This window comes from Acinetobacter sp. YH16056_T, assembly GCF_024605895.1.
Lineage (GTDB): Bacteria > Pseudomonadota > Gammaproteobacteria > Pseudomonadales > Moraxellaceae > Acinetobacter > Acinetobacter amyesii.
Window position 1 is genome coordinate 1,960,229 of the sequence record NZ_CP094545.1, and the last position, 57,671, is coordinate 2,017,899.

Here is a 57,671-nt window from a genome sequence, read left to right on the forward strand (position 1 = left end):
TTGACGTTTTTCTAGACGTTCTGCCCAAATTGGCACGATTCCGGTATGAATAGAACCCGTAACAGGATCTTCATTGATGCCATTACCCGGTGCAAAATAGCGTGAAATACAGTCATATTGCTGGGCTGCCGCAGTGATTGCAACATCAGTAATCGTACCCGGCGCTGTAATTGCGGTGCGGATTTTGCCGAGTCGTTTTAAAATTTCAAAATTCGGTTGTTCATCCAAAACCTGTTGAGCCGTTTCGTATTCCACGATATACGCCTGCGCATTCAGACAAACCTGCTTAAAAGGTTGACTCAACCCTAGACGTAGCTCTTCAGGATATTCGCTCACGACCTGTGCCCGACGCACAGGGAAATTCATCAGAATTTTTCCATCTTCAGCTTTATTTACGCTAAAAATACCGAGATTTTTGACATGAAATTGGATGTTTTTTTCTACAGTATAAAACTCAAAAAGCACATAACTGCTGGCCAATGTCGCATGTCCACAAAAATCCACTTCAGTGGTCGGCGTAAACCAACGAATTTCATAATTGCTGCTGTCGATTTTTTTCACAAATGCAGTTTCAGACAGATTATTTTCCAAAGCAATCTGTTGCATCAAGTGTTCATCTAACCATTCATCCAACACCAAAACCGCCGCTGGGTTGCCTTTAAATAACACTTGGGTAAATGCGTCCACTTGATACATTTTCATTGATAGAACTCCTGATTTAGTGATTTATATTAAAGGCTTTTGAAAATATTTCATGCGTTATATGCTATGTAACAACACTTTTTAATAAAACATCTAAGTTTTAGATGCACTTAAATATAGGTACAATTTTGAAAACGCATATTCACCCTGTTCCTTTAGAAAAATCATACCGACTTTTAAATCATGGCCCGACTGTGCTCGTCTCTGCTCAGGATCAAACCCATACTGGTGTGATGACTGCAGCATGGGCATGCGCCTTAGAGTTCAACCCTGCAAAAGTGACGGTAGTACTGGATAAATCAACTAAAACACGTGAGATTATTGAAAATTCAGGTTATTTCGCCTTACAAGTACCGACACTGAAACAACTCAAAATGGTCTATGCACTTGGCATGATGAGCCAACGTGATGCGCCAGAAAAATTACGCCAATGTGGCGTGGAATTATTTCAATTTAATGCCTCTGATATTCCTGTGGTTGAAGGTTGTGCTGCTTGGCTACTGTGCAAACTTATTCCTGAACCTCACAATCAACAAGCACATGATCTGTTTATCGGCGAAGTCATTGCTGCTTATGCAGACGACCGCGTCTTCCGTAACGGACATTGGTATTATCATGAAGTAGCAGATGAATGGAAAAGCCTACATCATGTTGCTGGCGGGCACTTTTATACCATTGGTAATCCTGTATCTGTAGACGAGACACCAGACTAAAATAGCGCTATGAACTCTGTCGTTTATTTAGGGTTGAAAATCGATAATCATACCTTTTGAGCATTTTCATGCTAACTTTAACTTAATTTAAAATATTGAATGAATGGATATGACGTTTAAAATACATACATTGGATGTCAAAAATTCACTGCAAAATTATATTTGGCTGCTTGAGCACACCGAAAGCCATGATGTCATTGCAGTAGATCCTACTGAAGCCGCTTTGGTCGAGCGCTATTGTCAGGTATATCAGCTCAATCTTACGCAAATTTGGCTAACGCATTGGCATAAAGATCACGTCGGTGGTGTACCTGAACTTATTCAAAATAAAAACATTGCCGTTTACGGCCCCCGTGCAGAATTAAGCCGTATTCCATGGGTGAATTTTCCTCTCGATCATAATGACCGTTTTGAATTTCATGGTCTTGAAGTTGAAATAACAGCAACGCCCGGCCACACCCTCGGTCATATCGTATATTTTATCGATGACATTCATACACTTTTCTGTGGCGATGTATTATTTGCTATGGGCTGTGGACGTGTATTTGAAGGCACCTTTCAACAAATGTACGATTCCTTGAACCGTATAGCCGCATTCCCTGCTGAAACTCAAGTGTATTGTACTCACGAATACACCCTATCGAATGCGCAGTTTGCGCGGCATGTTGAACCTGACAACCTTGCCATACAACAGCGGTTTGATGAGGTTGAATCCCTACGCATGCTCGGGAAATGTACTTTGCCAAGCAGCATTGAATTAGAACTAGAAACCAATCCATTTTTACGTGCAGAAAGTGTTGAAGCGTTTCAGCGCTTAAGAGAACTTAAAGACAATTTTTAATTGGATTGAGAGGTATAAGCATTTTAAATTTCATCACAAATATACTGTTTTATTTGTGATGAATGTTTCGGGCCGATTCATCATTTTATATTTATAAAATTTGATTGGTGGCAGCAAATTCATCCAATTCAGCTTGAGTCACAACTCGAACCGCTTGCATTTCATCGATACGCACCATCAATAAGCCACCTAATGCAGGCTGATAACGTCGTGCACTGCCAAATGGTGTATATGCCACTTTGGATTGCTCCGAAAAGACCAACCAATCTTCATGTCCAAGCATCACCGCAACAGGCGTCTGCCCCGCTTGTTGCATCTGTTCAATTTTTGCTTTGACATCGTGCTCAATGTTTTGCATGCGTTCAATCTACTTATACCAATAGAACATAGTATAAAAGCTTTTCGATAAATCTTGATGAGAAATAGCATTGCAAGCTCACCTATCCAGCCAGTTTGGCTTTGAACAAGTCGCTTTTTGCAATCCACAACAACTGCATACCCAAACGGCTGTGCATTCTAAGCCAAGCAATCGTTTATTTTGCGCACAGCTTCTCTATGCACATAGGACATATTTTAAGCCCGCAGTTAAAAACCAAATTTTTAAAATACGTTATATTTACTTACATTAAGTTTAGATTGTTATAAAACAATGAGTTAAATTAATTTATACAGTTTACAAGCCGATAATCTGTTTATTTATCCATCAAAATTTCATATTTTAAATAAAAGTTTTCCATTTCCCCTTTAAAAAATATTTTGACACCCCTATTTAATATTTTAATGATTGATAAGGAGTTCGCTCGTGAAAAAAGTGGTTAAAGCAAAAAATTTAGTTGCCTTCCGTCTTTGGTTAGAAAAGTTAGGATATTCTGTTCGCACACTGGCAGATAATCGTGGATTTACATTCAGTTTTAAAAAAGAATATGGTCTAGTGACTGTAGACTTGTCTGGTAATGCTTTGGCCATGCAGCTCGGTGAAGAGTTTGAAGATCATTTAAAGGCATAATCTGCTCTATAATTTATTCGAACGATTTGAAATAAATGATTTAATTCGATTGATTCGAATCCGCATTTCTAAATTTGCCCGTATATGCGGGCTTTTTTTCACCTTTGTTTTACTGACACATTTTTATTGATTTAAATTTCAGACAATAAAAAAGCAAGATTAGACATCTTGCTGTATCTCTTGGTTCATCATCTTTCATTAGATTTATTTCATTAGATTATGTCTTCAAAAAAACCACGTTTGAGACACTGATTTTTTTCGAATTTCAAAAACAAAAAAGCAAGGTATAAAACCTTGCTTAATCTAATGGTGGGGACGGAGAGACTCGAACTCTCACACCTCGCGGCGCTGGAACCTAAATCCAGTGCGTCTACCAATTTCGCCACGTCCCCAACAGGATTGCTGACAATGTCAGACTTTAATTTGTTTTAAAAACCTGTTTATTTGGCAACTTAATAAATTAAGTGGTGGGGACGGAGAGACTCGAACTCTCACACCTCGCGGCGCTGGAACCTAAATCCAGTGCGTCTACCAATTTCGCCACGTCCCCAACAGGGTTGCTGACAATGTCAGACTTTTTAAAACTTGGCAGAGGATCAAGGATTCGAACCTTGACGAACGGTTTTGGAGACCGTCATGCTACCATTACACCAATCCTCTGTAACCTTCATTACCAAACTCATGTTTAGTAATTCAGTGGTGGGGACGGAGAGACTCGAACTCTCACACCTCGCGGCGCTGGAACCTAAATCCAGTGCGTCTACCAATTTCGCCACGTCCCCGATGGCTGTGTATATTATAGAGATCACCCCTACATGACAAGCCTTTTTTATAAAAAAGCATCTTGTTTGTTTAAATAAAAAACAATAGTGCTTTTTTTGTATTTTTCTTAAGCAAATTCAGCAACTAAGTCGCTTTTTAAGCGATAAAAATCCACCAATCTGTCATTTTTTTGCTTCATCAACATGTGTTGCAATAGCTGAGTAAACCCTTGATATTGCAGTGGCAGATCAAGCTTTAAGCGTTGGCAATGTAAATAGGCCCAATCTTCATAGTTTTTCGCCTCTAAACGCTGTGATGTCAGCCATTCCAAAAAAATAATCCCCAGCGCATAGATATCACTGTGCAAAGATTTCGCTTGTCCATGGAAAAGTTCTGGAGCCATATAACGTGGTGTCGCAGTTAAGGCATCTAACTGATCAAATTCTAAAGGTAACGCTTGCTCAAAATCGATGAGTCTGCACTGCCCTTGCCAATTCACAAAATGCTCTTGTTTTAAATCTGCATGTATCCAACCGTGCAAGCTTAATCGTTCAACCACATCGAGTGCTTGCCATAGCACTTGCCTCACCTGCGCAAGGCTCAAATTCGATGCAGGCTGTACGAACCAAGGCTCGGCATTCGGGAGTATTAATAGGCGATCAATAGACTCTTGCTGAATACTGAGATGCGACTGTTTTATCACTTGAAAAGGTAGCGTGATGCTGTTTTGTGTAGACGCTTGACTAAATAGTTGGTACAGCTCAATTTCACGACCAAAACTAGCTACATGTTCAGGACTGCTGTCACTGACTTGCGCCTTGAGCCAATAACGTTGTTGATTGAATTGAAATTGATATAGACGACGCCCAAAAACCAAACTTTTAGATTTGGTTTTTGGCTCATAAATGATTTGCGTTAAATCTGTGGATTTAAACCGCAATAAACTCTGCATGTCGTTGGCTGGGTTCATTTTGATAATTTAATAATTCCAAACAATGCTGAATGGTCTTACCGATACGGGCTTGCGTTTCGATTAATGAAATCTTCGGCCATGTGGCTCTTTCACCTTCACGTTGCAATACCTTAAACAGATAAGGTCGAGGATTTTGCAACATATAACTATAGTGTCTTAAGCCATATTTTCCCACAATATTGACATCACCATAGTAACGCTGATCCATCACGCCATAACCATGATCAAGCAAACGTCTAACCGGTGGAATACTTCCTGCGCGCTCACGGGCAAAATCCATCACCCCTTTACTAATCACCTTGCCTTGACGACGAACGATCCGCTCAGGCCAACTCAACATGCTTTTACGAAAGCGTGCAGCATCATCCTGCATAAACGGCACAATATGCGGATTGACCTGACTGGCGATACTATAATTAATATTATATAGACGTGCCATTTTCTCCTGTGGGAAATCACTGCGCACACTACCATCTACCCAACGTGTTGCCGACATATATGGCGTAAATTGCCCGTCATAACGCTTACTGGTCAGTCGTACCGGTGGAAATAGAATGGGCACTGCACATGATGCCAGCACTGCACTCCATACCAACAAATCGGGTGATGTATAGGCATTCATAATTCTTGCATCTTGTGATGCATCATAAGGCGCAACTGCCACATTGATATGCAGACCAGATTGCTTATAGGCTTCGGAAAAAGTTAAGTCACCTAAGTTTTCAACCAAAAACTTTTTCAGATATTTTACATCCGCCAAGCCGCCATTACCCTGCACTAACTCAGTCAATTTCCGAAAGTGAAATGCCTCACTAAAGAAGTTTTGTCCGTTTAATAAATTGGTAAATTCTGACGGTTTAGATACACCCAACATCCCGGTCATAATGGCGCCAGCACTGGAACCTGACAAAACTTTTGGCATGAGGTCTTGTTCCATCAGCGCTTTACACACACCGGTATGAAACAAGCCTAAAGTTGAACCGCCGGAAAACATCAATACAGGTTGTCCATAGGCTTTTTGGCTTTGTTCAAAGAATTCAATTTTTTGTGCAGCATTGAGACAAACGCATTCTTCGGATGCGATAAATGCCAAACTTTGACTCACCTCATCAACATAGTCTTCAATAATTTTTTTGGTGCCGACGTAGGCTTCTGTAAACAGCAAGGGATGGGCAATATTGCCCACATCATAAGTTAAACCTTCACTTAAAATGTACATCAAATCTCGAGTACGTTTCTGAGCACGATATCGTCTCAGTAACCCTAAACGATGAGTAATAATTTCTGCATCAAAATACGGTGAACTATTATCGAATTTCCATTCTTGCGCACCCGATTCTTCATCTATTTTAAGTGCGATATCTTTCCATTCTTCATAACATTCAGCACGGTCGAGCTGACGCTTTAATTTTTTTATCCGATATGCCTGATGTGGATTAATACTTTTTGAAAACCCTGTAAACAACATGACTATCCCTCAGCACACTTTAAACTGTTCACTCAGCTAGATTTATAACAACTTTTTGGTTATTCGAATAGCGCTGATCTCCTAGAACAATCATTTAACTTTGACATATTGAGGCGATTATAACTGCATTATTGATGTACACTGCTGTCATATACCAACCAACAACAAGACACGACAAGCTGACTTATCATGGCTACAATTGATTTACCTGACAACATCCTTCAATCGCTATCTACTGTACTCTTACAACTACAGCACAGTTTGCCTGAGCTTAAACAAGCACCCGATTTTTCGAGTATCGCTTTCAAATGGCAAGATAAGCAGCTTAAGGCCATTAAACAGCCCAAAGTCATGTATTTAGAAGACTTAAAAGGAATTGAACGTCAAAAAGAAAAAGTGATTCAAAACACTTTACAGTTTTTAAAAGGCTTACCTGCCAATGATGTTTTACTCACTGGCTCTCGTGGTACAGGTAAATCATCCATCGTACGTGCTCTGCTCACCCATTATGCAGACCAAGGTTTACGTTTAATTGAAATTGAGCGTGATGATTTATCTGATTTGCCAGAAATCCAAAAGTTGATTGAACATCGCCCTGAAAAATTTATCGTATATTGTGATGATTTGGCATTCAATGCTGAAGATGAAAACTATCGCAGCTTAAAAAGTGTTTTGGATGGTTCATTACAATCAGGTTCAAGTAATTTTATTATTTATGCTACCAGTAACCGTCGTCATTTATTGCCTGAATTCATGCATGAAAACACACCTGTAACCAAGGTAGATGTGCCTCAATATACTGAGCTTCATCCACAAGAAGCGATTGAAGAAAAAATATCTCTTTCTGACCGCTTTGGGATGTGGCTGTCTTTTTATCCAATGGATCAAAATTTATATTTAGAAATTGTTGAACATTATTTGGCTAAAGCTGCAATGCCATGGACAGATGAAGCTCGTGCTGAAGCACTGCGTTGGTGTCAAGGTCGTGGGCAACGTTCAGGGCGTGCTGCTTATCAGTTTTCAAAGCATTGGATTGGGTCTAAACAGTTAAAGAACATCTAACGGATTAAGTTACACATTAAATTACTAACCAAAGGCAACTCTTATGTCAAAAAAAAGATCTCTTTCTGAAACAGAAAAGCTAGAAGTTCAAAGAATCCAGCGTTCAACTGATGGGGCTTTAAGATGCTATATTTCTGGAGAAATTATTAATTTAGAAAATGATGCTATTGAATATGATCATTTAAAAGCTTTCGTGAATGGTGGAGATACAGATACTTCCAATATGCGAATTTTTTTAAAAAAATTTAATAGAGAAAAGGGGAAAATGCCTCTTGAAGCCTATAAAGAATATTTTAATTTAAAACGACTATATGAAGAAAAAGATAATAAAGTTAAACTTCAAGATATCCTTGCTTTCAAAAATATTCAACGCGAATCTTTTTACTTAATTTTAAAAGATGGCAATATTAATTTTCTTGGTAATGATAATAAAAATTATTCATACGAATTATTCTATGATCCTAAACTTGAGATTGAATATTTTTATGCTCAATTACCTATATCTTGGCTTAAAAATGATGATGAACAAGGGCTTCAGCCTCGTGTTATTGATTTTAAAAGATTAAATCAACTACACAAACACTTTCAGTCTTATCCTCAACTTGCTCCTTCTATTGCACGTCTTGTCAACAACGAGATTAAGTTATTCGATGGGCAACACAAACTTGCAGCCCAAATATTAAACAACAATAAGACCATAGATATAAAAGTGTATATCTCTCCTAATGATGAGATAAAAGCTAAAAATATTTATGAAAAACTTCTAAAAACTAATTTAGAAGCTCATTCTAAACTAGCCCAAGTTTCTTTCTATACAAATACACTATTTCAAAAATGGAATGAAATGTATTCTATTAAGTGGGAAGAATATGTTGAACTAAATCCTAATGAAAAACACAGCGAATATAACTTCTTAAACTTTTTACTCAAAAAGCATGAAAGGTCAGAAGTAAAAAATATGTTTGAAGCATCTATAATTAAGAATGTACACGACCAATCTGCCCTCAAGAAATACACCGCGGAATCAAATAAAGACTCTACATTCCCACTATCACAAGATTTACTCAAAAAAACCATTTTCAAAAATACTTTATTTTTAAATCCATCTGATGCAGTTATTGATTCTATAGACGATTTTAGAGACAGTGAAAAAAATAACTATCATTTATTAGCAAAAATTCTCGTAGAAGAGAGTGGAATCGAAAAATGGAGTCCAAATAAACAAGATTCAAATCCTGAAGCGATAAAAGCCAGAAGAATCTGGAACAAAGCATCTGTTTTAACTTGGGCTCCGTTTTTAAGTGCTATGTTAAATGCTATTTTTAAATTATTCGACAAAGAATCACAAGACAAGAAATTATACAGACACACTATGACTGAAGATGAACAAAAAGAATTGAGACTATTTTTAAATAGATTATTTAATCATCCTTTCTGGTTACAGAATGATCCAGCCATAGATAAAGCTTTTGCTGCTGCTTCAAGCTTAAAAAGCTTATTTGATCAACAGAATTTAAAGATTCAATATATTTTAAGTGGAAAGTGATTTGAAAAAAGAAAAGAGGCTTTCGCCTCTTTTCTTTTTTCAAATCACCCTTCCGTTGGATTAGTTAATTCCGTCATCGGCCAACGTGGAGTCGTCGTCACAGACAAACCATCATGCTGACCCGCTTTAAGACGCTGATAACCAGCAAATGCAATCATTGCGCCATTATCTGTACACAGTGCAGGTTCTGCATAAAACACATTTGCACGGATTTTTGCCAAATCAGCCTCTAAGCGCTCACGTAAACGCTTGTTTGCACTTACACCGCCGGCAATAACTAAACGTTTTAAACCAGTTTGTTTTAAGGCTTTAACTGATTTTTTCACCAATGTATCAACCAACGCTTCTTGGAAAGATGCAGCGATATCCGCCTGACGACCTTCGCCTTCAACTTTTTTCAATTGAACTGAAACGGCAGTTTTTAAACCACTAAATGAAAAATCTAAGCCTTGGTGTAGCATTGGACGTGGAAATTCAAAGGCATTGATGTCGCCATTGATCGCCAATTTCGAAATATTTGGACCACCTGGGTATGGTAGACCCATCATTTTAGCGACTTTATCGAATGCCTCACCCGCTGCATCATCAATCGACTCACCCAATAATTCATATTGACCGATTCCATAAGCAGCCATCAATTGAGTATGTCCGCCAGAGACTAAAAGTGCTACAAATGGAAATTCTGGTGGAGTTTTAGACAACAAAGGCGCCAACATATGACCTTCCATGTGATGCACACCAATTGCAGGTTTATTCAGTGCAAATGCCAATGTGCGACCAAACAATGCACCAGTCATTAAGGCACCCATCAAGCCCGGCCCGCGAGTATATGCAATTGCATCAATTTCAGATTTATCCATCTGACTTTCTTCAAGCAATTGTTTTATTAGAGGAATTAACTTGCGCACATGATCACGTGAAGCTAATTCAGGTACCACACCACCATATTCTGCATGCAGTTTGATTTGGCTATACAATACTTGTCCGCGTAATCCTTGCTCACTATCGTAGAGTGCGAGTCCTGTTTCATCACACGAAGTTTCCAAGCCTAAAACGATCATTAAACTGCCTTTTGCCCATTTCAAAATATTGCGAAACCTATTATAGACTTGTGATATGAGATGTAAATGAGTAAAATACTGACCTTCACTTGTGATCAAGGGTAATTCGACCCGAGATCTTATCCATAACTTAATGAGGATTCTTCATGCCACAAGTTAAATTGAAAGAAGGCGAACCAGTAGACGTAGCTATCCGTCGTTTCAAACGTTCATGCGAAAAAGCAGGTGTTCTTGCTGACGTTCGTAAACGTGAATTCTACGAAAAACCAACTCAAGAACGTAAACGTAAAAAAGCTGCTGCTGTTAAACGCTACCAAAAGAAATTGGCTCGCGAATCAGTACGTACTACTCGCCTTTACTAAGATTAATTTGTGATTGATTGACTAACCTGGACAAGATAAATGACTACTTTAAAAAACCAAATAACTGAAGTTTTAAAAGCCGCTATGCGTGCTAAAGAAATGGATAAGTTAACGGTAATACGTAGTCTACAGGCAGCAATCAAGCAAATCGAAGTCGATGAGCGCATAGAGCTTGACGATAAGCAAGTTCTTGCGGTCATTGAAAAGCAAATCAAACAACGCAAAGAATCGGTTAAAGCCTTTTTAGGTGCAAACCGAGATGATTTAGCTAGTAAGGAACAAGCCGAGATTGAGGTGTTATCTCAATTTCTACCAGAAGCTATGACTGAGGAAGAACTTGATTCCATCATTGCGCAAACGATTACTGCGCAAGAAGCTACTAGCATGAAAGATATGGGTAAGGTGATGAACTCTCTACGTCCGCTCATAGCCGGACGTGCCGATCCTGCACAAGTTTCAGCTAAAATTAAAGCGAAACTCTCTTAATCTTTCATCTATATTGTTTGATTTGGTCTATTTAAGTACGCTGATGACTTAAATAGCCAAATTATCCAAATTCAAAAATAATTCAAATTCATTCATCATTTATAATTTTCTTTCTTATCTAACGATTTCATACTTACAAATATCTCGCCAACTTCCATCTACTGGATTTTGAATTGCCGCTTCATCGATTTCAATCAATTTAAAATTTGCTCGTTCACATAGACGTCGCGCTCGCTTGTTTTCCACATCTACAAAAGCATTTAATTGCTGGAATCCTAGATCATTTAATAATTGATCCACAAATAACTGCAAAGCTTCTGTCATCAAACCCTGCCCTTTAAATTCAACATTTCCCCAAAATCCAACGGCAGCTTGATTTTCCATCCAATTGATTTGATGAATATCCATGACACCTAAAAAGTTATGCGACTGTTGCTCACGAATCACGTAAACAAAATTTTCCTGATTTAACGCAGCCAACACCCTCGAATCACAAAATGCCAATGAAGCATCTAAATTAGGTTCTTGTAAGGACCAAACCAAACTTGCAGGAAACATTCGTAAGGTTTCTATACTTTGACAAATCGCCTCATAAAGTGCTTTTGCATCGTGGCGCTGAATCAACTGAAGCGTGATTCTGCCATGACTCATACCAAAATCATCGAGTTTCATTTTTATTCAGTTTCTCGTGATGATTTAAAATGCTTATAAATTTATTTTTAATTTAGGGTACATTGCACATTATATTTTTTTAATAATTGCATCTCTTTTGATGCGATCACCTGCTGAATCACATCCTGCTTATTCATATTACGGTACTCACGATCTAAAAATGCACGATTTTCGTCTGCAGCACGATAAAGATCATTCACATAAGTCTGAACAATACCGCAGTATTTCACTTGCTGGTCTGCTTTAAATCCCTGTTGCTGCGGGTCTAACTGACTAAAAAATTGGCGTACATCAGTTTTATATTTTTCGTTAATATCATTCACAGCAATCACATATTGTTCTGCGCTAGCTGCTGCAATATTCGTTGCTAAGCCCAACAGACAGGCCGCCAAAATCATATTTTTCATTTGTAAGTTCTTAATCATAAATATTTTACATCCAGCTAGTTTACACTGATTAATCTAAGCCACTAAAACTACAATTTGCACTTTATAATCAACATAGATAAGTGCATCACAGTTGAAATCTTTATATTTTTAATTTCCGTTCATTTTGCATTTCGTCTACACGCTGCTTGATTTTTGCAGAAAGACTTTTCGAGTCTTTGGCGATGCGCTGTGCCTGTAACAAAGATTTAATCGCGCGTTCTTCATCCCCGCCCCAATACTCTACTTCAGCTCGATATCGCAGCACATTGACCGAACGGAAGCTTGCGTCTTTGTCTGCATCAGCCATTTGCAACATGAGTCGCCAACCACTCAAGTCACGTGGATTTGCTTGTAAAAATCGCTGTAGAATCAGTTGTGCTTGCGCATATTCTTTGTTTCGAATCAAAGCCTCTGCATATTTATAATTTAAAGCACGATTTTCAGGCATAATGATTGCCGAACTTTTCACAGCGTTCACGGCTTCAGCCGCTTTGTTTTGCCCCAACAGCACATCGGTCTGCAAAATAGTAAAAAGTGCATGCGAAGCATTTTGTTTTGCTGCTTCATTTAATAACTTTTGAGCAGCACTAAAGTCACCTTGTTTAATATGCAAGCTCACCAAAGCCAACTCAGCTGCATAATTCTTTTGCGCCACCATCGCATTTAATTGCAATTCAGTCGCCTGACCTGACAATACTCGACTATACCAGCGCAGAATTTCAAAATCTTGATCAACCAAACTGGTTTTAACTTGAGGCAACTGATTGGCACGTAAGCGCGCTTCGCTCATACGCTCCGTGGTTAAAGGATGCGTCAACCAAAAATCAGGCAGAAAGCTCACTCGACTCGTAGAGCGATGCATCACTTCAAAGAAGTCAGCCATGCTCTGCGGATTGTATCCAGCACGATACATATACTGCATCCCGATACGGTCTGCTTCACGTTCTTGATTGCGGCTATAGGTTAGCTGTTTATCCATCAAAGCGGCTTGTGAACCCATCATTACAGCCGCACCGACATCACCATCTGCCTGTGAGGCCACCAAGGCTCCGACCAAAATACCGGCTAGTGACAATAAACCTTGCCCTTTAAAAGCTTCTTGTGAACGACTGTAATGACGTTGTGAGACATGTGCAATTTCATGCGCCATCACCCCTGCCACTTCATCCATGTTGCGAGCTGAATTAATTAATCCAGCATTTAATGCAAATAAACCTCCCGGCACAGCAAAAGCGTTAATTTGTGGATCATTAATTAATAACAAACCGACCGGTTGGTTGAGTTGGGTTTGGCTCAAAATATGCGTAAAGACAGATAAAAGACGATCTTCCATCCACGGATTTTCAGTCACAGGAAGTTGACGATGCACCTCACGATACACCTTCTCGCCAATGGCACGCTCTTTTTGTTGATCCAACAAGCCGACGCCACTACCTATTTCAGGCACAGAAAATTGTGGGGATGAACTAAAATCTACGGACTGCGTCTGCGCCAATGTCGAACAAAGCCCGAGACCACATGCCAGTAAAATCTTTTTCAAAGTCTATTCTCTAAATTTCATATTCGTACTTCATCGAATATAGCATTGAATTTTGGTGAATTATGGAGAAAACTGTTGTGATTGTTTATTCAAATTTTGGATTGACCACATAGCGTGGCGCGCGCTCATGTACCAAAACATCCACTAAATTTTGATAAGCCAATTCCGCCATACGTTTACGGGTTGCCGCTGTTGCTGAACCCACATGGGGTAATGTCACGACATTGGCTAATGTAAATAATGGGGATTCTTGAAGTGGCTCTTGCTCATACACATCTAAGCCTGCTGCAAAAATTTGACCACGACTTAATGCATCGATTAAAGCAGTTTCATCAATCACTGAACCCCGTGAAATATTCACCAATACCGCATGCGATTGCATCAAGGCCAACTCACGTTCACCAATTAAAGCTTTCGATTCTGCATTTAAATCCACTGCAACGACCACAAAGTCAGCACGTTGCAACAAATCATCCAAATCGCAATATTGCGCTGATAAAGATTCAGCCAATTCAATTTTTTCTCGGCGATTATGATAGAGTACATTCATATTAAAGCCGTAGCGAGCACGACGCCCAATGGCTGCGCCAATATGTCCTAAGCCAATAATACCAATAGTTTTAGCAAAGACATCCATGCCAAATTGCTCAGGGCCCACTGTACGCTTCCACTGCCCTTGTTTGGTCCATTGATCCAATACAGGCACTTTACGTGCTGCACTCATCAACAAGGTAAATGCTAAATCTGCTGTAGTTTCCGTCAATACATGTGGAGTGTGGCTCAACCAGATATTTTTTTGGTTTAAAAATGCTAGATCATAGTTGTCATAACCGACACTTACACTTGAGATGACTTTTAATTGTGATGCATGGGCTAAATTTGAGGCATTCAACAAACGTCCCGCACCGATCATGGCGTCAGCATCTTTTGAATGCTCAAGAATTTGCTGATTCACATCGCCCAATTTAGGGCTAATTTGGAAAACTTTAAATTGCTGTTCTAAACGTTGAATTATTTCTTGCTCTATTTGACTAAAAACCACTACTTTTTTTTGCATAAATTTTCCATTTACGTAATTTAAGTATTTTGTCCTGCCTTGTTTTGCATAAATTGCCATAGGCGTTTTTTCAATAAAGGCTGTTCAATCATTTGCTGTAAAGATGCCAGTGGATACACCTTCGCATGCTCTAAATGCGGAATATCGCCTAAGCAAATAACATTTTTATCCAAGCTCATCGCATCGATAAAGCCCTGCACATAAGATGCTGCACCACGACCATCTTGCAAATTCACCCAACCAAACGGCCACTGTAAAGCAAAGAAATCTGCACTGACTGCGCGCTGAATATTGCTCCACAAAACTTGCTGCTCTGCAGTTAATTCTGTGGCATTAATGACAATGACACAGTGCATTAAACAGATGGCTTCTAAGTTAAACGAAGGGATTTGAACAATCGGACGAACTTCAACAGGCTCAACACCCTTAGGTTCATCTTTAGGTGCTTCTACAGGTTGATTTATAACAACATCAACGTTGTTTTTAAGCTCAGTCTGTGATGGAACAGGCGTTGGCTGAGGCGCATTTTTGAGTAGGATTTCAGAGACTATTTCAGGAGCCGCCTGATCTCGCCAAATATTTGAGCTAAATTGCTGACACGGTGCCGCCTGAGGAATCCATACATCAATTCCCATTGCCGCCATTATGCTTCGCTGATGCCCAATCATGCTTTCATTTTCACCTATTCAAGGCTTGATATTCTAACGGGATTCATTGGTTTTTGCTGAACTTTTATAAATCAATTAGATCATACTATTTCTTTAAAGATTCTTTAGAATTGCTCAGACTACTTTTGACTTAAAATTAAACAATTTATTCATAAATCAAGCCGCTATAAATAATTATACGATCATTAAACTATTTTTCTTTTGCATTAGTTCAACTATCTCAGCTGATTCAAATCCAATACGCCAATATAGTAGCTGCAAAACATCCAACTCATCTTGCGTGATAATTCGATCATTCCATAAACATATTTCTGCAACACCAAGGATGCTTAACCGCTCACGCAGCAATAATCCAGAAATATCATTTAGGATTTCAGCCAAGTCTATTGGCTCATCAGATATATCGCGATAGAACTCTAGTTCTTCTTTCGTTAAGATTCGATTGAGGATTTTTTCACGCACTTCGAGTTGGTTATCACTGTTAATTTGTTGCACATGCAACAAGGCATCAATCAAACGCACAATACTCGGTTTTACATCTTCTAAAGATGTAGGTGTATGTGCAGGCAACAGATTTAACTCATATTTGACTGTTTCAAGTAGCAAGGCATCGAGTAGACCAATTTCACCATCTTCTTGAATAATCTTAGCAAGCTTAGTTAAGAACTGCCGAGAAATCGTCGCAGGCATGGTGCCAATATTTTTACATGCCTCATGAAAAATGGAGATATGCACACGACCATCAAGATTCAATAAGGCATCCACAATCGCACGACTCACTTCAGCTTCAGTCGGAATAAACTCTCGATACTGACGAATCATTAAAATAGCAACCATCACCTCACGCGAACCCGTTGCTGTTTGTAAGGCACGTTGGATCAATTCAGGCCGCTGCCAATTTTCACGAATCTCAGGGTTCAACGGTTTAATTGCATCTCGTATCGCAAAACTAATCGGTGATAAGCGCAGTAAAGGCAATGGTTGTGGCGAATTCCATGGTGTTGCAACATCTGGATTAGCTTCTTCCAATGAACGGAATAAATAAAATAGCGGTTGGTTTCGCAGTTTTTTTAAATTTTCTAGTTGCAGGTCATGAATGAGCGCCGGATTTAATTCAAAAATGCGCTGTTCAATACTTGGGTGAATATTCATCCAGTTTTGCGGACTGAGTGAGTTTGCAAAACACATATGAGAAATCGATTCCGCATATTCACTATGAATTTGCGAACCTGAATGATGCACATAAATCCTTAATAAGGTTTGAATATTGGCATCATTTTGAATCAGACGTTTAGTTTTCTGGTCATTACGATAGGTTCGAGAACCCAAAGAGATATATTTAATAAAGCGGGAAATCAAAACACCTAAACTACCGATCAACCAAATAACTGCGCCAATCGCTACAAAGAGCGTTTCAAACTTATTGTCCCGTGCTTGTCCATTTTTATAGAAACCACGTTTTGCAATTTTACTGCCCCACTGACTAAAGGTCGTCAAACCGCTATATAAGATTTTCAAACGGGTATTTTCAGCAGCTTCCCCCGACAAGATTTTATTAAATTCATGGCTCAGCAAACCATACATTTCCATCTCATCTAGGGTTTGTAAGGCACCCCAGGTTAAAATGATCGATGTATCTCGAGGGCTAAAACCAGCGGTGAGCGCATTCACACCCACTTCATCAGGTAAGACATAAAGTGCAGGAGTATCGATTAGAAAGGTATCTGCCAGTTGCTCCGTCATACGCAGTGCAACACTTTCTTCAGGAATACTTTCAATGAGACTCAGACGTCGCGCACCTAACTGTTTTGCAAGTGAATAGCCGCCTAAGCGAAAGGTGTAAAAATCATAGAGAACTGAAACCAACATAATCAGCAGTACAGTAGCCACTAAAAATGGGCTAAGGACATGCCAATAGATAGACTGAGTGGAATCATAATAATCCACAATTAAACCGACAATTACATTAATAATTGCGACGGTCAAAAACACTGCCGCCATACACATGGTGACAGGCCAAAACATATTTTTGTTTTTTATAAAATCATAACCCACACGTCTCAATGTAATACCCTTAAGCTACATTGTCTTTTGTTTGCTCATCATAAATGAAAAAAGCGGGAAATTCCCGCTTTTTCAGTGTGTTTTCAGCAGATTATTCTTCGCGAACACCTGTTAAATCCACAGAAGCTGCATCAATGTTAACATCGATATAGGCTGGCTTTTCATTTTTTGCAGAGTCATTACGCTTACGCTCTAAAGCTGCCAAATATTCAGCATCAATACCGCCTGCCACATATTTACCATCAAATACCGAGCAATCAAAGTCTTGTAACTCAGGGACTTTCTTGGTGCGAACAGCAGATTTTAGATCTTCCAAGTCTTGGAAAATTAGGCGATCAGCACCAATAATTTCACGAATTTCTTCAACGCTACGTTCAGACGCAATCAGTTCAGATTTGGCAGGCATATCGATACCATACACGTTTGGATATTTCACCATCGGTGCAGCAGATGCAAAGAATACTTTTTTCGCACCCGCATCACGCGCCATTTGAATGATTTCATTACAAGTCGTACCACGTACAATCGAGTCATCGACCAAAAGTACGTTTTTGCCTTGGAACTCTAGCTCTACAGGGTTAAGCTTTTGACGCACAGATTTCTTACGAAGTTGCTGACCCGGCATAATGAAGGTACGACCGATATAACGGTTCTTCATGAAGCCTTCACGGAATTTCACACCTAAGGTATTTGCAAGTTCTAGCGCCGAAGTACGTGAAGTATCAGGAATTGGGATCACGACATCGATATCGTGCTCATCGCCCCATTCACGTAGAATTTTCTGAGCAAGTTTTTCGCCCATTTTCAAACGTGCTTTGTAAACTGAAATACCGTCAATGGTTGCATCTGGACGCGCAAAATATACGTATTCAAAGATACAAGGACGATATTCAGGGGCTACTGCACACTGCTTGGTCGACATCACGCCATCAGCAGTAATATAAATTGCTTCACCCGGTGCAATATCACGCTCAACCTTAAAGCCGAGCGCTGTAATTGCGACAGATTCAGACGCAATGATATATTCCATACCATTTTCAGTCTCACGCGAACCGTAGATCAATGGGCGAATACCATTTGGATCACGGAAACCAACAAGGCCCTGACCGGTGATCATAGCAACAACCGCATAACCACCTTTGCAACGTTCATGCACACGTGAAACCACGTGGAATACATCTTCAGCGCTTGGTGTAAGTTTTGCGCGTTTTTGCAATTCGTGAGCAAATACGTTTAATAATACTTCTGAGTCTGAATCGGTGTTCATGTGACGTAAGTCAGTCTTGAACAAGTCATCATGAATTTCAGCAGCATTGGTTAAGTTACCGTTATGTGCAAGCGTAATGCCATAAGGTGAGTTTACATAGAATGGCTGAGCTTCAGCACTGCTAGAAGAACCCGCAGTTGGGTAACGAACATGGCCAATACCATAATTACCCTGTAATGCACGCATATGACGTGTGTGGAACACATCACGTACCATACCCGTATCTTTACGCAGGAATAAACGACCATCCTGACAAGTTACGATCCCGGCTGCATCCTGTCCACGATGTTGTAACATCGTTAACGCATCAAACAACATTTGGTTAACAGGTGATTTACCAGCTATACCAACTACTCCACACATAGCAACCTCGCAGACAAGCTAGGGTTAATAAAAAGGATTATTTGTTGACTCACCCGATCCAGAACGTCCGTGCTTGTTCTGCGACTCAGATGGGAGGTCTGAAGATTTCTGAGCATCTTCAGACTGAATATGATGAAGTGCTTGATTTGCAGCATCTTTGGACAATTCGGTTGCCCAAGGCGCATATGGCAATAATGACTGAACCATTTTAGATTGTTTCCAATGTGGTGAACTTTCTACCCAAGGACCTAGCCCCTGCATAGTGATCAGCACCACCAACAATCCTTTTAAGCTTCCAAAAACACCACCTGCCAGTCGATTTAACGGACCGAGCTTTAATGTTTTCAAAATACTGTTCAATAACCATGTCGCGACCCAAGTCATGACTACAATCAACAATACAATAAATGCGAACGCGGCAATCTTCTGTACCACTGGATCTGTACTTAAAGATGTCATCGAAGGTGCAAGGACGGTTGCATACTTTGCCGCAATGACAAGTGCAAGAATCCATCCAATGAAGTTCGCAAAGGCTTTTACAAATCCTTGACGCAAACCGTTAAGCCCTCCAATGAGCAAAATAATCAGTATAAAGATATCAATGGTATTCATGATATTTACAATGCGTCTACGCAGTCTTTTACAAGTGTCGGACCTGTATATATGAGGCCACTATACACTTGTACAAGGCTAGCTCCTGCTTTTTGTTTCGCAACAGCATCCGCGCCCGACAAAATACCACCTACACCGATCAATGGAATTTGACCGTTTAATACTTTAGCAAAAGCCGCCAAACATGCCGTACTTTTTTCAAAGACTGGCGCACCGGATAGACCACCTGCTTCATCACCATATGGAAGGCCTTCAACACCTTCACGTGACAAAGTCGTATTGGTAACAATCAGACCATCAATTTTAAATTTTAACAATTGTTGGGCAATAAAATTAATGTCTTCTGGTTCTAGATCTGGTGCAACTTTAAGTACTAAGGGTACATAATGTTGATTTTCATCCGCCAACTCGAGTTGACGTTTCTTGAGTGTCTCTAACAGTTCAGTCAAAGCATCACCGCTTTGTAAGCTGCGAAGATTTTTTGTGTTAGGAGATGAAATATTAACCGTAATATAAGAAGCGTAGTTATAAACTTTTTCTAGACAAATCAGATAATCGTCAACTGCTTTTTCAACAGGTGTGACTGCATTTTTACCGATATTGATCCCAAGTACACCCTTAAATTTTGCAGCTTTGACATTTTCGATCAGCTGATCCACGCCATCATTATTAAAGCCCATACGGTTAATAATGGCTTTTGCTTTCGGTAAACGAAATAAACGCGGTTCAGGGTTACCTGATTGTGGAAGTGGTGTAATTGTACCAATTTCAATAAAGCCGAAGCCCTGGCTCGCCAGCGCATCGATATAAGCACCGTTTTTATCAAGACCGGCTGCTAAACCAACTGGATTCGGAAATTCGATTCCCATACATGTCACTGGTTTAGACGCCACGTTTTGACGCATCATTCCCATCTTGTGAGAAGATTTCAACAGCGATAATGTTAGCTCATGTGCACGCTCTGGTGCTAAAGTAAACAACAAAGGGCGGGCTAGAGAATACAACATATCTATAAAAGTCTACTGCTTTTTAAGTCGGCATATTATAGGCACAGCACAAATAAAACACCATGCTTAGCAGATCTTTATTTTTACCGATTATTGTACACTCGCTGTTAATTTGACCTGTCCCGCTTCAGAACTTAATTCCATCTTTTCAATACTTAAGCCCATTTGAACCAATTGAGTCAAAAAATTGGCCAGAATTGCATAATTTTCATGCATCACAGCAATCTGTATTTGCTCGCCGACTTGTTGAGATGCTACTGACAAGCCCTGTTGTTGCGATACACGCTGAACTTTTTCCAACGCGCTCAGTTGTGTATCACCTGCTGGTTTCATCGTGACGGCATTACTTTGCATCCAAACAACAGTATCTTTGAGTTCATTCACGCGCTTTTGTTGAAAATTTGCAGCTTTGTTCATATAAAACAGTGCCGAACCAATCGCTGCCACTACAACAAAAATTGTGGTAAAGATCACCATGACTCGTTCACGAGTAGAAAGTTGGTCTAAATAATCAGTGATGCGCTCAATTTGCCCATCTATACGTTGCTGTAGGTTTTCCATTTTTATCATTATTGTATTTTCACCAATCCAATCGCGCCGTTGGCACTTGGTTGAATATTCCCTAATTCGACTTTAAAACCTTGTTGTTTTAATTGATCAGTTAGGGTTTGTAGTACTTCTGCCGAATTAGCTTTTAACTCCATATTCAGCATCGAGGCTTCATAGCTCACACGATTTGCAGAAATTTGGTTTTGCATTAAAACTGGCCCGACACGGCTCAGTAAAGACAAAGCCTGTGCATTGCCCGTTTGACTCTGACGCAATTGTGATTCGAACTGGCTTTTCAGCGTTTGTTCGGTCACAGGATAGCTTTGACCAAACCAATATTTAAATTGATCAATCGCTTGTGCCGCAGTGATATTGGCCACTTTTTTGTATTGATACCAGCGAACTGCATCATAACTAAACTGAGTAATTAGAGCCGCAACCAAAACAGCTGCACAAGCTTTCCAATAACCGCTTACACCCGTATTGGTTTTGGCTTTCGGCAAAACATTCAGTGGATGTTGTTTCGGTTTTTTTATATTGGGTAATTCATAATGAAAAGATTCAATGTGATCATGCGTTACAGCGGCTTCAAGACTATGCGTCTGATCTGAACTTAGATTTGAAATCTTATAGTTCGGCTGACCAATTTGATAATCTAAGTACAAAGCCAAATCATCAACAGATTGCCCGACATATTCACCATTTCGGACCAATAAATGACCGCTGACATTTGCCAAAACATGTTGCCCAGCTTCTGGGCTTGGCAAGACCAAAAAGTCAGGTAATAACGAAATGACTTTTACAGGAATTAGCGTCAAAGCATGCTGCATCGTTTCGACTGTACTATGCGCAATCCCCATGACCGTTAATTCATCCGGACTTTGAAAATGATGCAATACTTTCATTGCATCCAAAGGCAAAATGACATATTCCTCAAGTAAATATTTTACGCCGTCTGGGCCAAGTTTTTTATATTGGTTTTTTGGAAAAATTTGCTGAATGATTTGTACATCACGACTTGGAAAGAAAACAACCGCTTCCTTTCCCGCATGCGGCTGAATTTCCTGAATCAATTGTTCAAGTGTCGATGACTGCTTCCAGAAATCCCCTTCTGACCATTGCCAAACCCCATTGGCTTCGGGCATCCATAAATACAACATTAATTTTTCTGCCGTTTTAATTGGTTTTTATGTTGATGGTATAAACGTTTTAATTTGTGTTGATAACCCTGGAGCAATGACCGCTTGTTCATAAATGCGCGCTTCTGCCAAAGCATAGGGATTAAAATATTCTGAGACCAAAACACTGGCCATATGTGCCACAACGTTCATATGGCACACCACCACAATAGACTCATACGGTAAATGTGACAACCATTCCACTGCAACTTTGGCATCATCTTCCGGTTTGATGGCATTACAAATAACCACAGGCACATGTGGAAAATGTTTTTGCAAAGATGAAAGTGTTTGCTGCGCACGCAGTAGCGGACTCACCACAAAAACGTCTGGTTGAATTATATCTTTCAAATATGCTGCAGTTTCTGCCGCTTGAGTTTGTCCGCGCGCTGTTAAAGGACGCTTTTCATCATTCCCCATTACTGGCGGAGCAGCTTCGCCATGCCTAACCAATGTCAGTTGCATAAAATTTCCTTATTCTATTCCGCACATTATATACAGCCAGTATGACAAAGCTATGTGTATTGCATATTAATCAGCAAACTTAAACTTGCTGATGTGGCAAGACAAATTCAACGTCACTGCGATGTCCATTTTTCATCAATGACAATGCAATGTTCAGGGCCGGCGCACCTTCAAAAATCACTTCATACAATGCACTGGTAATTGGCATATATACACCGAGCTCTTCAGAGCGTGCGCGTACTTGCACAATGGTATTAATCCCTTCCGCAGTTTGTCCTAGTTCTTTGGTGGCTTGTTCTAAGTTTTTACCACTACCGAGTGCAAAGCCAACTTGGTAATTGCGGCTGAGTGGACTACTACAGGTTGCAAATAAGTCACCTACCCCAGACAGCCCTAAGAAGGTTAATGGGTTTGCACCCAATTTCACTGCAAAGCGGCTCATTTCTGCCAAAGCACGTGTCAAAATCATACTCTTGGTATTTTCACCGACACCATAAGCCGCAGCTAGACCCATCGCGACTGCATAGATATTTTTCAGAGCACCGCCCAATTCCACGCCATGCACATCATCACTGGCAAATACACGGAACAACGCACTGTGTAGCGCTTGTTGAACTGCATAACGAACCAGCTCAGATTGGCTTGCGATCACTGTTCCTGCTGGTTGTCCTGCAACAATTTCCTTCGCCAAGTTTGGCCCTGAAAGCACACCATAAGGGACTTCAGGAAGTTCTTCACGAATAATATCGCTCATAAAGCTAAAGGTATTGGCTTCAATACCTTTGGTTAAAGACACCACTGCTTGTGACGTGATAAAAGGCTTGATCTGCTGTAAAACACTACGGAAAGAATGGCTCGGAATGGCCACCAAAATAATGTCACGATTACATACTGCTTGTTCTAAATCTGAAACAGCGAGCAAACCTGCTTCTAATTGAAAATCTGGCAAGTAACGTTTATTAATATGTGTTGCATTGATATCCGCAGCCACCGCCTCATCACGAATCCATATCATGGTGTCACAGCCATTACGTACTGCAGTATTAGCCATCGCAGTACCAAAACTCCCACCACCCAGCACCGTAACACGCAGTGCAGTTTTTTGATCAACTGACACAGGGCTAACAAGACTTGCAAAATCAAGTTCTGACATTGTTCTTTTATCCTAATTTCTTTACTGATCGATCTTGTTCAATCGACCTATTTTTCACTTTTATTGGTTTGCTTTATGCCAATGGCTTACAAAGTCAGCAGACTGTATTTCAGCACGCGGTGGAATGGCTTTCACTGCTGTACCGATATAAATAATGCCTGAAATCAAATCATTTTCCGTTAAACCCAAGGCTTGTTTAAACAATTTAGATTCAACCACCGCCCCACTACGCCACATGGTTGAAAAGCCTTGTGCTTGTAGAGAGAGCAAAAAGTTTTGTACTGCTGCGCCTGAACTTAAGATTTGTTCGAAATGCGGAACTTTGGGATGATCTTGTAATTGAGTTAAAGCCAAAACCAATAGTGGCGCACGAAATGGATGGTGTTTCACACGTTCCAACTGCGCTTCTTCTGTTTGTCCAGTATCGGCTAAAGCATGTGAAAGCAACTCACCAAATGCTTCACGTTCAGTTTCAGGAATAATCACGAAACGCGTAGGCTTAAGACGATGATGATCTGGCGCCGTTAAAGCGGCTTGAAACGCATTTTCCAATTGCTCAGCATTCGGCGCAGGTTCAATTAAATGACCAATCGACTGACGCTGATGAATATTTTGATGAACTGTATCAACTGCTGATTTTAGAATTGACATCTATACACTGTACTTTAAAACGTTTGCTCAAGATTAGCATATTCTCAATAACTTACTCTAGAATGTTTACGTCAGACTCGGTGCTTATTTGTTAAGTCAGCTTTATTCACAGATTTACTATAAAAAAACCGCATAACTTGTACAGCAGTTCCCTGTTCTATAAGAAATTTTATGTTCAAATAAATCAAATTATTTCTAACTCGGGGCACCGCATGAAAAAATTCAACAAAACTGTTGCCATTGTTAGCACGCTAAGCGCAACTGTGCTTTTAGCTGCATGTACATCTACGCCAACAAAATCTTTAGCGATTCAAAAACCAAATAATCAATATGAAGTGACCGCCGTAGGTAAAACCAGTTTAGCGGCAAAAAATAATGCAATTGCAGCTGCAAATAGTACCTGTGGTAAAAATGCGACCCCTGTCGTGGTAGATGAAAAGCAAGAATACAACGGTGTATTAAAAGGCGTGGTCGATGAAAAGACAGGTCAAATGATTCAGGCTGCGGCTGGCGTACTTGGCACCATTACAGGAAATAGCGGCAGTATCAGCAAAGATGATGATTACCAAACTGTACTGACCTTTAGTTGCCGTGCCAACTAAAACGTTAGTCTGTGATGTCGTTTTGTCATTAACTCAAAATGAAATTATCGTCATGAAATAATTGTTATGAAATAGTCGAGATGAAATAAAAAAAGCCTGCAAATCTGCAGGCTTTTTTTGAAGCAAAAATTAGCAATAACCGTCTAAACGGGTTAAAGGTAATTTTTGACCAATGGCTTTTTCAATTTCAGGTAGTGAAAAAGCATCATCTTCAGACAAGAAACTAATACTGACACCACGTGTTCCTGCACGACCTGTACGACCGATACGGTGTACATAATCATCAGACTGTTCAGGAAGTGTAAAGTTCACGACATGAGAAACGCCATCGACATGGATACCACGACCTGCAACGTCTGTTGCAATCATGATGTTATGTTGACCATTTTTAAACTGATCAAGCATTTTCAAACGCTTATCTTGAGCGATTTCACCTGACAACATCACCACTTTATAACCGTCTTTTTTGAGATGATCATAAAGTTTACGCACTTGATCACGACGGTTGGCAAAGATCATGACCTTTTCAATTGGTTCATCACGTAAGATGTCTTCCAATAATTTATATTTATCAGACTTCGCCACCATGTAGACACGTTGCTCTACATCTGCATTGGTTTTTTTCTCAGGTTCAATTTCAACAGTTACTGGTTCAAACAACCATTGCTGTGCCAAATTTAAAACATCATAACTAAATGTTGCAGAGAACATCAAAGTTTGTCGTTGTTCTTTACGTGGTGAAAAGCGCACGATACGTTTTACAGATGGGATAAAGCCCATATCTAATAAACGGTCAGCTTCATCAATCACTAAAAATTCAATTTGATCGAGCCAAACTTCTTTTTGTTCCACAAAGTCAATTAAGCGACCTGGGGTTGCAACCATAATGTCGACAAAATTACGATTTAATAGATTTTTTTGCTTATCAAAATCTACCCCACCGAGCAAAGTCATGACATTGAGATCAGTGTATTTCACTAATTCTTTAGCATCACTTTCAATTTGCAATGCAAGCTCACGGGTTGGTGCAAGAATCAATGCACGCGGTTCACCACGATAACGCTGTTCCTTAATTGGATTATTCAACAAGTCATTGATCACACTGACCAAGAAAGCCGCAGTCTTCCCAGTACCAGTTTGAGCACGACCAATAGCGTCATGTCCAGCCAATGTAAATTTTAAAACCTTTTGCTGAATAGGCGTCATATCCTTAAAACCCAAAGCATCAATGGCTTTTTTAAGGTTCGGATGTAAATTTAAGGTTTCAAAACCTGATGACATATAGATGTGCCCTAATTGAATAATCACAAAATTGCTGAAGCATTATAAACAAAAAACGCCCCAATTTACATTGGAGCGTTTTTGAGTACATTCAGACGATTAGTCTAAAGGTTGTACTTCTTCAGCTTGGAAGCCTTTTTGACCTTTAACAACGCTGAATTCTACGCGTTGACCGTCACGAAGTGAACGGTGACCTTCGCCCATAATTGCGCGGAAATGAACGAATACGTCGTCGCCGCCGTTACGTTGAATAAAGCCAAAGCCTTTAGTGTCGTTGAACCATTTAACAACGCCTTGTTCACGAGCTGTCATAAGTTAATCCTTATCGTATTTAAAAAAGAAGGACCACCCGGTGTTGCAAACAGCAGACCAAACAAGGTTAAAAAATATTTTTATTTCTAAGCTTGTAATCATTCTGTAAAACTATCAACAAAATCCCGGTTACATCCAAATATATCAAGAGTTAAGAGGCTTCACAGCCAACAAAAATCTTAACAACGCAACGAGCTTAACACGGGTTTACCGCAATTAATAGATTTTTTTGATCTATTTTCCTTTTGAATATTCTTATTTTTTCACATCGTTTGAGTTATAAATCACAAAGGATTTTTACCTATTTTAGGTTGGGATTTGGCACTGTATTTGCTAATATTTCCATTGAAATGTAAACATGTTGGATCTGCTTCGTGAGTGACAGCCAAAATTCGCTTTTAACTGTAGATGCAATGGGTAAACCTTGCCCGATGCCACTATTGATGCTCAAAAAAGCTTTAAAGAAAAGTCCAGATCAATCTTTATTGTTAAAGTCATCCGATCCGCACAGCCAACAAGATGTATCACGATACTGTCAAATACATCAGTTAAACTGTGAAATGCGCAAAATTTCCGATTCTGAGTTTCATTACTTAATTGAATCTTAAAAAGATTCAGTTAAACTAAATTGCTTCATAATTGAATAAAAGTTTACATTTCTATACCCAATTTTCCATAATTTACGGAAATATTGGATTAAGATGAATCTTAGTTATTGGGCTTACCCATTTTAATTCTCAAGGAGAAAACATGAGTGACAGCAGCAATCAATTGATGCCCCTGTCATTATCGGCACCTGGGGTGAATCTTGGTGCTTATATTAGTACTGTTAATCAGATTCCAATTTTATCGGCCGAACAAGAAAAAGAGCTGGCCGAACGTTATTATTATGACCAAGATTTAGACGCAGCTAAAATGCTGGTGATGTCACATCTTCGTTTTGTTGTGCATATCGCACGTAGCTATGCAGGCTACGGCTTGCCACAAGGTGACCTGATTCAAGAAGGTAACTTGGGCTTAATGAAAGCGGTAAAACGTTTTGACCCAAACATGGGCGTACGTCTCGTATCTTTTGCTGTGCATTGGATTAAAGCAGAAATTCATGAATATGTGATTCGTAACTGGCGTATTGTCAAAATTGCGACCACTAAAGCACAGCGTAAATTATTCTTTAATTTACGTAGCTTAAAAAAGTCATCTAAAAAATTAACTTTGGCTGAAGCACAGTCGATTGCCAATGACTTAAATGTGACACCTGAACAAGTCTTGGAAATGGAAGGCCGTTTAACCGCTTATGATGCTGCATTTGAAGCTCAAGGTGATGATGACGATGAAGGTTCGACCCATGTCGCTCCTGCCCTTTATCTCGAAGATAACCGTTACGACCCTGCGCGTTTAGCGGAAGATGAAGATTACGAAGAACAAAGCACTTCAGCTTTACATGAAGCCATGGATCAGTTGGATGACCGTTCGCGTAACATCTTACAACGTCGCTGGTTAGATGACGAAAAGTCGACGCTGCATGAATTGGCGGCAGAATATAATGTATCTGCTGAACGTATCCGTCAGTTGGAAAAAAATGCGATGGAAAAAATTAAAGTCGCAATGTCTTCAAACTAATTGGAAAGCATTTCCTAGTCATCCTAAAAAAGAGCATTTCGATGCTCTTTTTTATGTCTGAATAGTATTGAATGACAAACTACAACACAAAAACTTTGGGCATTTTTGCTTTAACCCTGCGCGCTAAATATGCTATGGTTATGCGCAAATTTTGTTAAGGTGAATGCACATGTGGATTGCCATTTCCGCACTTAACTTAGCTTTTGCTGTGATGCTTGGTGCCTTTGGTGCACACGGATTAAAAGCGCGCGCGACTGAAGCCCAATTGGCTTGGTGGCAAACTGCAACGGACTATTTCTTTTACCATGCACTAGGCTTACTTGCCCTCGCGATCTTATCCAAAGTCATTCCCCAACTTCCAATTAAAGCTAGTTTCCTCCTTATACAAGTTGGTATTTTCTTCTTCTGTGGTTCTTTATATGTGATGGCTCTAGGCTTACCACGTGGTCTCGGTGCCATTACCCCAATTGGTGGAGCGCTGATGATTGCTGGATGGCTCATATTGGCCTGGAATGCATTTAAATACGCAAAATAATTAACAACAGATTTTGGCCTTATTCAATAGGTAAGGCAGCAAGAACGGAATCCAAAAATGCAAATCTATTTAAACGGCGAAGCTACACAAACCGAATGTGTCAACCTCTTGCAATTGGTTCAACAATTACAACTGGAAGGCAAACGCTTCGCTGTTGAAAAAAATGAAATGATCATCTCGAAAAGTAAATTGGAACAAACCCCAATTGCAGAGCAAGATCATATTGAAATTATTCATGCCGTAGGTGGCGGCTAAAATGGAGCTCCCATGGAAGATACACCCCTAATCATTGGTTCACGTACATTTAATTCACGACTTTTAGTTGGTACAGGTAAGTACAAGGACTTAACGGAAACTGACCAGGCCATTCAAGCTAGTGGTGCTGAAATTGTGACCGTTGCCATTCGCCGTGTGAATATTGGTCAACATCCAGACCAGCCGAACTTGCTTTCTGTAGTTCCACCTGAGAAATATACGATTTTGCCAAATACAGCCGGTTGTTTCGATGCGAACAGCGCGGTTCGTACTTGTATGTTGGCGCGTGAACTATTAGATGGTCACAATCTGGTTAAACTTGAGGTTTTAGGCGATGAGAAAACCCTATATCCAAATATTACCGAGACTTTAAAAGCTGCACGTACATTGATTGACGATGGCTTTGAAATCATGGTTTATACCTCAGATGACCCGATTGTGGCACAAGAACTGGAAAGCATGGGCTGTGTAGCCATTATGCCTTTAGGTAGTCTCATTGGCTCAGGTTTAGGCATTCTCAACCCACATACTATTTCGATCATTAAAGACAATGCCAAAGTGCCTGTCTTGGTCGATGCGGGTGTAGGTACAGCAAGTGATGCAGCGATAGCGATGGAATTGGGCTGTGATGGCGTATTAATGAATACAGCAATTGCAGCTGCACAAAACCCTGTTCTGATGGCTTCAGCGATGAAAAAAGCAGTTGAAGCAGGCCGTGAAGCATTCCTAGCAGGACGTATGCCGCGTAAACGCATGGCAAATGCCAGTTCACCTGAAACTGGATACTTCTTTAAATAAGAACTCATTCACGGTATAAAAGAGGACTCTATTGAGTCCTTTTTTTGATTTTGAAAACCTGATAATAATGAAAATATCCCATATATTTTGTACGTTGAGTCTTTGTGCCGCATCTAGTTGGCTGCCAGCCCAAGTGCCCAGCACAGCCAAATCACTTGCACCTCAAGGTTGGAACATTTTGATGGCTACGACTGGCGACCTAAACAAAGATCAAAAGCCAGATATTGCGATGATCGTGGAAAAACAAAAAGTCGATGTGGCGACCTATGATGACGATGGCAAAGTCGTTCACAACCATCCACGAAAACTCATCGTGTTTTTTAAAACCGCAAAGGGATATCAACGTATCGTTGAAAACAACAGCATCCCCGTCGCTCAGCAGCCCAATTCATGCCTACTTGACCCACTTGCTGAAGCAGAAGACATTCAAATCAGTAAAGGCAATTTACTCGTTCATTTTAGTTATTTTATGGCTTGTGGTGGCTGGGAATGGCCCCGACATAGTTATACCTTCCGTTGGCAAAATCAACACTTTGATCTGATTGGTTTTGACTACAATAGCTTTCACCGAGCTTCTGGTGAAGAAACATCGAAAAGCTATAATTTTTCGACCTTAAAACGTAAGGAAATTGTAGGCGGCAATATGTTTGAAGATGCCAAAACTCAAACCAAATGGTCAACCTTCAAAGCACCGAAGCAACTGACGCTTAAAAATATTAACTTTGATGATTTCTATACACAGTTCGAGTATTAAGCTAAACCTGAGCAATAAAAATCTAGCAATAAAAAAACCGCCAATTTCGGCGGTCTTTTTTAATTCAATTTGAATACACAACTTAAGGAATCAATCCTTCATCACGCATCGCAATTTGAACTGATTGACGCTCTGCAACTTTGTTACGCAATGCAATGATATTTTTATATGGCGTTAAATCATGACCGATGCCATTTGACCAATTTGTCAGTACAAAGAGATAGGCATCTGCAGGGCCAAAGTTATCATCGACTAAATAGTCGTTATCCGATTCACCAATTGCTTTATCGATGTATGTCAATAAACGATCAATTTCTGCATAAGCTTTTTCTTTAGCGTCTGCATCTAGTGAAGCACCAAAGAATACGGCATAAGCATCATGTAATTCTGAGTTCAAATAGCCAAGCCATTCTAAAACTTTGGCACGACCTAAACCTGATGGAGGAATTAAGTCTTGTTTAGGATCATGTTGTGCAAGGAACGGTAAAATGGCCACGTTCTCGGTCAGGATCAAACCTGGGTTGATTTCTAATGCAGGTACATAACCTTTTGGGTTGATCTCGTAATAATCCACCCCTTTTTCTGTTTTATGGTTTTTTAGGTCAACACGGACCAAATCAAAATCGACATTAATTTCATTTAAAATTATATGTGATGCTAATGAACATGCACCTGGAGAATAATAAAGCTTCATATCTGATCCTTGTTATGTACTATTCAATGTTTTAAATCTCTTCTGTCAAACTTTCAAGTGATCAAACCTGTAAATTGCAAAAAAGCGTAAATGCTGAAACACATATACTCATTGACTATTGTCCATAATCAAGAAGATTTCAAGTCAATCTGTTATGCATTTTTATACTCAGTTGTTTTAACATAGCCGCGTTTAAGATTTGATGAAAAGTTACCGTGTTACAACTTAAAAAAGAACAATGGTTTTCCAATATTCGTACCGATGTGCTCGCTGGCTTAGTAGTTGGACTGGCGCTAATTCCAGAATCGATCGCCTTTTCAGCCATTGCTGGGGTTGACCCTCAGGTTGGTTTGTACGCTTCGTTTTGTATCGCCGTCACCATTGCCTTTTTTGGTGGTCGTACAGCAATGATTTCAGCTGCTACGGGTGCGATGGCCTTACTTATGATCACTTTGGTCAAAGATCATGGTTTGCAATACCTTTTGGCTGCCACAGTTTTGACTGGTGTGATTCAAATCATTGCTGGCTATTTTAAAGTCGCAAAACTTATGCGCTTCGTCTCGCAGTCAGTGGTGTATGGTTTTTTAAATGCACTCGCGATTTTGATTTTTGTCGCACAGCTACCTGAAATGTCAAAGATGGATAGTTGGGGCTATATCTTTATGCTTTTAGGGCTTGCGATTATTTATCTGTTTCCATATCTACCTAAAATTGGCAAAGCCATTCCATCACCGCTGATTTGCATTATTGTCCTCAGTGGCTTGGCATTATTTCTAGGTGCAGACCTGCGTACTGTGAGTGATTTGGGTAAGTTTCCAGAGACTCTACCTATTTTCTTGATTCCTGAAATTCCTTTCAATCTTGAAACCTTCACGATTATTTTCCCTTATTCCATCACCCTAGCAACAGTTGGCCTATTAGAAACCATGATGACCACGACAGTGATCAATGAAGTCACTGGAACCGAAGGAGATCGTCATCAGGAATGTCGTGGTCAAGGGATTGCCAATATTGTCAGTGGCTTTATGGGCGGCATGGCAGGTTGCGCCATGATTGGTCAGTCGATTATTAATGTTAGCTCTGGCGCGCGAACTCGTCTCTCCACTTTGGTTGCAGGTGTATTTTTGTTGTGCTTAGTGGTGTTCCTAAAAGACTGGTTGGCCTATGTCCCAATGGCGGCCTTAGTCGCGATTATGGTCATGGTGTCGTTTACCACTTTCCAATGGAATTCAGTCAAGCAATTTTCAAAGCATCCGATGTCTTTTAATGTCGTGATGATAGCTGTGGTGATCGTGGTTCTTGCAACACATAACTTGGCGCTTGGCGTATTGGTTGGTGTGCTCCTCTCTGCGTTGTTTATTATCAATCAATTAGAAAGTTCGGTAAAAGTCACATCTGAACTTAAAGACAATATTCGTAGCTACACAGTCTATGGACAAATTTTCTTTAGTAGCTCTGAGAGTTTTTATCAATTTTTTGATTTTCAGGAGAGGGTTAGTCATGTGCGAATTGATCTAAGTCATGCACATATTTGGGATATTACTTCTGTTAATATTTTGAAGAATGTCGTGCAAAAATTTGAATCAAGACAGATTCAAGTAGAGGTTTTTGGCTTAAATGAAGCAAGTAGCACTTTACTTGACCGTGTCAGTGACTAATGGATTTTTGAATATTCACTTTGAATCAAATCAATTTTCAATAAAGTGTGACCTATTGAAACCCTATGCAGGATGTATATAGCAAAGGGTTTCAAAGATCGAAGCTCTGATGTGTAATGACATTACATATAATACTAAGCCTATAAAAAGAGAAAAATTCACCATTCATTCGATTTAACTGTATAATTCATCTCATAAAATTATAACTATTAAAAATAAAACAAAGATTTGATGTGACTTTCTATATATTTTTTTAAATTGTGGATACACAAAATTGGGGGAATTTTGATGGTTTGGTTTTGGTCACGACACTGCATTCAAGCAAATCGGCTGCTGGTCTTAGCGAGTCTATTTTGCCTGCTATGTTGTATCGCTATACCCAGTTTTGCCAATGCCACCCCTCAAATCTCAAGCAGTCATTGTCCTATTGAAATTACCCATATTGCCACAGCTAAAAGCGCTGTCGAGCAAGAGCGCCCACGTACAGGTTGGCAAAATCTGCAAAAGCTTCCAGACACTTGGAATAAACGTTGGCCGGATTATCATGGTATCGCTTGGTACAAAATCCAATTTAAGTTGAACTGTGACCTCCATCAGTTAAATCAACCCATTGCTATCGCTATACAAGGCATCACCCAAAGTGGACGGGTTTATATCAACGAAGCCCTACTTTGGCAAGATTACATTTCAGCAGAACATTTTTCGCGAAGCCAACATCAACCTAGACTGTTGAACTTACCTAGCTCGAGTTTAAAGCAAGGTGTAAATACCATTTGGGTACAAGTGTATGGTTCGGTGACCCAAAAATCAGGACTCAGTTCAGTTCAAATTGGGGATTACCAGCAAGTCTATGACACCTTTAAAATTTGGTTACTCGAACAACGACAATTAGTCGAACTGAATACGATGATTAATTTCGTCGTGGCCGTGTTCTTTTTTTTAGCATGGCTCGCCAATCGTAATGAAAGAGCTTACTTATGGTTAACCATTACAGGCATGGCTTGGGTATTTTATAGCCTGTGTATTATTTTTAATGGGCCAATTGCATTACTAACCACCGTACAGGTCGATCGTCTACAAAATATTATTTTCTGTTTTTATACGGTTTTTGGCTGTATTGGTGCGTGGTATTTTGCAAACCACCCCTTCCCAAAAATTCAAAAGCTGTTATTAAGCCTTGTGACTATCGCAGCGCTCAGTATCGGTTTTGCACCAGAGGCTTATTTAAAAACCGTCATCCAAATTTGTTTTAGCTTCTTTGTTTTGGTCTTTGTGGCCAAATGTATTAGCTATCCGTACTTGGCGTATAAAGCCAAAATGGCCGAAACCTATTTGCTTGCAACGCTGTATCTGATTTATTTACCGATTGCGGTACATGATGCGCACTTTATGATGACCATGGAAGGTCATGCGCTCTCGCCCTATACCGGGCCAGTGACAACCCTCATCTTGGGTGGCGTACTGGCTCTACGTTTAGCTCGACACACCCGTCAAATTGAACGTTTTAATAAGACCTTAACTGAAAATGTACAACGAGCTGAACTGAAACTCGCGACCTCACTTGGTCAACAACATCAACTCGCGCTTGAAAATGCACGACTTCAAGAACGAATTCATTTATCTCATGACTTACATGATGGTTTAGGCGGATCAATTGTCCGTTCAATTTTATTGTTAGAACAAAATGACAAAATTGAAAAACCACAAATCATGTCGATGCTTAAACTATTCCGTAATGATTTAAGACAAGTCATCGATTCAGGTTCAAGTATAGGGACGAAAGTTCCAGACACCCCGATCGAATGGGCGGCGCCGATTCGCCATCGCTTTGTACAGCTCTTTGAAGAATTAGACATGAGCTCAAGCTGGAAATTTGCTGCCGAATGGATTCACTCACCCACTGCGACCCAATGTCTCAATTTGACTCGTGTCGCTGAAGAAACCCTAACCAATATTTTAAAGCACAGTCAGGCAAGCAAAGTTCAATTCAGTTTGTGCGAAACAGAGACTCAACTGATCTTACGTATTGAAGATAACGGTATCGGCTTCAACCCTGACGAAGTTGAGCAAGGCCTACATGTCGGCCTTCACAGTATGCAAACGCGAATCCATCGTATTGGTGGTGAATTTAAAATACAGTCACAGCCGGGTTGTACCGTGCTTGAGGCCATTTTGCCATTTAAACCTGATGGTGCTGACAGTGAAGATCTTGATGAAAAAACAGCCTAGATTAATGTTAATTCATGACTTTTGAGCTAAGTAATTCACTGTACATGGCAAATGCTCAGCACGGCTTCCGTCGGTGAGATTGAGCAAAAAGCGGATATATTCACGGTAAAAAATTTGACTTGTGCAACTCAGGACTTAAAATACCGCATTCGAATTTTTTACATTTGCCAAAGTTATGTCGAACGATCAATTAGACCAGCACGCTGTAGATCTGGATAACCTAAACGAACACCGTGAAATCGTGACGTTTATGCGCCGCTCTGCGCCACTTAATACTTCGCAACGTACTGCGCTGGAACAATATGGTCATCTAATTTTGGAATATCCTGTTGGGGATTTGCGTCAGCATTTTGAACACCCTGAACGTCCATTAACTGTTGAGATCGGTTTTGGTATGGGTCGCTCTTTGGTACTGATGGCAAAAGCAAACCCAGAACGTAACTTTGTCGGCATTGAAGTACATGTTCCGGGTATCGCTCAATGTGTGTATGAAGCAGGTCTTGCAGGGTTAACTAACCTTCGAGTATTGGATGCTGATGCCATCCAAGTGCTACGTGAAATGCCAGACAACAGTATTAACACTGTGCAATTATACTTCCCAGATCCATGGCAGAAGAAACGTCATTTCAAACGTCGTTTTGTATCTCATGACCGTATGCCATTGGTTGAAGAAAAATTAGAAATCGGCGGCACATTCCACTCAGCGACTGACTGGGAACCGTATGCTGAATGGATGATCGAAGTTCTTGAAGAACGTCCACGTCTTGAAAACCTTGCAGGTAAAGGCAATAGCTACCCTCGTCCAGACTGGCGTCCGCAAACTAAGTTTGAACGTCGCGGAATTGAAGCAGGCCATAAAATTAATGACTTCATCTTCAAAAAAGTAAACTAACTTTGGAATAAAGCAAAAAACCACCGTTAGCGGTGGTTTTTTATTGCTGTTTTTGATCTAAGATTTATCTGTGTTGTATCAAATCATATAAAATGAATAACCACTAAGCTACTTGCGCTTGGAGCTGACTTTGTCGAATCATATCCACGGCTTTTTCAGCAATCATCACTGTCGGTGCATTGGTATTGCCATTTACCACAGAAGGCATGATAGATGCATCGACGACACGAAGGTTTTGAATGCCGTAGACTTTCAATTCAAGGTCAACCACAGACATCTCATCTACGCCCATCTTACAACTACCGACAGGGTGATAAACCGTATCCACACGCTGACGTAAGATTGCACGTATATCATCCGTTTTGACCAGTGAGGTAAATAAATCTTACTGATAATGACTCGATAAAGACGGCGACATCATTAACTGCTGCGTCAACTTAAAGCCTTGTACCAAATCTTCTAAATCCTGTTCATCCCCTAAAAAGTTTGGATCAATCAATAATGGATCATTGACACTGGAACCACTTAGTTTGATCGTGCCGCGACTTCTTGGATTGAGCAGACACACATGACAGATAAACCATGTCTTGTATGAAATTTCCGTGCATGGTCATCTACTAACGCCACGACAAAGTGTAATTGCAAATTTGGTATTGCCAAATCGGGCGAAGACTTTAGAAAACCACCACATTCTGCAAAATTTGAAGCAATCATGCCTCGTCGTTCCTTACGATAGCGACTGATCTGCTTGAACATATCAATTGAGCCGGGTAAAGACACGCCAAATGTACCTTGGTATTCAATGATCGATGGATTTAATACACTCAAAACTTGGTCTTTATTCTTTTAATCCATAGACGTTTTAAAAGCACTGTAAGCCGCATAGCTAAAGATTTGACTGAAACAATAAATTTGATCAAAGCCTATTTCCGTCAGTAAGCTTTGATAATGCTGCTGGCTAATCAGTTCAAAATCATCTTCTAAACGCTGCATCATTTTTGTCGCTTGCGCAGCAGATAAACCTTGCATTTGGCAAAATTCAGGCAGGACACGCTGCTCAAAATTCGAATGAGTTTGCATCAAGTCAAAACTTAAAAAAATGCCCTGCGGTTTAAGCAGCTCAAATGCTTTTGCTAAAAAATTCGTTTTCTCTGACAACGCAATGAAATGCGTCACCAAGATACTCAGCACCGCATCAAAACAACTTACTTCCTCAAAAGCAGTATGACTGCCCAAAACAAAATTGACGCGATGCAACTGTCCAGCGGCTTCAACGCGTTGCCGTGTTTGATTCAGCATATTTTCAGACAATTCTGTAACGGTAAATGACCATGTTGGATTCAAGGCCATGAGATAGCCCAATTCATAGCCCGTCCCACATCCAATGATCAGTACATGGGCATCTTCAGCGACATGGCAATTCAACACCGCCTGAATCTGTTGATGGACAAGTTCATAGCCGGGAATTAATTTTCGTATATGTGCATCATAACTTTCGACCACTTGCGGACTATTAAAATCTTTTGCCATGTAACATCCTGTTTGACATGTATGTCTAAGCTAATAAATATTCATTGTTCTATATGGATTATTTATTTCTGATGAAGTTCAAAAATCTGCTGACTCAACATTTCATAGACCGCTTTCAGGTCGACTTGATCAGCTTGCTCAAGCATATTGGCATGCATCTGCATGATATTTTGATCTCCACGCATTGCAGGGCCTGTTTGCATGTTCCGTGGTTCAGCCTGAGTGGCTTTCTTCGCTGTCTCTAAAATCAATGGATAAAGCAAGCTAAAATCGACGTATTTTGCATCGACAACCTGCTTTGCCATGTCATAACAATAATTACTAAAATTACATGCGAACACCGCAGCAAGATGCAGACTTAAACGTTGTGCCGAATCATATTGATAAACCCTTTGACTCATGCTGTTTGCTAAATCTGTTAGTGTCCTCAAATCTGTAGAATCCGCGGCTTCTACAAAGATCGGTGTAGACGTCCAGTCCACATCTCGATCTAAACTAAAGGTTTGTAAAGGATAAAACACCCCTGCTCGCAAATGTTGCTGGGTCAGTACCGTGATATTGGTGCTACCTGAAGTATGCACGATCAAAACCTGTGGCAGATAGGCTGTAACTTGCTGAATAACGGTTGCAATCGATTGGTCGCTCACCGCAATGATCAAAAGATCAATCTCAGCATTCAACTTTGTCGGGGTATCAACGGCTTCTGCACCTACACTTGCTGCAAGTTTTTCTGCCTTTTCAAGATTTCGCGCATAAACTTGCACAATGTGATGTTGTGGATGAAGTACTTTGAGCAAATGATGTGCAACACGACCTGCACCCACAATACTGATTCGCATATAGTTTTAACTCATTTTCGATGGCTACAGCATGTCAGGAAAATATCGGACGTGCAAATCGAGTTGTATCGATAGAATGATTTATTTTCAATTCTTCACATTAGTTTCGCTCAGATAAGCACAAAAAAAGGGATGCGTTTCATCCCTTTTGCTAGACGTCAATCTAAGTCTAATGCATATCATATCGCTTTCAATCTAGACAATATTCGATATGCACTTTAGCTTTTACGATTTACCAATGATTTGATTCAGAGTCTGTAGGTATTGTTCTGCGTCACGGCGCGCATTGAATTTCTTTTCAAATACACCCGTATTTTGCACACTGTTCGGTGTGTATTCTACAGAAACAACAAAGGTATCAAGCAAATCTCTATTAATCCGAATTGCAATAATATGATGTGAGTTTAAATAAAAACCATCATCAACCTTAACTAACATGACTCGCCTCAAAAATATTGCATAATGAAATAGATAAAAAATCTAAACATTCAAAAACTTGGATGACTTACCGCATACAGTGAGAAATACGATAAACCCACATCATTGTAACGCCATTATGTGATTTGTATTGCAAATATTATGTAATTTAAATAAATAATTAGAGAATATCATTCAGTTTATGTCTTCTAAACATGATTGATTTTCAATCCTAGCTAAAGATTGGATTAAAAGACTGGATATAAAAAAGCCTGCTGCCATAGCCATGGCAACAGGCTCATTTCAGTACGACTGATTAAACTCAAATCAATCGTACAGAGAGGTTGAATGATTAAACACTCAACATACTGTTTAAGGTTTCTAATACATTCTTCGATTTCACGACAGGTTTAAGCGCTTCAAGTTCGGCTTTGACTTCACTACGCTGCGGCTCTGCCAACGTGTACCAACGGGACAAAATTTGCAGTAACCGTGAACCGACAATTGGATTTTTCTCATCGAGGAATTTAGCCAATTCAACAATGTGCTGTACACCAAAGCTCCATGTGTTGACAGGATTGCTATTTAAACCGCCTGTAACCGCACGAATACGGTTCGGTACTTTCAAGTCATAGTCAGGATGAGCAGTTAGTGCCTTGATAGTTTCCGCAGTTGCTTTCGGATGTGCAGCTTGCAGCATAAACCATTGGTCCATCGACAAGGCTTCATTTTTAAAGCGTGTATAGAAGGCTTCTAAAGCTTGCTGTGCTTGTGGTGCATCATTCCAAACCAATACTTTTAAAGCACCAAGACGTTCAGACATATTGCCTGTAGAGCTGAATTGTTCATAGGCCAATTCAAATACGGATGCATCGCCTTGACGTGCCATCATACTCAACATGATGTTTTTCAATGCACGAACACCCATGGCTTGTGAAAATTCTTTCTGCGCATCTGGGTCTAAAGTTGCATAAGTCTCTTTAAAGAATGAACCTAACTCACGTGCCACACGACTTAACAGTGCTTCACGCTGTTCTTGCACTTGGGTAGGACTGTAGTCGGTATCAATACGACTACCTAAATAACCCTCTGTCGGTACATCGAATAAACGTGAAGCAAGTAATGGATCACGCTCAACCAATGCTGGTAATGTATTTTGTATAGCTTGGACATAGATGTCAGCATCATGCCCATTTAACAAAATACGTTCTAACAAGGTTTGGCTGGCTTGCCATTGGTTAAAACCATTCGGCTCGTACTGCATCAGGAATGCAAGCTCTTCATCTGAATAGTTAAATTCAAGATTAACGGGTGCAGAGAAGTTACGCAGTAAAGACACAACAGGCTGGGTTTTTACACCGCTAAATGTAATGGTTGCAGTAACGGTATCAAATAAATACACGCCATCTTTAATGCCATTTTCAACCAATGCATCGGAGCTGAGAACTAACTGTTCGCCACTTGCTGCATCAAACAATGCCAAAACTACAGGAATAGGCACTGCTTTTAAATTTGGATATTTTGGATGCACTTTTAAGCTTTGTTTCAAGCTTAAAGTATAAGTTTGATTTTCAGCATCGTACTCACCTTTTGCTTCAAGTTTTGGTGTGCCCGGTTGGTTATACCAAATCAAGAAACTCGATAAATCTACACCTGAACCTGCTGTCAGTGCTGCTACCCAATCTTCAACAGTCACGGCTTGACCATCGTGGCGTTTGAAATATTCGTCAGTACCTGCACGGAATTTTTCTTTGCCCAGGAGTGTTGCCATCATGCGGTTAATTTCCGCACCTTTTTCGTACACTGTTGCTGTATAGAAGTTATTAATTTCAACAAAATGATCTGGACGCGGTGGATGTGAAAGCGGGCCTGAATCTTCTGGGAACTGATGAGCTTTTAACACTGCAACGTCATCGATACGTTGTACCGCAGCAGATTGTAAATCTTCTGAGAACGACTGATCACGGAATACTGTCAAACCTTCTTTTAAACAAAGTTGGAACCAATCACGACAGGTAATACGGTTACCCGTCCAGTTATGGAAGTATTCATGTGCAATCACCGATTGAACGCGCATGATCGCTGCATCAGTTGTATATTCTTCATCAGCAAGCACACAAGAGGTGTTGAAAATATTCAAGCCTTTGTTTTCCATTGCACCCATGTTAAATGCACTGGTTGCCACGATCATATAATTGTCTAAATCATAAGGACGACCATAATGCTCTTCGTCCCAACGCATCGAGTGCTTTAAAGCTTCCATCGCAATATGACATTTTGGAATGTCTTTTTCTTCTGCATAGATTTCTAAAGCAACATTACGACCTTCAGACGTCACATAAGAGTCTTTGAGTACTGCCAAATCACCAATCACACAAGCAAATAGATACGATGGTTTTTTGGTTGGATCTTGCCAAACGGTATAATGACGACCTTCACCGGTTTCACCCGCTTCAATCAAATTACCATTGGCAAGTAATACAGGGAATTTTTTATCCGCTTCGACACGTGTGGTAAATACCGATAGCACATCAGGACGGTCAGGATAATAGGTAATTTTACGGAAGCCTTCAGGCTCGTTTTGGGTAACGAATAAATCGCCTGCCGCTTGGTATAAGCCTTCGAGTTGAGTATTGCTTTCAGGATGAATCACGACTTCGGTTTCAATGACAGCTTGGTCAGGTGCATTTGAAATTACCAGTTGTTCTGCATCTACAATATAGGCATCTGCTGGCAAAACTTGACCATTTAAGCGAATTGATTTGAGTTCCAAATCACGACCCAATAACACCAAATCCCCAGCAGTTTGACGCTGCATCACTAATTTTGCATTTACATTGGTATGCTTATCAAAGACTTGAATATCAAGATCGATACTATCTACGACAAATGATGGTTTTTGATAATCTTTTAAATAAACAGTTTGGTCTGCTTCGACCACTGGATTTGCCGCAATATTCATATCTCGTCCTATTCCTTAGTTATTGCTTCATCAGCTTTTTGAACACATTGTGAATGACTTGATCATACGACAAGATGTACAAGCTGTCTTCGCATTTACAATGATTTATATATGGGCTCAGCGCATGTTGTTTTCAATCATCTTTATAGAATAATTTAAAGGCTGGCACATATTTTCGCCATGTTTAAGCAAAATAAATGCCTGAGTTGAGTACAGCTATAACAATGTGCAAATTTTTTATCTACCTAAAATAAATAAAGCGCCTATATACTAGAAAGAGAAAGTACCGGTGCTTAATCCATCTGTACGTTCAAATTATTGCGCTCAAACTTTCCTGCTTAAGACTTAGAGGATTATTGATTTGCGAAAATTAAATCGAGTGCACTGTCGTAGTCTGCTGCAAAGTAAAATTGAAATGCCGTGACTTTTGAGGTGAGGAATTGCTGAATTTCTTCCGTCGCACCCGCCACATAAATTTTAGATACTTGATGTTGCTGCGCCAGGCCAAGTAACTCGATCGTCTTTTCCAGTGTTTGATCATGCCCAATAATCAGCGCACCAACCGTACCCTGTGACTGCTTATATAATTGCATACGGGTGATATTGCTGTTTTTAAGTGCGTCTGACATATTTATTCCATACAAAGAAAGGATAAAAAAAGATCAAAACCTTTAGAAATCCAGCTGAATCATACTATGTATCAATTTCAGTAGATTCCGCTTTGTTTCAGTCCTGCAAGTTAAGATCATTAGAATTATAAGCTCAATATATACAAATATACTTTTCAAATCCAATCGCTTAGGTGATTCCTTCCAAAAAGCACCTTAGTTCACAAATCATATCAATCTTCTAATTTGGATTTGATTGCATACTTCTGTTTAAACCTTGCACCAAGATGTTTCTTTTTCAACAGTTCAAGCATTTTGAGAATTCATTAGAGATAGCCATACGCATCAATATTATTTTGTTACTTTTAAATTAATACTTTATTTTCAATGTCTTAATAAAAAAAATATACAATTTATCTGCTTTAAAATCTCTACTCAAAACATTTGAGCATGCGTTTTGCATCTACTTAATTGCCAAAAGCAAAATATTCAGACTAAAACAAAAAGAGGTGCATTATGTTTATTAAAGAACACATCATCCGTATTGAAAATATGAAGACACTGCAAGCGCTTGATGCTGCAAATATCGACCATCAGGTGATTGCAATGTTTATGACCTGCGAAGGGATTCCACTCAAAGCCTTTGAGGTCAGTTCGCTACTTAACTCATATAGTGCATTAGGCACTAAAAAAGTTACGTCTAAAAAAGTGCAAGCTTTAATACAAGCCAAACAACTTGGAGAGGAGGACGAATCAATCCCATGCCCAGCCGCTTATTAATAATCCATTCTGACTAAGAGCTGCATCATCACTATGCAGCTTTTTTAATTGTCGACTTCTCGCCTGAGCTGCCGCAACTCAAATTCCAAACCCGTCTTTAAACAGAGATGTGTATAATCAATTTAATCTTTCAATAAACGCTGGCAACATGTTCAATATTCTACGCAAACAAATGGATGAAAGTACGCAATGCCCGTTGTGTCGTGCATCTATGTATTGGGTAGATGCTGAAAAATTAGATGAGCAAGAATTTAATTTTTATCAGTGTAGCCACTGTCATCATCAAATATTTCCAGAACAGCAATACAACTGCCATTGTGAAAACTGTCAGGCCGCACGAAAAAAACTACTCAAAGAAACCCGTTTACAAGAACAGCGTAAACTTAAAAATAAAGATATCGTTGAACGTGAATTAAGTGAACTGAGCTTTTTACAGAAACTCTTTTTGCTGGCTTTATTGGATAATCACGTCCAAGAACATACGGCACATCAAGAATTTATCGACTGGGACGCTATTAAGTATCATAACATCAGCCCGAATTATTTCTTCCAACAATCACTCAAAAAGCATCTCGTGCATGAGCAAATTTTGATTGTGAAAGATGATGCACTACAAGCTGAACAGTATTATATCAATGTCCGTTTGGATGGATATTCAGAGCCCAGCCTTTTTAGCGTAGCACAGCAACTGCGCCATTGGTTTTATGAAAATTTAGCTCTGGGTGTTCCTTTTAAAAGCGCTGACGAAGTGAAAGAGTGCTTGTATCTCCTACTGTTTCAAGAAATTGTCCAATTCATGCAGTTTTACTGTAAGACATGGGGCATTCAAATTGCAGGGAATAAAAGCTTTCAAGTGTTCTGTTATCGCCTACTCGACCATCTAGCGGTTGGGCAGATTTACTATATGATTCAGTCAGCACTCGAATACCTACACAAACAAAAAGCTCTGCAAGTACGTAATGAAAACTTCATTAATACTAATCTGTTAAAAAAGACCTTACAGCAATACCGTGAACGTGGCTTACAGGAAAAATGGGAAACCTTTACCCTCCCTCGTCCGCCACAATTACCGTTTAGTAAAATGAGTGAAATTTTGCTCTTTCACTTTTTAGGACTCGATGAAAGTATCTTTGTGCAACCGATACGCCATGCTTGGAAAAAAATCGAACCACGATTAAATTTTTATTCCACAAAGCGCTGCATGTACTGTGGTTCACAAGAGCTCTCTGTCGATTATGATGCCGCAGATTATGTGACCCTGTTCTGCCGTAATTGTAAACATCAAGACCATTACTTCACCCGCTAAGGGAGAAAACGATGAATCAATCTGAAAATTTTGAAACGACCATGAACAGTGAATTAACTGACTTAAATAGCCCGCTTTTACAAAGCGTCATTAATGCGTGGATTGAACTTCAATCCAAACAACCTTTGGTGCATATCCTCACCAATGCAGTTGCGAGCAATTACGTCGCCAATGTCCTTTTGGCTGCGGGTGCTTCTCCTGCAATGATTGACAATCCCTTTGAAGCCGAAAGCTTTGCCTCAATTGCCAGTGCCTTGAATATCAATTTAGGCACGCCAACGTCTGAACAAATGCAGGCCATGCAAATTGCTGCACAAACAGCACAAAATTTAAATAAACCTTGGGTGCTTGACCCTGTCGGTTATGGCCCCGTTTTGCCGTGGCGATCTGAAATGGTTGACCAATTACTCCAGTACAAGCCAAGCATAATCCGTGGCAACGCATCAGAAATCAGTGGTCTTGCAGGTAATCAAGGTGAGTCACGCGGTGTCGATAGCACGCTCAATAGTGCAGAAATTTACTTAAATGCTGCACCCTTATTAGAACACTGTGAATGTGTGGCAATTTCAGGCGAATCGGATTTCATCTTATCGAAAGAAATGAATGCGGTGATACAGATTAATGGTGGATCTTACTTACAACCCAAAGTGACGGCTTCTGGCTGCGCTTTAGGTGCGTTAACAGCGGCTTATTGCGCCGTGAGTGAAACGCTAACTGCTGGCACGGTCGCAGCACATTTGCACTTTGCGATTGCGGGTCAAAAAGCCTATGAAATTAGCTCAAGTGTCGGCAGTTTTAATGTTGCATTTTTAGATGAAATTTATAATCTCAATGAAGATGATTTCAATCAACTTGCCAACATGCAAATTTATGCACTATGAAGCTATGATAGCTTGAGAAAACAAAAACAGCTTGAGTATAGGACTCAAGCTGTTCAGGGATTCATACTGTTTTGTACTAATTAATATGCGAAAAAATTTACTGTGCCGTACTGTCACTTGTAGCATTGGCATCAAACATTTCTGAATCTTCGATCGTTTCTGTTGGATTACTCAAAATCATGTCGAGGTCATAATCATCCGCATAGACGATATTTTTGATTTTTGAACAGTCTCCACCACTCATTTCATAATTTAATACTTTGGCTTCATCACCAATTTTAAACTCAGCGCGAACCACATTTTTATTTTCATCAAAACTCAGTTTAGGTTGAATACCCTTTTTCGAATCTTGCTGCGGATCTTGGCTATCCGTAAAAATATCAAAATCCACATTACACACTTGTTGCGACTGCTTACAGTTAATTTCTGCTTGCATACGTTCCGCTAACGATGGCTCAAAATAGGCAGTAAGTTGATCTTTACTCAAAGCATGTAATTTCAACTCTTGGTCATAAATTTGTTTGACCAGTTTTTCCGGTGCAACACATTTCTGCGATTGCTCTTGTATTTTTTGCTCTGCAGGCTGACAAGCCGTTAAAAAGACTCCCGCACCAAAACCTAATAATCGATATATCGTCATTTGTCGCATAACACATCCATGTCCATCATTAAACTGCCCGCCCAACTGCCAGATTCATACTTGCTTCAAAAATGGTTGAAACATTTAATTTACAAATACACATTAACCCCATGCCATCAAAATAATCTGGCACGTGCTGCATAAAAAATTGAACATGTTCATCAGATTTTTTCCGTAGCCGAACCAATTGCTCAGGCGTCACCTTCGGTAAATCACAACGATGAACAAAAATATCCTCAGCCCGATGCTGCACATCATGCTGACGGATTTTATAACTATTTAAAACATCCACATACTCGGTGGGCATCGGGACACCATGCCTTGGATAAAACTTAACAGAGCGCGAGGCAAATAATGTATATACCTTTGGTTGTGCCAATGTAGCCACAAACCACATCGGAATCGCTGGAAATCGTATCTGATGTTGCATCGCCACTTTAATCGCCGAGTTTAAGGTCAGGTTTTTCCGACGATAATCAACCAATACCCCAGCTCGTGAATTAAAAATAAAAATCGGCCGATTGCGATGCATAATTTTTAATATACGCACAATGTTTTGCCCGATCAGTTTATCCTGCTCAAAATACTGAATAATTGGTAATGCAACAATATCGGGGTCATGCATGTATTGATAGAGTTGCTCAATTTTCGAAGTCGGGAAAATACATTGATCAAACTCCCAGAGCCGTTGAAACAACTCATGTTTTTCTTCAGTCGTGAGTTTACTAAAATCAATGATATTCTCAGTGATCGCCATACCAACACCCATTTTTTAATGGATTAACTTTGATGTTTTTTCAAAGTCCCTAGTTATAAATATTTCAAAAACGATATTTAAAATGAAATAAAATTATTAATAGATCATCTATGATGATTAAAACCCCGAGTTAAATTGAATCACTATTTAACCTCATGCTTTTTTAAAACCAACCATATCAATATTTTTTACTTTTGAACCGTTTTAGCCCTCTAAAAGCTCAAAAGATGCAGCGTTTTTTGACTGTTACATCATGTAAATATAATACGTTTTAACATCGTGAATTACAGCCCCCTTGGATAGGATTTCTTATACTTTCTAGTCATACAAAATAGACAGCTTCGAAAAGCTGTCTTTGAGTTATTTTAAAATTTAAGCATTAAGCTTGGTAATAGATATCAACCGTTTTAATGCGGTTTTCATCCATTGCCGTAACTTTAAATTGGATGCCTTTAAAATCAACTACAGTCCCGACTTCAACATTGCCGTGGGTCTGATCTAAAATAAGACCTGAAACACTGATATAACCATCATCTTCTTCGATCAAATCCAGCATTTCCAATTCAAGTTCTAACTGATACAGATCGAGCATGCCTGAAGCTTTCCAATATGCATCATCGATTTTAATCAAATCTAGTTGTTCATCAGCATCAGGGAATTCACCAGCAATCGCTTCAAACACATCGAGTGGTGAAATCAGACCTTGTACCGCACCAAACTCATCCGTAACCAATACCAAAGAGCCTTTAGAGGTACGCAAGGTATTAATCGCATCAATCACCTTCATCTTTTGGAAAATAAAGATCGGACGATGACGTTTAATCAATGCTTTTAGATCATCTTCACTGTCTAGAACATCAATAAGTTCTTTCGCGCGGACAATACTAATCACTTTATCCAAGCTACCACGACACACAGGGAATAAACTGTGCGGCACAGAAAGGACTTGCTCACGAATTTGCTCAGGTGTGTCATTTAAATCCACCCAAGAAATTTGATTACGGGGAGTCATGATCGACGCAACTGAACGCTCTGCAAGCGTCAACACCCCCCCAATCATGTAACGCTCTTCGTCTGCAAAGGTTTCTTGCGCCTGATTACCGACTTGATCAGCTTCTAAGCGCCCACCCATCAGTTTTAAAATACTGTCTGCAGTACGATGGCGTAATGGAATTTTCGCTTCGTGTTTTTGAGCATTGCGTTGACTAAACTGGTTAAAGGCTTCGATGACAATCGCAACACCAATACCTGAGTAGATATAGCCTTTCGGAATATGGAAACCAAAACCTTCTGCTATCAAACTAATACCGATAAGCAATAAGAAGCTTAAACATAGGATCACGACGGTCGGATGTCGGTTTACAAAAACCGTTAGCGGTTTAGATGCAAGTAACATCACTGCCATTGCCACAATCATTGCAGCCATCATGACAAAAATGTTGTCGACCATACCGATCGCTGTAATGACAGAGTCTAAAGAGAAAACCGCATCTAAGACAACAATTTGCGCAACTACTGCTGTAAAGCTGGCATATGCCACTTTTGTTGTCACTTGAACTTCCGGTTTACCTTCTAATTTCTCATGCAGCTCTGTGACCGCCTTATAGACTAAGAACAATCCACCGAACAATAATATGAGATCTCGACCAGAGAATGTCCAATCAAAAACGGTAATCAGGGGCTTTGTTAACGTGACCAACCAAGAGATTGCAAATAACAATCCTAATCGCATAAATAATGCGAGTGAAAGACCAAGTACACGGGCTTTATCACGTTGTTCTGGAGGGAGTTTTTCTGCCAAAATGGCAATAAAGACTAGGTTATCAATCCCTAGTACAATTTCTAAAATAATTAATGTAAGTAAACCAACCCAGATTCCGGGATCTAACAAAAATTCCATTAGCTCTCTTCCTCATTCTGGATTGTAAGAATATCTTCAATCAGACCAACGCACGGCGACGGATCCATAAATTTAACCTGTGTAACTATAGACCATTCCATTATGCACAATCTTGCGCATTTGTAATGTATTCAAGCATATTTTTTCGCATCAACAATATGACAAAATGTTAAAAGCGCTTAATGCGTTGCCGATTGAATGGGCTACATCAAATATAAATCTAGATCGTAATACTGACTTTTATAGATACATGCCAACGCTGTTAAAAAGATTGATTTCATCTAACTTTTTAATTAACCCGAATCCCGCTTAAGCCAATGATTCCATAATTTGAATTGTTGGTTTATTTTGATGATTAAGTTGATATGCACATAACGATGCGTAAATCCCACTCAGAAATCCATGAATACTACGAGCTTTACTCGTCACTAAATTGTATTGTCCTTTCAATAAGCTGAATAACGTTTCTATCTTATTTCGTTGTCTTAAGTGATATTCATCTGATGCAGATAGTTGGATGGATTGCATGTTTTTTCGATGGTAAGTAATCAAATCAATACCTTGATCTTTTAACCTGCTTTTTAGTTCCTGGCTGATATAACCACGATCTCCATATAGCTTTGCTTCTAAGCCGTCAGCCAATTGCTCAACCATTTTTATGTCAGCTATATGCCCATTTGATAAAGCAGAACAAGCGATTTCACCAAATGGGTTCATCGCAATATGTAGCTTACAGCCATAAAACCAGCCCATTGAGCTTTTACCACGAGATGCTATTTGAGCTAATGATTTATGGCGTTGAATACGTTGATTTTTACAGACTGGCAAAGTCGTTGAATCAATCCACAAATATTGGGTATTTTGACCTTTCATCAGAGCCACATGTAAAGCATGTATTGCTAATTGGTGCATATTGATCAGATGAATCATCCGTTGGTAACATGGTAAGCTTTTAAACAAATGTCTTTTATCTTCTTTTAACCATGTGAAAAAGGCTTTGAAATTGCTGAAATAAGAACATTTATACCAAATGGCAATAAAGCAGATTTCTGAGATCGTCAGATGAGCACGTCTGATTCTTAAAGAATGGTTATTTTGTTTGAGAAAGTTCCAATAAGTTGCTTCAAATTTAAGAAAGAAATCATCAATTACGCAGAATAATTCGGTACTATTGAACATTAGGACTAGAGTTGTGAGTTTTGTGTGGTAACTCAACTGATGGCTCTAGTCTTCTTATTTTCAAGTTTATTTCTTATCCGCGATTCGGGTTAATTAAATATTATTAAATGCGTTGTATAAGATTGTATGACAAATCTAATGAATTATTTATTTCAACCTTTTGGTAAAATATATTAATATTCAATTTGAATTAAAAACTTATTTATTTTCACTACACTATCTCTCTATAGCAAAAATTACTTTTATTCTTTTTTAATCGCTTGGACAGAATATCAATATAATCTATTAAGATAATCTAAAAATGAGATATCTTCTACTTTCTATTTTTTTATTGTGAACTCTTGCTATTACCCTCTATTTTTCAATAGAATGTTAAAACATTAAATAAAATTAAAACAAATATTCAGGGGACTCCTTTATGACAAAAAAGTATTCAAAATTTTTACCATCCACCGATGACTTTAGCTTAGAAAATTTTCCTTTCTACTGGGTCACTCAGGTTCATGCTCAATACGTTTTAAACGTTGACCATGCGTTGAAAAAATATGGTGTTGATAATTCACGTCGCCGTATCCTTCTCGCACTCAAGTCTAAGCCACATGCGAGCGTTTCGGATTTATCTGAAATGGTCGTGTCTAAAATGTCGACGACAACCAAAATTGTTTATCGCTTAAAAGATGAAGGCTTAGTAGATACCTATTCTTGTGAAGATGATGCGCGTATTACCCGCGTCGTGTTAACCGATAAAGGCACTGCAATGACGCAGAAGATTAACGATCTAACGAATGTCGTTCTCGAGCAATCTTTTGAAGGCTTAACACCGCTACAAATTGAAAAAACCATGGAAAGCTTAAAGCACATCTTCAAAAACTTAGCGCGCTAAGCATTCTGCATCACCGAAGTATTAATCGAAAAAGTTCAGTTGGGGACTGATTTTTTCGATTTTTATTTTAGGTGCATGCGCGCATTCAAATTCATCAACGGGAAAACCCTGTACAAAACTTTGGATATTGGGTGATTTCCAGCTTAACCATTCCTCTAATCGCGCATGCGGAATCACAATCACCGAGCGTTTTATATTTCCTGGCTCATGAAAGTGTTTCATCATTTCATGATCGATAGCATCCATCGTAATCATGGTTGCAGAACGTACAATCTCATCACCTTGCCGACAAATGTCATATAAGGCAGCGATATAAAACGCTTCTCCATCTTTGCGTTTAACACTCCAACGCTGCGGTTTATTGTCGATATACATAGACTCATAAAATTCAGACACTGGAATTACGCCAAACTTACATTTTGAGATCGCATTGATAAAAGACGGCTTTTGATACAAAGTTTCATTTCGGGCATTATAGGTTTTTAGTGCAATAGATTTGTCTTCGGCCCATTTAGGCACCATGCCAAAACCCACTTTTCGCCACTCTAGCCCTTGCTCAGACTTAAAGAGCAGCGGCAAATCATAATTTGGATAGACTTCCTCAGGATATTCAAAACTGATTTCAGGCAAGTTTTGCGACTTTAATTGCGCTAAGGTAATCGGTTTGAAATTGGCACACATATTTGCCATAATCCGCAAAAATTCAATCTTTATAATAAATGAAAAATCTAGACCGAAGTCGCTTTATCGTTTTAATTCTCAGTTTAAGTCTATATCCAACTGCAAAGCAGCAAAAGTTTCTGTACATACCGTTTCATTTCTACCTTTTAGTCTCGACGCGCTCTATCTCAACGAATATCCATTTAAACAAGACCTAATCAATGAGACTGAGATTCCGGCAGGCAAGTACCGCATTCAATATAAGCATTTTCGCAATCAGCAAATGATCAGTACACATCATTGGGTGACGGTCAAAAATCTTCCCAACACCCAAGAACAACAATTTTCATTGGTCATATTGCCTGATGGTGAAGTAATCAATGTCTCTGATTTTAAAATTACTTCTCCAGAGATGTTTCCTGAAATCCGTTTTGCAAAACGTGCTCAAAATAGTTATCGCTTGATGCAAAATCAGCAAAGACAAAGAGATCAGTTTGGCATGATTCTTCCTGACGTAGATGAAGCCCATACGACGGAATTGGAAGATCAATTTGGCTGGTTTACGGTGAACGAAGATGAAGGGCGTGTCAGGACTAATTGTACAGGCACGTTTAAAATCAATCCTCAAGATGCGCTCCCCTATTTCACTACTGCAAATTCAGCTATTCAGTTTAATTATCAACAAGGAAACAAAATACATAACGCATATTTAGCGTTTAGTGATAACAATCCGCTTATTCCAATCGAAGATCGAACAATTCATGAGGCAACAGATTACAAAAATGGCTTGAAGTTTGATGTGTATATTCACAATATCCAAAAAATGAAAACCGAGAGTATTTCTTCTAATTATTCAATCTACAATTACAAGGTTCAGGTCAAGCTATATATGACGGCTTTGCAGCGTAAACCTATGCTGTTGATGAATCACAAAATGTACTATCAGGATAATTGTTCAAGCCAAGATATTGGCTCTTTTCTCTATTACAAGACACGTTGGAGCCGTTTTTGGGACTATATTCTGCCTGATATTTCATGGAAATAAACTAAAAATGTCCTGCGTAACATTAGCTGCGGTGAAGTCTATTGCACAAGATTAAATAGACTTCACTTTGAGTATTTTAAGCAGGGAACGTTTGCCAATGGGTGCGGGTAAATTCCTCAAATATCCACTCACCGTTAAAACGACCAAGGCCTGAATTACGTTCACCACCAAAGGGTGCATTAGAATGATCCGCCACACTGATGCCATTGATATGCGTCATGCCTATATCGAGTTTGGCCGCAAACTCTCCGCCGCGTGCTAAATTTGAGGTACATACCGCACTCGATAAACCAAATCGGGTTGAATTCGCCAATTCAAGTGCGTGCGCTTCATCTCGCGCTTTTAAAATCGGCAAGATTGGCCCAAAGCTTTCTTCTAATGCAATATCAGCATGTGCATCCACATGGGTGAAAATATGCGGTGCAACCAATTGACCTTCTATACCGCCTGCATAGGCTAAAATCGCATCTTGCTGAATGGCATTTTGAATAATGGTTTTTAATTTATCGATTTGCGACTTATTGATGATAGGGCCTATCAGAGTTTCGACATCATTCGGATCACCGACCACAATGCTTTTTACCCGTTTAATTAATTTTTCAACATAAGCATCGTGCAAGGATTCATCCACAATCACTCGATTGGTACTCATGCAGATTTGTCCTTGATGCAAAAAACGCCCCATCACGGTCAGTTCAACGGCTAAATTTAAATCTGCATCATCTAAAATCACCAAAGGCGCATTGCCGCCAAGTTCCAGCGCTAAACGCTTAATCCGTGAACTTCCTAGCGCTTTCACCCCCACCTGTTGACCCACTTCAGTTGAACCTGTAAATGAAATCATTTTAGGCACAGGATGCTCTACAAAATAGTCGCCAATTTCACTGCCACTGCCTGCAACGACATTTAACACGCCATGCGGCAAGCCCGCTTCTTCAAATAATTTTCCGAGCAACGTTCCACCTGTCACTGGCGTGTCACTTGCAGGCTTCAACACCACACTATTACCGCAGGCAATCGCAGTCACCACAGAACGCATCGATAAATGAAATGGAAAATTCCACGGGCTAATCACCGCAATGACACCCAAAGGTTTGCGCAATACAAAACTCTTTCGACTCGGGTCTTTACTCTCTAGCTGCGTAGTTTGCATTTTTTCAGGAAAACGCAACGATTCTTGGATAATGCCGAGCGCTGCATCAACTTCAATATTGGCTTTTAAACGTGTACTACCAGATTCATCTATCAGCCATTGAATAATTTCTTCTCTGCGCTGCTGAATGGTTTGAGTTAATTTAGTGATGACTTGCTGACGTACTTCAATGGGCTTGGTCACTTCTGATTTAAAGGCAGCTTCTGCCGCACTATAAGCACTGTCTACATCGACACTGCTGGCTGCCTGCAATTCAAAAATCTCTGCTTGGCTAAAGGGATTGATATTCTTGATGTGACGTGTTGAAGTCCCTGCTCGCCACTGCCCACCAATATATTGCAAATCTAATGCGGTATAAGCTGACATCATTTCCATCCCATTTTTATCATTCATTCCAATGTAAAGGCTTCAGCATCGAAAAGCTATGAGAAAAACAGGATGAAGCTTATTCCATAATTTATTGTACAGCGCTATAACCTAAACAGGATGATGAATCTGCCGCATCGCTTTATAGATTCGCCAATAAATATAACAGCTAATGATGACTTCAAAACTTAGATCTTTAACTGTGGTGAGTTGCTCAAGCGCAGCCTCCTCCATGTTAACGGTCAACATGGGTAACAGCCCTTCGATGACAATGCCGATGGCAATAAAGAGGACTAAACTCTGAATCGTCACCGGCAGATACAATGCAATAAAGCGCTTTAAAAAATCTCGGCCTTGCTCGCCGCCATTGGCTTTAAATATGGCATTCACCCAGCTAATCAGCAGACCAACTTGTAAAACAAACGAAGCCCAAGCTTCTGTAGGTTTGGATTCTGGGGTTAACGTCAGTGCTAAGTAGCTAAAGAAAATCAATATTGAGCTGGCAATATAGTAGTTTTTATAATGGGTTTCAGAGACTTTATTCAGTCTTATATCATCCACCAACCGATTTACATTCCATAAATACATGGAGTTTCCTTTTCATTTTTTATGTCGACATTCTAACTTTCTCAAGCAATAAAAAAAGCCTCCGAAGAGGCTTTTTTTGATTTACAGATTAGTCACCTGTATAACCTTTTAATTTTAAACGGTAAGCATGAAGAAGCGGCTCTGTATAACCAGAAGGCTGCTCGCCACCTTTGAATACTAAGTCATAAGCAGCTTTGTATGCATAACCATCAAAGCTTGGTGCCATTGGCGTGTAAAGTGGATCGTTGGCATTTTGCTCATCCACAATTTTCGCCATACGTTTAAACACTTCTTCAACTTGCTCAGCAGTTACGATACCGTGACGTAACCAGTTTGCAACGTGTTGAGAAGAAATACGTAAAGTTGCACGGTCTTCCATCAAACCAACGTTGTTGATGTCTAGTACTTTTGAACAACCTACACCCAAATCAACCCAACGAACGACATAACCTAAGATACCTTGAAGGTTATTTTCGAGTTCTTTAGTTTTCTCTTCTTCAGACCAGTTTGTATCTGTCGCTAAAGGCGGCGTTAACAAGTCATCTAAAGATAGCGGCTGAGTATTCAACAACTCTTTTTGACGCTCAGAAACATTGCACTGATGGTAGTGAATCGCGTGAATTACAGCACCAGATGGAGACGGAACCCATGCACAACTTGCGCCAGCTTCTGGATGCTCAATCTTCGTTTTGTACATATCAAGCAACATATCTGGTTTTGGCCACATGCCTTTACCGATTTGCGCTTTACCACGTAAGCCGGCTTGAAGACCGATCATCACGTTACGGTTTTCATATGCAGGGAACCAGATTTGAGACTTCACTTCGCCTTTACGAACGAATGGACCTGCTTCCATGAAAGTATGGATTTCATCACCCGTACGGTCCATGAAACCTGTATTAATAAAGATCGTACGATCTTTCGCTTGCGCGATACAGTTTTTCAAGTTCACAGAAGTACGACGTTCTTCGTCCATGATACCGATTTTCAAAGTCTTCGCAGGTAGACCAAGCGCTTGTTCAGCACGCTCAAATAATTCAACTGCAAATGCAACTTCTTCTGGACCATGCATTTTTGGTTTAACGATGTACATAGAACCTTTACGAGAATTCTTGTTTTCGTTTTCGCCTTTAATGTCTGCAAACGTCAATAACGGTGTGATCAATGCATCCATGATGCCTTCGTAGATTTCAGCACCATCTACAAGGATCGCAGGGTTTGTCATCAAATGACCTACATTACGAAGCAACATCAATGAACGACCGTGAAGCGTAGTTTCACCACCGATTAAGTTTTTGTGCGTACGATCTTTATTTAATGTACGCGTGATGGTCTTACCATTTTTCTCGATTGACTCAGAAAGTGTACCTTTCATTAAGCCTAACCAATTACGGTAGCCTTCAACTTTCTCTTCAGCATCAACTGCTGCAATTGAGTCTTCCAAGTCTTGAATTGTCGTTACCGCAGCTTCAAGAACTAAGTCTTTCACGCCAGCAGCATCTGTTGAACCAATTGGGCTCGTCGCATCAACTTCAATGATTACATGTAAACCATTGTTTAAAAGTACGATTTCAGTTGGTGCAGCTTCGTCACCATTAAAACCAACAAACTGAGCTTCTTTCGCTAAAGTTGCAGTTGAGCCATCTTTTAGGCTTACAACTAACTTTTTGCCTTCTACCGCATATTTAGTTGCATCTGCATGGGAACCATTAGCTAGCGGAAAAGTCTCATTTAAGAAGTTTTTAGCAAATTCGATAACTTTTGCGCCACGAGCTGGGTTATAGCCCTTACCTTTTTCCGCGCCGTCTTCTTCAGAGATCACGTCAAAACCGTAAAGAGCATCGTAGAGTGAACCCCAACGTGCGTTCGCAGCGTTTAAGCAGTAACGTGCATTACGTACAGGCACTACTAATTGCGCACCAGCCAATAATGCGATTTCTTCGTCTACATTTTCTGTGCTGATTTGGAAATCTTCTACTTCTGGTAATAAGTAGCCAATTTCAGTAAGGAAAGCTTTGTAAGCTTCGAGTTCAAATTTGTTGTTGCGGTGCCATTCATCAATTTTCGCTTGAATGTCGTCACGCTTAGCCAATAGTGCTTTGTTCTTTGGGCTAAGATCGACAACGACTTGTTCAAAGTTTTTCCAGTAAGTTTCACTGTCTAAACCTGAACCCGGTAGTGCTTCATTTTCGATGAAATCGTAAAGTTCTTTAGCAATCGCTAACTTGCCTTTTTGAATACGTGCAGTCATTGTCTTTCCTGATATTGCTATTTTTTATAACAAGAGATTCTAGTATACCCATTTATACTTTGCTGAATAGTACTATCACATTCCTAAATAATGATCATTTTCTATGTAATGAAATACCCTCATCATTCAACATAATAAAGATCAGAAATACGACGTCATCATCAGCCTGAATACCTTTTTACAGTGTATAAAGTTTTTGAAATGTCGAAATTAGACTTAAGTGCAGAATTTTGTTCTAAAACTGAACAAATAGACCCAAGCGTCAAACAAACTCACTCGATTAAGCCATGAAATGCTGCCAATGTCGATGCTACAACTTCAACCAATCAGTTTAAATTTAACGCTTTTATCGATGAATTATTAAACAGCCATACTTCTTATTTAATGATGCTTTTATCATGAGACTTTGCTTTAACTTCTATTGTTCGTTCCACAGCTTTTCTTAATTTATACATGTTTTCTAAAACTAAAAATCAAAAAAAAGAACGCCATCAAGACGTTCTTTTTTCATTCCAACAGAAACGCTTAATTTTCTGCCGTAGATTCTGGTGCATTGATTTGACGGTGAGATGTATGTAGATAATCATCAGATTGCATTTCCAATAAGCGCGAACGTGTACGCTCAATTTCAAATGCCAAT

At 39.6% G+C, this 57,671-nt stretch carries 58 protein-coding genes, 4 tRNA genes and 1 pseudogene (2 of these 63 running past the window's edge); 22 read left to right on the forward strand and 41 right to left on the reverse strand.

The window, feature by feature from the left end; translation table 11 throughout:
* Positions 1–702: the 5' portion of a PhzF family phenazine biosynthesis protein gene (locus MST17_RS09720; protein WP_180026841.1), read on the reverse strand. Its footprint begins 120 nt before the window's first position; only the first 702 of its 822 coding nucleotides appear in the window; the start codon lies at positions 700–702; its stop codon lies beyond the left edge, outside the window.
* A 104-nt stretch (positions 703–806) separates the two neighbouring features.
* Between MST17_RS09720 and MST17_RS09725 the strand changes: the two genes are divergently transcribed.
* Together MST17_RS09725 and gloB are read left to right on the forward strand one after the other, a co-directional pair.
* Positions 807–1,415, forward strand: coding sequence for a flavin reductase family protein (locus tag MST17_RS09725; RefSeq protein ID WP_180007298.1), 609 nt, complete (start codon positions 807–809; stop codon positions 1,413–1,415).
* 109 nt (positions 1,416–1,524) lie between these two features.
* Positions 1,525–2,256: a hydroxyacylglutathione hydrolase gene (gene gloB, locus MST17_RS09730; RefSeq protein ID WP_180026842.1), complete on the forward strand. Its 732-nt coding sequence runs from the start codon at positions 1,525–1,527 to the stop codon at positions 2,254–2,256.
* A 91-nt stretch (positions 2,257–2,347) separates the two neighbouring features.
* Here gloB and MST17_RS09735 read toward each other — a convergent pair whose 3' ends face one another.
* Positions 2,348–2,614, reverse strand: a complete 267-nt coding sequence (locus MST17_RS09735; protein ID WP_078193609.1) for a hypothetical protein — start codon at positions 2,612–2,614, stop codon at positions 2,348–2,350.
* A gap of 444 nt (positions 2,615–3,058) precedes the next feature.
* On the opposite strand from MST17_RS09735, the gene MST17_RS09740 reads away from it, so the two are divergent.
* Positions 3,059–3,262, forward strand: a complete 204-nt coding sequence (locus tag MST17_RS09740) for a hypothetical protein (RefSeq protein WP_078188846.1) — start codon at positions 3,059–3,061, stop codon at positions 3,260–3,262.
* Between the two features lie 307 nt (positions 3,263–3,569).
* Here the strand turns inward: MST17_RS09740 and MST17_RS09745 are convergent.
* The 6 genes from MST17_RS09745 to MST17_RS09770 form a co-directional block, all read right to left on the reverse strand.
* Positions 3,570–3,654 (reverse strand) — tRNA-Leu (locus MST17_RS09745).
* 73 nt (positions 3,655–3,727) lie between these two features.
* Positions 3,728–3,812 (reverse strand) — tRNA-Leu (locus MST17_RS09750).
* 36 nt (positions 3,813–3,848) lie between these two features.
* Positions 3,849–3,922, reverse strand: a tRNA-Trp gene (locus MST17_RS09755).
* A gap of 37 nt (positions 3,923–3,959) precedes the next feature.
* Positions 3,960–4,044: transfer RNA gene (locus tag MST17_RS09760), tRNA-Leu, on the reverse strand.
* A gap of 107 nt (positions 4,045–4,151) precedes the next feature.
* A complete protein-coding gene (locus tag MST17_RS09765) occupies positions 4,152–4,994 on the reverse strand; it encodes a protein kinase (protein WP_257246856.1) in 843 nt (280 codons plus the stop codon).
* Entirely contained in the window at positions 4,954–6,465 is a 1,512-nt protein-coding gene (locus tag MST17_RS09770) for a DUF3336 domain-containing protein (RefSeq protein WP_180026844.1), read from the reverse strand. Before MST17_RS09770 ends, MST17_RS09765 begins: the two co-directional genes overlap by 41 nt.
* 189 nt (positions 6,466–6,654) lie before the next feature.
* On the opposite strand from MST17_RS09770, the gene MST17_RS09775 reads away from it, so the two are divergent.
* The gene (locus MST17_RS09775) at positions 6,655–7,527 is read left to right on the forward strand and encodes an ATP-binding protein (protein WP_180026845.1); all 873 of its coding nucleotides are present in this window, start codon (positions 6,655–6,657) and stop codon (positions 7,525–7,527) included.
* Positions 7,528–7,570: 43 nt separating this feature from the next.
* Complete coding sequence (locus tag MST17_RS09780; protein ID WP_180026846.1) at positions 7,571–9,073, forward strand: chromosome partitioning protein ParB; 1,503 nt, start codon at positions 7,571–7,573, stop codon at positions 9,071–9,073.
* A 44-nt stretch (positions 9,074–9,117) separates the two neighbouring features.
* Here the strand turns inward: MST17_RS09780 and tsaD are convergent, their stop codons facing one another.
* Positions 9,118–10,134 (reverse strand): tRNA (adenosine(37)-N6)-threonylcarbamoyltransferase complex transferase subunit TsaD, encoded by a 1,017-nt coding sequence (tsaD, locus tag MST17_RS09785; protein ID WP_180026847.1) that lies wholly within the window; start codon positions 10,132–10,134, stop codon positions 9,118–9,120.
* Between the two features lie 146 nt (positions 10,135–10,280).
* Here tsaD and rpsU point away from each other — a divergent pair, with 146 nt between their 5' ends.
* Complete coding sequence (rpsU, locus tag MST17_RS09790; RefSeq protein WP_001136722.1) at positions 10,281–10,496, forward strand: 30S ribosomal protein S21; 216 nt, start codon at positions 10,281–10,283, stop codon at positions 10,494–10,496.
* Positions 10,497–10,535: 39 nt separating this feature from the next.
* Entirely contained in the window at positions 10,536–10,982 is a 447-nt protein-coding gene (locus MST17_RS09795; RefSeq protein WP_078193617.1) for a GatB/YqeY domain-containing protein, read from the forward strand.
* Between the two features lie 114 nt (positions 10,983–11,096).
* Here MST17_RS09795 and MST17_RS09800 read toward each other — a convergent pair whose 3' ends face one another.
* From MST17_RS09800 to MST17_RS09865, 14 genes are all read right to left on the reverse strand, one after another.
* Positions 11,097–11,654 carry a GNAT family N-acetyltransferase gene (locus MST17_RS09800; RefSeq protein WP_180026848.1) on the reverse strand — a complete coding sequence of 186 codons (558 nt, stop codon included), beginning with the start codon at positions 11,652–11,654 and terminating at the stop codon, positions 11,097–11,099.
* Between the two features lie 47 nt (positions 11,655–11,701).
* Positions 11,702–12,061 (reverse strand): hypothetical protein, encoded by a 360-nt coding sequence (locus tag MST17_RS09805; RefSeq protein ID WP_180026849.1) that lies wholly within the window; start codon positions 12,059–12,061, stop codon positions 11,702–11,704.
* A gap of 121 nt (positions 12,062–12,182) precedes the next feature.
* Complete coding sequence (locus tag MST17_RS09810; protein ID WP_180026850.1) at positions 12,183–13,622, reverse strand: M48 family metalloprotease; 1,440 nt, start codon at positions 13,620–13,622, stop codon at positions 12,183–12,185.
* 85 nt (positions 13,623–13,707) lie between these two features.
* A complete protein-coding gene (locus MST17_RS09815; RefSeq protein WP_180026851.1) occupies positions 13,708–14,679 on the reverse strand; it encodes a D-glycerate dehydrogenase in 972 nt (323 codons plus the stop codon).
* 20 nt (positions 14,680–14,699) lie between these two features.
* The gene (locus MST17_RS09820; RefSeq protein ID WP_180026852.1) at positions 14,700–15,347 is read right to left on the reverse strand and encodes a hypothetical protein; all 648 of its coding nucleotides are present in this window, start codon (positions 15,345–15,347) and stop codon (positions 14,700–14,702) included.
* 174 nt (positions 15,348–15,521) lie between these two features.
* A complete protein-coding gene (locus MST17_RS09825) occupies positions 15,522–17,411 on the reverse strand; it encodes a M48 family metalloprotease (protein WP_180026853.1) in 1,890 nt (629 codons plus the stop codon).
* 91 nt (positions 17,412–17,502) lie between these two features.
* Positions 17,503–19,041: an amidophosphoribosyltransferase gene (gene purF / locus MST17_RS09830; RefSeq protein WP_078193623.1), complete on the reverse strand. Its 1,539-nt coding sequence runs from the start codon at positions 19,039–19,041 to the stop codon at positions 17,503–17,505.
* 24 nt (positions 19,042–19,065) lie between these two features.
* Positions 19,066–19,653, reverse strand: coding sequence for a CvpA family protein (locus MST17_RS09835; protein WP_078188866.1), 588 nt, complete (start codon positions 19,651–19,653; stop codon positions 19,066–19,068).
* A gap of 5 nt (positions 19,654–19,658) precedes the next feature.
* Entirely contained in the window at positions 19,659–20,660 is a 1,002-nt protein-coding gene (locus MST17_RS09840; protein ID WP_180003012.1) for a quinone-dependent dihydroorotate dehydrogenase, read from the reverse strand.
* A 90-nt stretch (positions 20,661–20,750) separates the two neighbouring features.
* Complete coding sequence (gene gspM / locus MST17_RS09845) at positions 20,751–21,230, reverse strand: type II secretion system protein GspM (protein ID WP_168378926.1); 480 nt, start codon at positions 21,228–21,230, stop codon at positions 20,751–20,753.
* A complete protein-coding gene (gene gspL / locus MST17_RS09850; RefSeq protein WP_180026854.1) occupies positions 21,230–22,369 on the reverse strand; it encodes a type II secretion system protein GspL in 1,140 nt (379 codons plus the stop codon). The genes gspM and gspL overlap by 1 nt, the downstream gene beginning before the upstream one ends.
* Positions 22,370–22,396: 27 nt before the next feature.
* Complete coding sequence (locus tag MST17_RS09855; protein WP_078193626.1) at positions 22,397–22,852, reverse strand: histidine phosphatase family protein; 456 nt, start codon at positions 22,850–22,852, stop codon at positions 22,397–22,399.
* 79 nt (positions 22,853–22,931) lie between these two features.
* Positions 22,932–24,005, reverse strand: coding sequence for an NAD(P)H-dependent glycerol-3-phosphate dehydrogenase (locus MST17_RS09860; RefSeq protein WP_180026855.1), 1,074 nt, complete (start codon positions 24,003–24,005; stop codon positions 22,932–22,934).
* 60 nt (positions 24,006–24,065) lie between these two features.
* On the reverse strand, positions 24,066–24,656 hold the full coding sequence (locus tag MST17_RS09865) for a nitroreductase family protein (RefSeq protein WP_171525909.1): 591 nt from the start codon (positions 24,654–24,656) through the stop codon (positions 24,066–24,068).
* Positions 24,657–24,868: 212 nt separating this feature from the next.
* Between MST17_RS09865 and MST17_RS09870 the strand changes: the two genes are divergently transcribed.
* A complete protein-coding gene (locus tag MST17_RS09870) occupies positions 24,869–25,258 on the forward strand; it encodes a hypothetical protein (protein WP_078188876.1) in 390 nt (129 codons plus the stop codon).
* Between the two features lie 129 nt (positions 25,259–25,387).
* On the opposite strand, the gene rhlB is transcribed toward MST17_RS09870, so the two are convergent.
* Entirely contained in the window at positions 25,388–26,539 is a 1,152-nt protein-coding gene (gene rhlB, locus MST17_RS09875; RefSeq protein WP_180003018.1) for an ATP-dependent RNA helicase RhlB, read from the reverse strand.
* Positions 26,540–26,638: 99 nt separating this feature from the next.
* Entirely contained in the window at positions 26,639–26,851 is a 213-nt protein-coding gene (locus MST17_RS09880) for a cold-shock protein (RefSeq protein WP_005014923.1), read from the reverse strand.
* A gap of 413 nt (positions 26,852–27,264) precedes the next feature.
* On the opposite strand from MST17_RS09880, the gene MST17_RS09885 reads away from it, so the two are divergent.
* The 6 genes from MST17_RS09885 to MST17_RS09910 all read left to right on the forward strand — a co-directional run bounded on the left by MST17_RS09885 (position 27,265) and on the right by MST17_RS09910 (position 30,813).
* Positions 27,265–27,459 (forward strand): sulfurtransferase TusA family protein, encoded by a 195-nt coding sequence (locus tag MST17_RS09885; protein ID WP_078189214.1) that lies wholly within the window; start codon positions 27,265–27,267, stop codon positions 27,457–27,459.
* A 142-nt stretch (positions 27,460–27,601) separates the two neighbouring features.
* Positions 27,602–28,471, forward strand: a complete 870-nt coding sequence (gene rpoH / locus MST17_RS09890) for an RNA polymerase sigma factor RpoH (protein WP_078188879.1) — start codon at positions 27,602–27,604, stop codon at positions 28,469–28,471.
* 169 nt (positions 28,472–28,640) lie between these two features.
* The gene (locus MST17_RS09895) at positions 28,641–29,006 is read left to right on the forward strand and encodes a DUF423 domain-containing protein (protein WP_180010328.1); all 366 of its coding nucleotides are present in this window, start codon (positions 28,641–28,643) and stop codon (positions 29,004–29,006) included.
* Between the two features lie 57 nt (positions 29,007–29,063).
* The gene (gene thiS / locus MST17_RS09900; RefSeq protein WP_111885686.1) at positions 29,064–29,261 is read left to right on the forward strand and encodes a sulfur carrier protein ThiS; all 198 of its coding nucleotides are present in this window, start codon (positions 29,064–29,066) and stop codon (positions 29,259–29,261) included.
* Positions 29,262–29,273: 12 nt separating this feature from the next.
* Positions 29,274–30,059: a thiazole synthase gene (locus MST17_RS09905; RefSeq protein WP_111885685.1), complete on the forward strand. Its 786-nt coding sequence runs from the start codon at positions 29,274–29,276 to the stop codon at positions 30,057–30,059.
* Between the two features lie 181 nt (positions 30,060–30,240).
* Positions 30,241–30,813 carry a hypothetical protein gene (locus tag MST17_RS09910; RefSeq protein ID WP_180026856.1) on the forward strand — a complete coding sequence of 191 codons (573 nt, stop codon included), beginning with the start codon at positions 30,241–30,243 and terminating at the stop codon, positions 30,811–30,813.
* 82 nt (positions 30,814–30,895) lie between these two features.
* On the opposite strand, the gene MST17_RS09915 is transcribed toward MST17_RS09910, so the two are convergent.
* On the reverse strand, positions 30,896–31,507 hold the full coding sequence (locus MST17_RS09915) for a glutathione binding-like protein (protein ID WP_180026857.1): 612 nt from the start codon (positions 31,505–31,507) through the stop codon (positions 30,896–30,898).
* A 215-nt stretch (positions 31,508–31,722) separates the two neighbouring features.
* Between MST17_RS09915 and MST17_RS09920 the strand changes: the two genes are divergently transcribed.
* The 3 genes from MST17_RS09920 to trmB all read left to right on the forward strand — a co-directional run bounded on the left by MST17_RS09920 (position 31,723) and on the right by trmB (position 36,286).
* Positions 31,723–33,165 (forward strand): SulP family inorganic anion transporter, encoded by a 1,443-nt coding sequence (locus tag MST17_RS09920; RefSeq protein WP_180026858.1) that lies wholly within the window; start codon positions 31,723–31,725, stop codon positions 33,163–33,165.
* A gap of 288 nt (positions 33,166–33,453) precedes the next feature.
* Positions 33,454–35,394 carry a sensor histidine kinase gene (locus MST17_RS09925; RefSeq protein ID WP_180026859.1) on the forward strand — a complete coding sequence of 647 codons (1,941 nt, stop codon included), beginning with the start codon at positions 33,454–33,456 and terminating at the stop codon, positions 35,392–35,394.
* A gap of 175 nt (positions 35,395–35,569) precedes the next feature.
* Positions 35,570–36,286 (forward strand): tRNA (guanosine(46)-N7)-methyltransferase TrmB, encoded by a 717-nt coding sequence (trmB, locus tag MST17_RS09930; RefSeq protein ID WP_078188891.1) that lies wholly within the window; start codon positions 35,570–35,572, stop codon positions 36,284–36,286.
* A gap of 103 nt (positions 36,287–36,389) precedes the next feature.
* On the opposite strand, the pseudogene MST17_RS09935 reads toward trmB, so the two are convergent.
* The 6 genes and pseudogenes from MST17_RS09935 to MST17_RS09960 form a co-directional block, all read right to left on the reverse strand.
* A pseudogene (locus MST17_RS09935) lies at positions 36,390–37,087 on the reverse strand (GMC family oxidoreductase); the annotation flags it as partial.
* A 45-nt stretch (positions 37,088–37,132) separates the two neighbouring features.
* Complete coding sequence (locus tag MST17_RS09940) at positions 37,133–37,816, reverse strand: class I SAM-dependent methyltransferase (RefSeq protein WP_180007317.1); 684 nt, start codon at positions 37,814–37,816, stop codon at positions 37,133–37,135.
* 62 nt (positions 37,817–37,878) lie between these two features.
* Positions 37,879–38,655: a Rossmann-like and DUF2520 domain-containing protein gene (locus MST17_RS09945; protein ID WP_180026860.1), complete on the reverse strand. Its 777-nt coding sequence runs from the start codon at positions 38,653–38,655 to the stop codon at positions 37,879–37,881.
* A gap of 225 nt (positions 38,656–38,880) precedes the next feature.
* Entirely contained in the window at positions 38,881–39,093 is a 213-nt protein-coding gene (locus MST17_RS09950; RefSeq protein WP_180003031.1) for a hypothetical protein, read from the reverse strand.
* A gap of 331 nt (positions 39,094–39,424) precedes the next feature.
* On the reverse strand, positions 39,425–42,034 hold the full coding sequence (gene pepN, locus MST17_RS09955) for an aminopeptidase N (RefSeq protein WP_180026861.1): 2,610 nt from the start codon (positions 42,032–42,034) through the stop codon (positions 39,425–39,427).
* 353 nt (positions 42,035–42,387) lie between these two features.
* Positions 42,388–42,663 carry a hypothetical protein gene (locus MST17_RS09960; protein ID WP_180026862.1) on the reverse strand — a complete coding sequence of 92 codons (276 nt, stop codon included), beginning with the start codon at positions 42,661–42,663 and terminating at the stop codon, positions 42,388–42,390.
* Positions 42,664–43,158: 495 nt separating this feature from the next.
* On the opposite strand from MST17_RS09960, the gene MST17_RS09965 reads away from it, so the two are divergent.
* From MST17_RS09965 to thiM, 3 genes are all read left to right on the forward strand, one after another.
* Positions 43,159–43,422: a hypothetical protein gene (locus tag MST17_RS09965; RefSeq protein ID WP_078188903.1), complete on the forward strand. Its 264-nt coding sequence runs from the start codon at positions 43,159–43,161 to the stop codon at positions 43,420–43,422.
* 148 nt (positions 43,423–43,570) lie between these two features.
* Entirely contained in the window at positions 43,571–44,728 is a 1,158-nt protein-coding gene (locus tag MST17_RS09970) for a hypothetical protein (protein WP_180022468.1), read from the forward strand.
* Positions 44,729–44,739: 11 nt separating this feature from the next.
* On the forward strand, positions 44,740–45,609 hold the full coding sequence (gene thiM / locus MST17_RS09975) for a hydroxyethylthiazole kinase (RefSeq protein ID WP_180026863.1): 870 nt from the start codon (positions 44,740–44,742) through the stop codon (positions 45,607–45,609).
* Between the two features lie 97 nt (positions 45,610–45,706).
* On the opposite strand, the gene MST17_RS09980 is transcribed toward thiM, so the two are convergent.
* The 4 genes from MST17_RS09980 to MST17_RS09995 all read right to left on the reverse strand — a co-directional run bounded on the left by MST17_RS09980 (position 45,707) and on the right by MST17_RS09995 (position 50,085).
* On the reverse strand, positions 45,707–46,258 hold the full coding sequence (locus MST17_RS09980; RefSeq protein ID WP_180026864.1) for a hypothetical protein: 552 nt from the start codon (positions 46,256–46,258) through the stop codon (positions 45,707–45,709).
* Positions 46,259–46,277: 19 nt separating this feature from the next.
* Entirely contained in the window at positions 46,278–47,006 is a 729-nt protein-coding gene (locus MST17_RS09985; RefSeq protein ID WP_180026865.1) for a hypothetical protein, read from the reverse strand.
* Between the two features lie 379 nt (positions 47,007–47,385).
* Positions 47,386–48,906, reverse strand: a complete 1,521-nt coding sequence (locus MST17_RS09990; RefSeq protein WP_180026866.1) for a transporter associated domain-containing protein — start codon at positions 48,904–48,906, stop codon at positions 47,386–47,388.
* 309 nt (positions 48,907–49,215) lie between these two features.
* Positions 49,216–50,085: an IS982 family transposase gene (locus tag MST17_RS09995; protein WP_005137615.1), complete on the reverse strand. Its 870-nt coding sequence runs from the start codon at positions 50,083–50,085 to the stop codon at positions 49,216–49,218.
* Positions 50,086–50,503: 418 nt separating this feature from the next.
* On the opposite strand from MST17_RS09995, the gene MST17_RS10000 reads away from it, so the two are divergent.
* A complete protein-coding gene (locus MST17_RS10000; protein ID WP_180003047.1) occupies positions 50,504–50,968 on the forward strand; it encodes a MarR family winged helix-turn-helix transcriptional regulator in 465 nt (154 codons plus the stop codon).
* Between the two features lie 21 nt (positions 50,969–50,989).
* On the opposite strand, the gene MST17_RS10005 is transcribed toward MST17_RS10000, so the two are convergent.
* On the reverse strand, positions 50,990–51,649 hold the full coding sequence (locus tag MST17_RS10005; RefSeq protein ID WP_180007386.1) for an SOS response-associated peptidase family protein: 660 nt from the start codon (positions 51,647–51,649) through the stop codon (positions 50,990–50,992).
* 262 nt (positions 51,650–51,911) lie between these two features.
* On the opposite strand from MST17_RS10005, the gene MST17_RS10010 reads away from it, so the two are divergent.
* On the forward strand, positions 51,912–52,673 hold the full coding sequence (locus MST17_RS10010) for a hypothetical protein (RefSeq protein WP_180026950.1): 762 nt from the start codon (positions 51,912–51,914) through the stop codon (positions 52,671–52,673).
* Positions 52,674–52,749: 76 nt separating this feature from the next.
* On the opposite strand, the gene MST17_RS10015 is transcribed toward MST17_RS10010, so the two are convergent.
* The 4 genes from MST17_RS10015 to zapE form a co-directional block, all read right to left on the reverse strand.
* A complete protein-coding gene (locus MST17_RS10015) occupies positions 52,750–54,192 on the reverse strand; it encodes an aldehyde dehydrogenase family protein (protein WP_180003053.1) in 1,443 nt (480 codons plus the stop codon).
* 111 nt (positions 54,193–54,303) lie between these two features.
* Positions 54,304–54,780: a hypothetical protein gene (locus MST17_RS10020; RefSeq protein WP_180022538.1), complete on the reverse strand. Its 477-nt coding sequence runs from the start codon at positions 54,778–54,780 to the stop codon at positions 54,304–54,306.
* Between the two features lie 88 nt (positions 54,781–54,868).
* Entirely contained in the window at positions 54,869–57,031 is a 2,163-nt protein-coding gene (locus MST17_RS10025) for a malate synthase G (RefSeq protein WP_180026949.1), read from the reverse strand.
* A gap of 525 nt (positions 57,032–57,556) precedes the next feature.
* A protein-coding gene (zapE, locus tag MST17_RS10030) for a cell division protein ZapE (protein ID WP_180026948.1) crosses the window boundary here: on the reverse strand, positions 57,557–57,671 show its 3' end. Its footprint extends 1,037 nt past the window's final position; 115 of the gene's 1,152 nt are visible here — the last part of the coding sequence; its start codon lies beyond the right edge, outside the window; it ends in the stop codon at positions 57,557–57,559.

Excerpts from the sequence above, each read along its gene's own strand:
- MST17_RS09725 (WP_180007298.1), top strand. The coding sequence starts at position 807 with ATGCACTTAAATATAGGTACAATTTTGAAAACGCATATTCACCCTGTT.
- gloB (WP_180026842.1), top strand. The coding sequence starts at position 1,525 with ATGACGTTTAAAATACATACATTGGATGTCAAAAATTCACTGCAAAAT.
- MST17_RS09735 (WP_078193609.1), bottom strand. The coding sequence starts at position 2,614 with ATGCAAAACATTGAGCACGATGTCAAAGCAAAAATTGAACAGATGCAA.
- MST17_RS09765 (WP_257246856.1), bottom strand. The coding sequence starts at position 4,994 with ATGAACCCAGCCAACGACATGCAGAGTTTATTGCGGTTTAAATCCACA.
- MST17_RS09770 (WP_180026844.1), bottom strand. The coding sequence starts at position 6,465 with ATGTTGTTTACAGGGTTTTCAAAAAGTATTAATCCACATCAGGCATAT.
- MST17_RS09775 (WP_180026845.1), top strand. The coding sequence starts at position 6,655 with ATGGCTACAATTGATTTACCTGACAACATCCTTCAATCGCTATCTACT.
- MST17_RS09780 (WP_180026846.1), top strand. The coding sequence starts at position 7,571 with ATGTCAAAAAAAAGATCTCTTTCTGAAACAGAAAAGCTAGAAGTTCAA.
- tsaD (WP_180026847.1), bottom strand. The coding sequence starts at position 10,134 with ATGATCGTTTTAGGCTTGGAAACTTCGTGTGATGAAACAGGACTCGCA.
- rpsU (WP_001136722.1), top strand. The coding sequence starts at position 10,281 with ATGCCACAAGTTAAATTGAAAGAAGGCGAACCAGTAGACGTAGCTATC.
- MST17_RS09795 (WP_078193617.1), top strand. The coding sequence starts at position 10,536 with ATGACTACTTTAAAAAACCAAATAACTGAAGTTTTAAAAGCCGCTATG.
- MST17_RS09800 (WP_180026848.1), bottom strand. The coding sequence starts at position 11,654 with ATGAAACTCGATGATTTTGGTATGAGTCATGGCAGAATCACGCTTCAG.
- MST17_RS09805 (WP_180026849.1), bottom strand. The coding sequence starts at position 12,061 with ATGAAAAATATGATTTTGGCGGCCTGTCTGTTGGGCTTAGCAACGAAT.
- MST17_RS09815 (WP_180026851.1), bottom strand. The coding sequence starts at position 14,679 with ATGCAAAAAAAAGTAGTGGTTTTTAGTCAAATAGAGCAAGAAATAATT.
- MST17_RS09820 (WP_180026852.1), bottom strand. The coding sequence starts at position 15,347 with ATGATTGGGCATCAGCGAAGCATAATGGCGGCAATGGGAATTGATGTA.
- purF (WP_078193623.1), bottom strand. The coding sequence starts at position 19,041 with ATGTGTGGAGTAGTTGGTATAGCTGGTAAATCACCTGTTAACCAAATG.
- MST17_RS09835 (WP_078188866.1), bottom strand. The coding sequence starts at position 19,653 with ATGAATACCATTGATATCTTTATACTGATTATTTTGCTCATTGGAGGG.
- MST17_RS09840 (WP_180003012.1), bottom strand. The coding sequence starts at position 20,660 with ATGTTGTATTCTCTAGCCCGCCCTTTGTTGTTTACTTTAGCACCAGAG.
- gspM (WP_168378926.1), bottom strand. The coding sequence starts at position 21,230 with ATGATAAAAATGGAAAACCTACAGCAACGTATAGATGGGCAAATTGAG.
- gspL (WP_180026854.1), bottom strand. The coding sequence starts at position 22,369 with ATGTTGTATTTATGGATGCCCGAAGCCAATGGGGTTTGGCAATGGTCA.
- MST17_RS09855 (WP_078193626.1), bottom strand. The coding sequence starts at position 22,852 with ATGCAACTGACATTGGTTAGGCATGGCGAAGCTGCTCCGCCAGTAATG.
- MST17_RS09860 (WP_180026855.1), bottom strand. The coding sequence starts at position 24,005 with ATGTCAGAACTTGATTTTGCAAGTCTTGTTAGCCCTGTGTCAGTTGAT.
- MST17_RS09865 (WP_171525909.1), bottom strand. The coding sequence starts at position 24,656 with ATGTCAATTCTAAAATCAGCAGTTGATACAGTTCATCAAAATATTCAT.
- MST17_RS09870 (WP_078188876.1), top strand. The coding sequence starts at position 24,869 with ATGAAAAAATTCAACAAAACTGTTGCCATTGTTAGCACGCTAAGCGCA.
- rhlB (WP_180003018.1), bottom strand. The coding sequence starts at position 26,539 with ATGTCATCAGGTTTTGAAACCTTAAATTTACATCCGAACCTTAAAAAA.
- MST17_RS09880 (WP_005014923.1), bottom strand. The coding sequence starts at position 26,851 with ATGACAGCTCGTGAACAAGGCGTTGTTAAATGGTTCAACGACACTAAA.
- MST17_RS09885 (WP_078189214.1), top strand. The coding sequence starts at position 27,265 with ATGGGTAAACCTTGCCCGATGCCACTATTGATGCTCAAAAAAGCTTTA.
- rpoH (WP_078188879.1), top strand. The coding sequence starts at position 27,602 with ATGAGTGACAGCAGCAATCAATTGATGCCCCTGTCATTATCGGCACCT.
- MST17_RS09895 (WP_180010328.1), top strand. The coding sequence starts at position 28,641 with ATGTGGATTGCCATTTCCGCACTTAACTTAGCTTTTGCTGTGATGCTT.
- thiS (WP_111885686.1), top strand. The coding sequence starts at position 29,064 with ATGCAAATCTATTTAAACGGCGAAGCTACACAAACCGAATGTGTCAAC.
- MST17_RS09905 (WP_111885685.1), top strand. The coding sequence starts at position 29,274 with ATGGAAGATACACCCCTAATCATTGGTTCACGTACATTTAATTCACGA.
- MST17_RS09910 (WP_180026856.1), top strand. The coding sequence starts at position 30,241 with ATGGCTACGACTGGCGACCTAAACAAAGATCAAAAGCCAGATATTGCG.
- MST17_RS09915 (WP_180026857.1), bottom strand. The coding sequence starts at position 31,507 with ATGAAGCTTTATTATTCTCCAGGTGCATGTTCATTAGCATCACATATA.
- MST17_RS09925 (WP_180026859.1), top strand. The coding sequence starts at position 33,454 with ATGGTTTGGTTTTGGTCACGACACTGCATTCAAGCAAATCGGCTGCTG.
- trmB (WP_078188891.1), top strand. The coding sequence starts at position 35,570 with ATGTCGAACGATCAATTAGACCAGCACGCTGTAGATCTGGATAACCTA.
- MST17_RS09940 (WP_180007317.1), bottom strand. The coding sequence starts at position 37,816 with ATGGCAAAAGATTTTAATAGTCCGCAAGTGGTCGAAAGTTATGATGCA.
- MST17_RS09945 (WP_180026860.1), bottom strand. The coding sequence starts at position 38,655 with ATGCGAATCAGTATTGTGGGTGCAGGTCGTGTTGCACATCATTTGCTC.
- MST17_RS09950 (WP_180003031.1), bottom strand. The coding sequence starts at position 39,093 with ATGTTAGTTAAGGTTGATGATGGTTTTTATTTAAACTCACATCATATT.
- pepN (WP_180026861.1), bottom strand. The coding sequence starts at position 42,034 with ATGAATATTGCGGCAAATCCAGTGGTCGAAGCAGACCAAACTGTTTAT.
- MST17_RS09960 (WP_180026862.1), bottom strand. The coding sequence starts at position 42,663 with ATGTCAGACGCACTTAAAAACAGCAATATCACCCGTATGCAATTATAT.
- MST17_RS09965 (WP_078188903.1), top strand. The coding sequence starts at position 43,159 with ATGTTTATTAAAGAACACATCATCCGTATTGAAAATATGAAGACACTG.
- MST17_RS09970 (WP_180022468.1), top strand. The coding sequence starts at position 43,571 with ATGTTCAATATTCTACGCAAACAAATGGATGAAAGTACGCAATGCCCG.
- thiM (WP_180026863.1), top strand. The coding sequence starts at position 44,740 with ATGAATCAATCTGAAAATTTTGAAACGACCATGAACAGTGAATTAACT.
- MST17_RS09980 (WP_180026864.1), bottom strand. The coding sequence starts at position 46,258 with ATGCGACAAATGACGATATATCGATTATTAGGTTTTGGTGCGGGAGTC.
- MST17_RS09985 (WP_180026865.1), bottom strand. The coding sequence starts at position 47,006 with ATGGCGATCACTGAGAATATCATTGATTTTAGTAAACTCACGACTGAA.
- MST17_RS09990 (WP_180026866.1), bottom strand. The coding sequence starts at position 48,906 with ATGGAATTTTTGTTAGATCCCGGAATCTGGGTTGGTTTACTTACATTA.
- MST17_RS09995 (WP_005137615.1), bottom strand. The coding sequence starts at position 50,085 with ATGTTCAATAGTACCGAATTATTCTGCGTAATTGATGATTTCTTTCTT.
- MST17_RS10000 (WP_180003047.1), top strand. The coding sequence starts at position 50,504 with ATGACAAAAAAGTATTCAAAATTTTTACCATCCACCGATGACTTTAGC.
- MST17_RS10005 (WP_180007386.1), bottom strand. The coding sequence starts at position 51,649 with ATGTGTGCCAATTTCAAACCGATTACCTTAGCGCAATTAAAGTCGCAA.
- MST17_RS10010 (WP_180026950.1), top strand. The coding sequence starts at position 51,912 with ATGATCAGTACACATCATTGGGTGACGGTCAAAAATCTTCCCAACACC.
- MST17_RS10015 (WP_180003053.1), bottom strand. The coding sequence starts at position 54,192 with ATGTCAGCTTATACCGCATTAGATTTGCAATATATTGGTGGGCAGTGG.
- MST17_RS10020 (WP_180022538.1), bottom strand. The coding sequence starts at position 54,780 with ATGTATTTATGGAATGTAAATCGGTTGGTGGATGATATAAGACTGAAT.
- MST17_RS10025 (WP_180026949.1), bottom strand. The coding sequence starts at position 57,031 with ATGACTGCACGTATTCAAAAAGGCAAGTTAGCGATTGCTAAAGAACTT.